At 71.7% G+C, this 57,671-nt stretch carries 42 protein-coding genes (2 of these 42 only partly in view); 14 read left to right on the top strand and 28 right to left on the bottom strand.

Features of this window, described 5'->3' with window-relative positions; all coding sequences use genetic code 11:
- From GVV04_RS24485 to GVV04_RS24435, 11 genes are all read right to left on the bottom strand, one after another.
- Window positions 1-157, bottom strand: partial view of a helix-turn-helix transcriptional regulator gene (locus tag GVV04_RS24485; RefSeq protein ID WP_328822550.1) — the beginning only. It extends 2,555 nt beyond the left edge of the window; 157 of the gene's 2,712 nt are visible here — the first part of the coding sequence; its start codon is at window positions 155-157; its stop codon lies off the left edge, out of view.
- Window positions 158-265: 108 nt separating this feature from the next.
- Entirely contained in the window at window positions 266-877 is a 612-nt protein-coding gene (locus tag GVV04_RS24480) for a TetR/AcrR family transcriptional regulator (RefSeq protein WP_161690862.1), read from the bottom strand.
- A 137-nt stretch (window positions 878-1,014) separates the two neighbouring features.
- On the bottom strand, window positions 1,015-2,298 hold the full coding sequence (locus GVV04_RS24475) for an ABC transporter substrate-binding protein (protein ID WP_161690860.1): 1,284 nt from the start codon (window positions 2,296-2,298) through the stop codon (window positions 1,015-1,017).
- Window positions 2,299-2,391: 93 nt separating this feature from the next.
- A complete protein-coding gene (locus GVV04_RS24470; protein ID WP_161690858.1) occupies window positions 2,392-3,504 on the bottom strand; it encodes a branched-chain amino acid ABC transporter permease in 1,113 nt (370 codons plus the stop codon).
- Window positions 3,501-4,379, bottom strand: coding sequence for a branched-chain amino acid ABC transporter permease (locus tag GVV04_RS24465; protein WP_161690856.1), 879 nt, complete (start codon window positions 4,377-4,379; stop codon window positions 3,501-3,503). Before GVV04_RS24465 ends, GVV04_RS24470 begins: the two co-directional genes overlap by 4 nt.
- A gap of 26 nt (window positions 4,380-4,405) precedes the next feature.
- The gene (locus GVV04_RS24460) at window positions 4,406-5,128 is read right to left on the bottom strand and encodes an ABC transporter ATP-binding protein (RefSeq protein WP_161690854.1); all 723 of its coding nucleotides are present in this window, start codon (window positions 5,126-5,128) and stop codon (window positions 4,406-4,408) included.
- Window positions 5,125-5,910, bottom strand: a complete 786-nt coding sequence (locus GVV04_RS24455; RefSeq protein WP_161690852.1) for an ABC transporter ATP-binding protein — start codon at window positions 5,908-5,910, stop codon at window positions 5,125-5,127. Before GVV04_RS24455 ends, GVV04_RS24460 begins: the two co-directional genes overlap by 4 nt.
- Window positions 5,911-6,093: 183 nt before the next feature.
- Window positions 6,094-7,209, bottom strand: coding sequence for an acyl-CoA dehydrogenase family protein (locus GVV04_RS24450; RefSeq protein ID WP_161690850.1), 1,116 nt, complete (start codon window positions 7,207-7,209; stop codon window positions 6,094-6,096).
- A complete protein-coding gene (locus GVV04_RS24445) occupies window positions 7,206-8,363 on the bottom strand; it encodes an acyl-CoA dehydrogenase family protein (protein WP_328822548.1) in 1,158 nt (385 codons plus the stop codon). The genes GVV04_RS24450 and GVV04_RS24445 overlap by 4 nt, the downstream gene beginning before the upstream one ends.
- Before the next feature lie 135 nt (window positions 8,364-8,498).
- Complete coding sequence (locus tag GVV04_RS24440; protein ID WP_328822547.1) at window positions 8,499-9,395, bottom strand: alpha/beta hydrolase family protein; 897 nt, start codon at window positions 9,393-9,395, stop codon at window positions 8,499-8,501.
- A 132-nt stretch (window positions 9,396-9,527) separates the two neighbouring features.
- On the bottom strand, window positions 9,528-10,580 hold the full coding sequence (locus GVV04_RS24435) for a S1 family peptidase (protein ID WP_161690846.1): 1,053 nt from the start codon (window positions 10,578-10,580) through the stop codon (window positions 9,528-9,530).
- Between the two features lie 586 nt (window positions 10,581-11,166).
- On the opposite strand from GVV04_RS24435, the gene GVV04_RS24430 reads away from it, so the two are divergent.
- The 4 genes from GVV04_RS24430 to prfH all read left to right on the top strand — a co-directional run bounded on the left by GVV04_RS24430 (window position 11,167) and on the right by prfH (window position 15,401).
- Window positions 11,167-11,346 carry a hypothetical protein gene (locus GVV04_RS24430; protein WP_161690845.1) on the top strand — a complete coding sequence of 60 codons (180 nt, stop codon included), beginning with the start codon at window positions 11,167-11,169 and terminating at the stop codon, window positions 11,344-11,346.
- A gap of 321 nt (window positions 11,347-11,667) precedes the next feature.
- Window positions 11,668-13,371: a tetratricopeptide repeat protein gene (locus GVV04_RS34520; protein WP_161690843.1), complete on the top strand. Its 1,704-nt coding sequence runs from the start codon at window positions 11,668-11,670 to the stop codon at window positions 13,369-13,371.
- A gap of 219 nt (window positions 13,372-13,590) precedes the next feature.
- On the top strand, window positions 13,591-14,790 hold the full coding sequence (locus tag GVV04_RS24420; RefSeq protein ID WP_407938832.1) for an RNA ligase RtcB family protein: 1,200 nt from the start codon (window positions 13,591-13,593) through the stop codon (window positions 14,788-14,790).
- The gene (gene prfH / locus GVV04_RS24415) at window positions 14,787-15,401 is read left to right on the top strand and encodes a peptide chain release factor H (RefSeq protein ID WP_161690841.1); all 615 of its coding nucleotides are present in this window, start codon (window positions 14,787-14,789) and stop codon (window positions 15,399-15,401) included. Before GVV04_RS24420 ends, prfH begins: the two co-directional genes overlap by 4 nt.
- A gap of 134 nt (window positions 15,402-15,535) precedes the next feature.
- On the opposite strand, the gene GVV04_RS24410 is transcribed toward prfH, so the two are convergent.
- On the bottom strand, window positions 15,536-16,393 hold the full coding sequence (locus GVV04_RS24410; protein WP_201754080.1) for an NAD(P)H-binding protein: 858 nt from the start codon (window positions 16,391-16,393) through the stop codon (window positions 15,536-15,538).
- A 39-nt stretch (window positions 16,394-16,432) separates the two neighbouring features.
- On the opposite strand from GVV04_RS24410, the gene GVV04_RS24405 reads away from it, so the two are divergent.
- Window positions 16,433-16,846: a winged helix-turn-helix transcriptional regulator gene (locus GVV04_RS24405; protein ID WP_161690839.1), complete on the top strand. Its 414-nt coding sequence runs from the start codon at window positions 16,433-16,435 to the stop codon at window positions 16,844-16,846.
- Between the two features lie 79 nt (window positions 16,847-16,925).
- On the opposite strand, the gene GVV04_RS24400 is transcribed toward GVV04_RS24405, so the two are convergent.
- On the bottom strand, window positions 16,926-17,825 hold the full coding sequence (locus GVV04_RS24400; protein ID WP_161690837.1) for a hypothetical protein: 900 nt from the start codon (window positions 17,823-17,825) through the stop codon (window positions 16,926-16,928).
- Window positions 17,826-18,040: 215 nt separating this feature from the next.
- On the opposite strand from GVV04_RS24400, the gene GVV04_RS24395 reads away from it, so the two are divergent.
- The 4 genes from GVV04_RS24395 to GVV04_RS24380 all read left to right on the top strand — a co-directional run bounded on the left by GVV04_RS24395 (window position 18,041) and on the right by GVV04_RS24380 (window position 21,676).
- Window positions 18,041-18,988, top strand: coding sequence for an ABC transporter ATP-binding protein (locus GVV04_RS24395; RefSeq protein ID WP_161690835.1), 948 nt, complete (start codon window positions 18,041-18,043; stop codon window positions 18,986-18,988).
- Window positions 18,985-19,761, top strand: coding sequence for an ABC transporter permease (locus GVV04_RS24390; protein ID WP_161690833.1), 777 nt, complete (start codon window positions 18,985-18,987; stop codon window positions 19,759-19,761). Before GVV04_RS24395 ends, GVV04_RS24390 begins: the two co-directional genes overlap by 4 nt.
- Window positions 19,758-20,588 carry an ABC transporter permease gene (locus GVV04_RS24385; RefSeq protein ID WP_161690831.1) on the top strand — a complete coding sequence of 277 codons (831 nt, stop codon included), beginning with the start codon at window positions 19,758-19,760 and terminating at the stop codon, window positions 20,586-20,588. Before GVV04_RS24390 ends, GVV04_RS24385 begins: the two co-directional genes overlap by 4 nt.
- 86 nt (window positions 20,589-20,674) lie before the next feature.
- The gene (locus GVV04_RS24380; RefSeq protein WP_161690829.1) at window positions 20,675-21,676 is read left to right on the top strand and encodes a methyltransferase; all 1,002 of its coding nucleotides are present in this window, start codon (window positions 20,675-20,677) and stop codon (window positions 21,674-21,676) included.
- Window positions 21,677-21,696: 20 nt separating this feature from the next.
- Here the strand turns inward: GVV04_RS24380 and GVV04_RS24375 are convergent, their stop codons facing one another.
- From GVV04_RS24375 to GVV04_RS24350, 6 genes are all read right to left on the bottom strand, one after another.
- Window positions 21,697-22,746, bottom strand: coding sequence for an aminotransferase class I/II-fold pyridoxal phosphate-dependent enzyme (locus GVV04_RS24375; RefSeq protein ID WP_161690827.1), 1,050 nt, complete (start codon window positions 22,744-22,746; stop codon window positions 21,697-21,699).
- A gap of 77 nt (window positions 22,747-22,823) precedes the next feature.
- A complete protein-coding gene (locus GVV04_RS24370) occupies window positions 22,824-24,308 on the bottom strand; it encodes a condensation domain-containing protein (protein ID WP_161690825.1) in 1,485 nt (494 codons plus the stop codon).
- Between the two features lie 4 nt (window positions 24,309-24,312).
- Window positions 24,313-25,086, bottom strand: a complete 774-nt coding sequence (locus tag GVV04_RS24365; protein ID WP_161690824.1) for an SAM-dependent chlorinase/fluorinase — start codon at window positions 25,084-25,086, stop codon at window positions 24,313-24,315.
- A gap of 90 nt (window positions 25,087-25,176) precedes the next feature.
- Complete coding sequence (locus GVV04_RS24360; RefSeq protein ID WP_161690821.1) at window positions 25,177-26,349, bottom strand: hypothetical protein; 1,173 nt, start codon at window positions 26,347-26,349, stop codon at window positions 25,177-25,179.
- On the bottom strand, window positions 26,346-28,115 hold the full coding sequence (locus tag GVV04_RS24355; RefSeq protein WP_161690820.1) for a PEP/pyruvate-binding domain-containing protein: 1,770 nt from the start codon (window positions 28,113-28,115) through the stop codon (window positions 26,346-26,348). Before GVV04_RS24355 ends, GVV04_RS24360 begins: the two co-directional genes overlap by 4 nt.
- A 298-nt stretch (window positions 28,116-28,413) precedes the next feature.
- Complete coding sequence (locus tag GVV04_RS24350) at window positions 28,414-29,376, bottom strand: tryptophan--tRNA ligase (RefSeq protein ID WP_161690818.1); 963 nt, start codon at window positions 29,374-29,376, stop codon at window positions 28,414-28,416.
- 240 nt (window positions 29,377-29,616) lie between these two features.
- Between GVV04_RS24350 and trpS the strand changes: the two genes are divergently transcribed.
- The 3 genes from trpS to GVV04_RS24335 all read left to right on the top strand — a co-directional run bounded on the left by trpS (window position 29,617) and on the right by GVV04_RS24335 (window position 32,861).
- Window positions 29,617-30,702: a tryptophan--tRNA ligase gene (trpS, locus tag GVV04_RS24345; RefSeq protein WP_161690816.1), complete on the top strand. Its 1,086-nt coding sequence runs from the start codon at window positions 29,617-29,619 to the stop codon at window positions 30,700-30,702.
- Between the two features lie 836 nt (window positions 30,703-31,538).
- A complete protein-coding gene (locus GVV04_RS24340) occupies window positions 31,539-32,612 on the top strand; it encodes a GNAT family N-acetyltransferase (protein ID WP_161690814.1) in 1,074 nt (357 codons plus the stop codon).
- A gap of 9 nt (window positions 32,613-32,621) precedes the next feature.
- Entirely contained in the window at window positions 32,622-32,861 is a 240-nt protein-coding gene (locus GVV04_RS24335) for a phosphopantetheine-binding protein (protein WP_161690812.1), read from the top strand.
- Window positions 32,862-32,864: 3 nt separating this feature from the next.
- Here the strand turns inward: GVV04_RS24335 and GVV04_RS24330 are convergent, their stop codons facing one another.
- From GVV04_RS24330 to GVV04_RS24315, 4 genes are all read right to left on the bottom strand, one after another.
- Entirely contained in the window at window positions 32,865-37,682 is a 4,818-nt protein-coding gene (locus tag GVV04_RS24330) for a non-ribosomal peptide synthetase (RefSeq protein ID WP_161690810.1), read from the bottom strand.
- A complete protein-coding gene (locus tag GVV04_RS34515; protein WP_161690808.1) occupies window positions 37,669-38,628 on the bottom strand; it encodes a quinone oxidoreductase family protein in 960 nt (319 codons plus the stop codon). The genes GVV04_RS24330 and GVV04_RS34515 overlap by 14 nt, the downstream gene beginning before the upstream one ends.
- Before the next feature lie 181 nt (window positions 38,629-38,809).
- On the bottom strand, window positions 38,810-40,993 hold the full coding sequence (locus GVV04_RS24320) for a lantibiotic dehydratase (RefSeq protein WP_161690806.1): 2,184 nt from the start codon (window positions 40,991-40,993) through the stop codon (window positions 38,810-38,812).
- Window positions 40,980-46,460 carry a type I polyketide synthase gene (locus GVV04_RS24315; protein ID WP_235966841.1) on the bottom strand — a complete coding sequence of 1,827 codons (5,481 nt, stop codon included), beginning with the start codon at window positions 46,458-46,460 and terminating at the stop codon, window positions 40,980-40,982. The genes GVV04_RS24320 and GVV04_RS24315 overlap by 14 nt, the downstream gene beginning before the upstream one ends.
- 46 nt (window positions 46,461-46,506) lie before the next feature.
- On the opposite strand from GVV04_RS24315, the gene GVV04_RS24310 reads away from it, so the two are divergent.
- Window positions 46,507-47,547 carry a thioesterase domain-containing protein gene (locus tag GVV04_RS24310; RefSeq protein ID WP_161690803.1) on the top strand — a complete coding sequence of 347 codons (1,041 nt, stop codon included), beginning with the start codon at window positions 46,507-46,509 and terminating at the stop codon, window positions 47,545-47,547.
- On the opposite strand, the gene GVV04_RS24305 is transcribed toward GVV04_RS24310, so the two are convergent.
- From GVV04_RS24305 to GVV04_RS24295, 3 genes are all read right to left on the bottom strand, one after another.
- Window positions 47,504-48,562 carry an LLM class flavin-dependent oxidoreductase gene (locus tag GVV04_RS24305; protein WP_161691061.1) on the bottom strand — a complete coding sequence of 353 codons (1,059 nt, stop codon included), beginning with the start codon at window positions 48,560-48,562 and terminating at the stop codon, window positions 47,504-47,506. The genes GVV04_RS24310 and GVV04_RS24305 overlap by 44 nt on opposite strands.
- Before the next feature lie 2 nt (window positions 48,563-48,564).
- Window positions 48,565-51,681 carry a non-ribosomal peptide synthetase gene (locus GVV04_RS24300; protein WP_161690801.1) on the bottom strand — a complete coding sequence of 1,039 codons (3,117 nt, stop codon included), beginning with the start codon at window positions 51,679-51,681 and terminating at the stop codon, window positions 48,565-48,567.
- A gap of 525 nt (window positions 51,682-52,206) precedes the next feature.
- Entirely contained in the window at window positions 52,207-52,626 is a 420-nt protein-coding gene (locus GVV04_RS24295) for a VOC family protein (RefSeq protein WP_161690799.1), read from the bottom strand.
- Between the two features lie 323 nt (window positions 52,627-52,949).
- Here GVV04_RS24295 and GVV04_RS24290 point away from each other — a divergent pair, with 323 nt between their 5' ends.
- On the top strand, window positions 52,950-56,093 hold the full coding sequence (locus GVV04_RS24290) for a GH92 family glycosyl hydrolase (RefSeq protein WP_161690797.1): 3,144 nt from the start codon (window positions 52,950-52,952) through the stop codon (window positions 56,091-56,093).
- Window positions 56,094-56,154: 61 nt separating this feature from the next.
- Here the strand turns inward: GVV04_RS24290 and GVV04_RS24285 are convergent, their stop codons facing one another.
- Together GVV04_RS24285 and GVV04_RS24280 are read right to left on the bottom strand one after the other, a co-directional pair.
- Window positions 56,155-56,811, bottom strand: coding sequence for a response regulator (locus tag GVV04_RS24285; RefSeq protein ID WP_161690795.1), 657 nt, complete (start codon window positions 56,809-56,811; stop codon window positions 56,155-56,157).
- Window positions 56,808-57,671: the 3' portion of a sensor histidine kinase gene (locus tag GVV04_RS24280; protein ID WP_161690793.1), read on the bottom strand. Its footprint extends 507 nt past the window's final position; the window shows 864 of its 1,371 coding nt (coding positions 508-1,371); the start codon falls outside the window, past its right edge — the gene reads right to left on this strand; its stop codon occupies window positions 56,808-56,810. The genes GVV04_RS24285 and GVV04_RS24280 overlap by 4 nt, the downstream gene beginning before the upstream one ends.

Below are 57,671 nucleotides of genomic sequence, written 5' to 3'. Positions count from 1 at the left end.
GGACGGTGAAGCCCTGCGTGTGTCGGTGCGCGTAGTCCACCAGGGCGGTCCGGCCCGAGCCCGGCTCGCCCTGCAACAGCAACGCTCCCCCGCCGCCCGAGGCTCCGTCGAGCAGGTTCCGGATCGCCTGGCACTCGCCATCGCGTCCCCGCAGCACGGTTATTTGCACTGTCGATGCAGTAACCATGCAGCCAGTGTCACCTATTGGTAACCCTATGGAAAGAGGGCCGGTGACCCGCGTCGACCTCCTCGCCGGGGCGCGGCGTCAGGTCGCCGCCGGGTCGGCCAGCAGGGCGGCCACCATGCGGGTCATCACCGCCCGGGCCTGGTCCACGCCCAGCCCGAGACCGTCGCGCAGCATCGACCAGGTCGGCCACATGCTCGCGGCCACCAGGGCGTCGACCAGCTGCTTGCGGCCCGACCCGACCTGTGCCAGCTCCCCGGCGAACAACTGCTCGACCTCGTCGCGGACCCGGGCGATGTGCTTGAGACGGTTGCGGTGCAACTGCTCGGAGACCGGCTCGCGCATCTGCGCGGCCCGGGCGGACGGCGCGATGAGCTGGAGGAGCCGGGCCCGCTGCCGGCAGAACGCGTCGACCCGCTTGGCCAGCGGCAGAGCGGGCGAGATCGGCCGGTAGGCGGCGTCCTGCTGCCTCAGCAACTCCTCGCCGCTCGCCTCGAACAGGGTCTCCATGTCCTTGAAGTTGGTCCAGAGGGTGCGCAGGGAGATACCGGCCCGCTCGGCGATGCGCTCGCCGGTCGGCCGAAGGTCACCCTCGGAGATGAGCGCGAGGTGCGCCTCGACGATCGCCGCCCGGGTCCGTTCGGCCCGGGCGGTCCGTCCGTCGACCCGGCCCGGCGCCTCGGCACTGCCCATCGGCGCCGCTCCCTCCACCTCGTCACGCCGCCCGTGACGCCACCGGCGCCGAGTCTAGACGCGCGCCGGTCAGCCGGGCTGCGGCTGGCGCCGGCGCAGCTCCCGGCGGACCAGCCACGCTGAGGGGAGTCGGCCGGTCAGGAGACCGTCGGCACCCCGTTGGCCGGGGGCGTCGCCGGCGTCACGGCGTACTCCTTCACCGGCCCGTCGCCCTCGTCGGTCTCGTACGCCGGGCCGAAGTAGCTCTGCTTCCCCCCGCTCACCTGGCTCAGCCGCGCCCCGCCGTAGCCGGAGTGGTCGGTGGCGGAGAAGCGCAGCGGGGCCAGCCCGGGCCCCTGGAAGCCGCCCTTCGCGACGGCGGCAAGCAACGACTCACGGGTGAGGTCCTTGCCGGCGGCGAGGAGCGCCTGGACGAAGAGGTACCCGACCGCCATGCCGTAGACGCTGTTGCCGTCGAACGGCGCGTCGGCGTTGTGCGCCTTGTTCACCCTGGTGAAGAGCTGGATCCACGGGTTCTCGGCGTCGTCCTGCATCGGCAGGTAGTTGGCGCCGACCATGCCCTCCAGCAGCGGGGCGCCGGCGCCGAGCTGCTTGGCCAGGGTCGGGTGGTCGGCGCCGACGTTGGAGACCAGCCACTGCGGCCGGAAGCTCAGCCGCGCGGCGGTGCCGACGGACAGCGCGGTGAAGCCGGGCACGGTGGCGAGGATGACGACCTGGCAGCCGGCCGCCTTGAACGCGCCGATCTGGGGCGCCACGTTGGGGTTGCTCGTGACGTAGGTCTGCTTGGCGACCACGGCACCGGCGCCGAGGACCTTCTCCACGCCGGCCAGGCTGTCCCGGCCGAAGTCGTCGTCCTGGCCGAGGAAGCAGACCTTTCGCCCGGGCAGGCTGGTCTTCACATGGTTGGCCAGGATCTTGCCCTCCACCGTGTAGTCGGTGTTGAAGCCGAACGTGCCCGGGTACTTGTCGGGCTGGTCCCAGCTGCGGCTGCCGGAGGCGACGAAGAGGTCGGGCACCCGGTTGCTCTTGAGGAAGTCGAGCACGCCGCTGTGGGTGGGCGTACCCAGGCCGTTGACGACGGCGAAGACCTTGTCCTGGAGGACCAGCTGGCGCACCACCTGTTGGGTGTTCGCCGGGTTGTACCCGTCGTCCATGACCTTGTAGGTGATCCTCCGGCCGTGCACCCCGCCGTTGGCGTTGACGTAGTCGAAGTACGCCTTCGTGGCGGGCGCGATCTTGGAGTAGCCGGCCGAGGCCGGCCCGGTGAGCGGCATGTGGGTGCCGACGACGATCTCGGTGTCCGTGACGCCGGGAACCTGGCGGCCCCCGGAATCGGACTCCTCGCCGGTGCAGCCGACGGCGGTGACGAGCAGGGTGATGGAGGTGGCGATCGCGAGAGCGTGGCGTGCGACGCGTGGCATGTGGGACACCGACCTTCCTCGGTCCGGTTACTGGTGGTGGGGTGGTCCGGCGGCCGGTGAGGTCCGGCCGCCGGGTGGGACGGGAAGAGCAGCTCAGGTGCGCCGGGGCCGCCACCGGGCGAGCAGGGCGCGGCCGAGGCGCGACAGCAGACCCTGCACCCCACCGGGCGCGGCGATCATGACGACGACCAACGTGATCCCGAAGATCGCCAGCGGCAGGTTCCCCTCCAGCCGTTGCGCCACCGCCGGCGGGAGGGTGACCAGGTCGCTCACGGTGTGCGTCAGGTCGGGCAGGACGACCAGCAGGACGGCCCCCCACACCGCCCCGGCGAGGCGGCCGAGACCGCCGATGACGACGGCCATCAGCAGGAAGAGCGACAGCGTCAGGGAGAACGCCCCGGGCGACACGCTCTGCGCGAGCACCCCGAGCAGGGCGCCGCCGAGTCCGGCGCCCGCCGCGCTGACCACGAAGGCGAGCACCTGGGTGCGGGCGACGTGGATGCCGGCGAGGCGCGCGGCGACCTCGTCGTCGCGGACCGCCCGGAACGTCCGGCCGAAGCGGCTGCGGACGAGGTTGCCCAGCAGCAGCAGGACGAGCAGGGTGGCCGCCCCGGCGACCCAGAGCTGCCACCTCTCGTAGGGGAAGTAGGGGCCGAGCGCCGCCGGTGGTGGCTCGACGGGAACGGGCAGCCCCTGCTCGCCCTTGAACACGCCGTCGAAGGTGACGGTCAGCGCCGGCACGACGACGGCGACGGCCAGGGTGACGCCGGCGAGGTACGGCCCCCGCAGCCGGGCCGCGGCCACGCCGATGACGGCACCGACGGCGACGGTGGTCAGCAGGGCCGCGCCCAGCGAGATCGGCAGCACCCACTGCCCGGTGACGCCCCGGTCGGCGAACGCGTTCTGGCTCAGGGCGACGGTGTAGGCGCCGACGGCCATCAGCGCGCCGTGCCCCAGCGAGAGCTGGCCGTTCAGTCCGGTGAGGACGGTCAGCCCCGCGGTCGCGCAGAGATAGGCCGCCACGGTGGCGAGCTGGAAGTTGCGGAACGGCTCCAGGCCGTAGCTGACGGCCACCAGCAGTAGCGCGGCGACGGCGACGACGGCGAGGTGGCGCAGCAGGGTCGAGCCACGGGGCCCCCCGGCCGGGCGTACGCCGGCGGTGGGTCTCCGGCTCGCCGGTGGGGCCGCCGCCCGGGTGGCGCTCACACCTGCCTCGCGGCGACCGGGGCGAACAGACCGGCGGGGCGGACCAGCAGCACCGCCAGCAGCAGGGCGAGCACCGCGAGGGGGGTGAGGTCGCTGCCGACGTAGCCGCTGACGTAGGAGAGCAGGAGACCGACCAGGAGGCCACCGACGACGGCCCCGGGTGGGCTGTCCAACCCGCCGACGACGGCCGCGGTGAACGCCGAGACGAAGACCAGGTCCATCGCGTGCGGGTGCAGGCCGAGCTCGGTGGGGACGACCAGCATGGCGGCCAGGGCGCCGACGCCGGAGGCCAGCGCCCAGCCGAGGGTGAGCATGCCGCCGACGTTGACCCCGAGCAGCCGGGAGACCTCGGGGGCGAATGCCGCGGCGCGCATCCGCAGGCCGACCGCGGTACGGGTGAAGATCCAGGCGAGGCCGACGACCACCACCGCGATCGTGGCGAAGACGAACAGGTCGAACGGCGAGAGGACGGCGACTCCGCCCACGCTCAGGGCGGTCCGGCGAAACGGGGTCTCGGCGGGGCGGTACTCGTTGCCGTAGACCATGCCGAGGACGGCCTGGATCAGCAGGACCAGCCCGAGCGCGACGATCACCGGGTTGAGCGGGGACCGGTGGTCGACGAGGCGCATCACGGCCACGTCGACAAGCGCGCCGAGGAGCAGCCCGGCGACGACCGCGGCCAGGAAGCCGAGCCAGTAGGAGCCGGTCGCCGAGGTCACGCTGTGGGCCACGTAGGCGGCGGCGACGGCCATCGCTCCCTGGGCGAAGTTCACGATCCGGGCGGCCCGCCAGATCAGCACCAGGGCCAGGGCGGACGCGGCGTAGACCGAGCCCCTCGACAGACCGTCGAGGGTGAGGAAGACGAAGCGGTCCAACAGTCCTCCCTCCGAGGGACGGGTGGTCAGAATCCGAGGTACGCGTGGCGCAGGTCGTCGTCGTCGCGCAGCCGGGCGGCCGGGGCGGCGGCGACGACCCGGCCGAGGGCCATCACCACGCCCTGGTCGGCGACGGAGAGCGCGCTGCGCACGTTCTGCTCGACGAGCAGCACGGTCAGGCCGGTGCTGTCGCGCAGCCGCCGCAGCAGGGCCATGATCTGGGCGACCACCAGTGGTGCCAGGCCGAGCGACGGTTCGTCGAGCAGCAGCAGGCGGGGCCGGCCGACCAGGGCCCGGCCGAGGGCGAGCATCTGCCGTTCGCCGCCGGAGAGCTGGTGCCCGAGGTGTCGTCGCCGCCGGGCCAGCGGCTCGAAGAGCTGGTAGACCTCGTCGAGGGCGCGTGCCGCGTCGGCGCGGTCGCGTCGCCACAGCCCGCCGAGCCGCAGGTTCTCGTCCACGGTGAGCTCGCCGACCACGCCACGCCCTTCCGGCACGTGGGCCAGGCCCCGCCGGACGAGTTGCTCCACCGGCACGCCGCGCAGGTCCTCGCCGTCGAGGACGATCCGGCCGGCGGCGGGGCGCAGCATGCCGGAGAGGGTGCGCAGCAGGGTGGTCTTGCCGGCCCCGTTGGCGCCGACGACCGCCACGATGGCGCCGGGCGGGACGGAGAGGTCGATGGCGTGCAGCACCGGCGCCGCGCCGTAGCCCGCGACCAGCCCGTGGACGGCGAGCAGGGCGTCGGCGCTCACTGCGCCGCCTCGCCGGCGGCGACGCCGAGGTAGGCGTCGGTGACCGCCGGGGCGGCGCGGATCTCGTCGGGGGTGCCGGCGGCGATGACCCGGCCGAAGTCGAGCACCACGATCTCGTCGCAGACCGACATCACCAGGTCCATGTGGTGCTCGACCAGCAGCACGGCGCAGGGGTCGGTGTCGCGGCGGGGCAGGTCGCGGATCAGGGTCGCCAGCTCGGCGATGTCGTCGGCGCCGAGGCCGCCGGCGGGTTCGTCGAGCAGGAGCAGCCGGGGGCGGGCGGCGAGCGCGCGGGCCAGGGCGACCCGCTGGCGTACGGCGAAGGGCAGGGTTCCCGGCAGAGCGCCGGCGTGCCCGGCGATGCCGAGGCCGTCGAGGGTGTCGAGGGCGTGTCGGCGCAGCCGGCGCTCGTCGCGGTCGCTGCGGGGCAGGCCGAGCAGGGCCGGGAGGAAGCCGGCCCGGGCGGTGTGCGAGGCGCCGGTCATCACGTTCTCCAGCACGGTGAGCCCGGCGAACAGGCCGGTTCCCTGCAGGGTCCGGGCGATGCCCAGGCGGGCGAGCTGGTGCGGTCGCGGCCGCAGCGCCCGGTCGTCGAGGGTCAACGACCCCGACTGGGGCGTGACGAAGCCACAGATGACGTTGAACAGAGTGGTCTTGCCGGCCCCGTTCGGGCCGATCACGCCCACCACCCGGCCGGCCGGCGCCCGCAGCGACACGTCGTCGAGAGCGGTGAGGCCCCCGAAGCTCACCCCGACGTGGTGCAGTGCGAGCCCCTGCTCCATCACGCACCCCCAAACCTGCGAAGGTTATTTACACTGGCAGTGTACATTTCTGAGCAGTATCGTCAATATCTTCGATGCCTGGCCATCCACGATCAGCGGGAACATCCGCCGAGCGGGTCGGAGGCCGAGTGGTTTCCACACCCACCGGGCACGCGGGGACACGACCTCTTCCCGGCATCCCGCTCAGCTCCCCACCCCCGGGACCCGGGCCGGCGCGGGCAGGTCGGCCAGTCGCGCCAGAGCCGCCCGGTGCCGGTCGGCGGCGCCGAAGGCGATCGTGCCGGCCTTGGCCCGCTTGAGATACAGGTGCGCGGGGTGCTCCCAGGTGAAGCCGAGGCCGCCGTGCAGCTGCACGCAGGTCTCCGCGGCGGACACCGCGACCGCCGCGCAGTGTGCCTGGGCGAGCGCCGCCGCCAGCGCCGTGTCCGGGTCGCCGGCGGCGAGGCAGTCGGCGGCGTAGCGGGCGACCGCCCGGGCCTGGGAGAGCTCCACCCAGACGTCGGCGAGCCGGTGCTTGAGCGCCTGGAACGAGCCGATCGGCCGCCCGAACTGGTGCCGGTTCCGGACGTGCCCGACCGTCGTGTCCAGACACCACTGGGCGACGCCGACCTGCTCGGAGGCGAGCAGTGCCGCTCCTGCGGTGAGCGCCTCGCCCACCGCTCTGGAGGCCGCCGCGCCGGCGGCGATCCGCCTGGCGGGGGCACCGGAGAACACGATGTCGCACAGGGGCCGGGTGGGGTCGAGCGAGACCACCGGTGTCATCCGCACGCCCGGACCCCGCGCGTCGACGGCATGGAGCCCGTCGCCGGCCGGGACCAGCAGCAGGTCGGCGGGGAGGGCGTCGGCGACGCCGGTCACGGTGCCGGCCAGCGCCGGACCGGGGGCGACCTCCACGGCGTACGGGCGCGCGTCGGGCGCGGTGGCGAAGGGGACCGCCAGTGCCGCGGTGTGCCGGCCGGTGGCGAGTTGCCCGAGCAGATCGACCTCGCCGCAGGCCAGCAGCGCCCGGGTGGCCACCACGGCGCTGCCCAGGAACGGCACCGGCGCGACCGCCCGGCCCAGCTCCTCCAGCACCACCGCCACCTCACGGAAGCCGGCCCCGGCGCCGCCGTGCTCCTCGGGCACCGGCAGGCCGGCGACGCCGAGCTGACCGGTCAGCCGCGCCCAGAGCACCGGGTCGTACGGTTCGTCGCCGTCGAGCCGGGCCAGGGTCCGCCGCCACGGGGCGTGCGTGGCCAGCAGTGCCCGCAGGCTGTCCCGCAACGCCTCCTCGTCGGCGCCGTAGAGCAGGTTGGTCATCGGTCCGCCCGGGGCTCGGCGGGCAGCCCGAGCACCCGCTCGGCGATGATGTTGCGCATGATCTCCGAGGTCCCACCCTCGATCGAGTTCCCGCGGGCGCGCAGGTAGCGGTAGGTGGCCGTGCGACCGAGCAGGTCCGGCTCCTGCGGGCGGCGCATCGTCCAGTCGTCGTGGCGCAGGCCCTCCCCGCCGAGCAGTTCCAGCTCCAGTGCGCTGATCTGCTGGGCCAGGTCGGCGAAGGAGAGCTTGACCGCGGACCCCTCCGGGCCCGGTTCGCCGGCGGCGAGCTGCTGGCGCAGGCGCAGGGCGGTCAACCGGGCGGCCTCGGCCCGCACCCACAACCGCAGGACCTCCTCGTGCAGGCCGGCGGTGCGCAGTTCGGGGCGCGCGCGCCAGGTGCGGGTGAGCAGACCGATCATTCCGCCCTCACGGGGCAGCGGGCGGCCACCGATGGCGACCCGCTCGTTCATCAGGGTGGTCCGGGCGACCCGCCAGCCGTCGCCCGCGGCACCCAGGCGGAGGGCGTCCGGCAGCCGGACGCCGTCGAGGAACACCTCGTTGAACTCCGCCTCGCCGGTGAGCTGACGCAGCGGTCGCACCTGCACGCCGGGGGCGGTCATGTCGCAGACGAAGTAGGTGATCCCCCGGTGTTTCGGGGCGTCGGGGTCGGTCCGGGCCAGCAGGAGCGCCCAGCGCGCCCGGTGGGCCATCGACGTCCACACCTTCTGGCCGTCGACCACCCAGTCGTCGCCGTCGCGCACGGCGCGGGTGCTCAGGCCGGCGAGGTCGGAGCCGGCGTCCGGCTCGCTGAACAGCTGGCACCAGATCTCCTCGCCGGTCCACAGCGGTCGCAGCCAACGCCTGCGCTGCGCCTCGGTGCCGTGCCGCAGCAGGGTCGGCGCGGCCATGCCGAGCCCGATGCTGTTGCGGCGGGGCCGGTTGTCCGGTGCCCCGGCCCGGGCGAGGGCCTCTTCGACCACCGACTGCAGGCGCTCCGGGGCACCCAGCCCGCCGAGCCCGACCGGGTAGTGGACCCAGGCCAGCCCGGCGTCGAACCGGGCGCGGAGGAAGCCGGTACGCCCGCCTGCGGGGTCGTGCCGCCCCAGCAGCTCGGTGACCAGGCCCCGCAGCCGGTCGGCGGTGTCGTCCGACACGTGCGACCTCCCCGGAATGTATTTGCACTGTCGATGCAATATAGACCGCCGTCGGGCGGGACGGAAGCCCGGCGGCGCACCGGTCGAGCGGGCTCGATGCGGGGCGGCGGCTCGCGGCCGCCGCCCCGATCGCGCTCAGGAGCTGGGGCAGGTGCTGCGGTACTCCTCGATCTCGAAGCCGCTGGGGCCCGGGCAGAGGAACTGCTCGTAGCGGGTGTCGTCGTCGACGAACCGCTTCAACCAGGCCACCGCCTGCTTCGCCGTGGGCGTGTTGACCGTCTGCGGGAAGAAGTGGCTCGCCCCGTTGAGCTCCAGGTACGCCTTCTCCGACGACGCCGGGATGCTGCTGTAGAACGGCTCGGAGTGCGACAGGACCGGGGCCACGGTGTCGGACTCACCACCGACGATCAGCGTCGGCACCCGCACGCTCGACCAGCTCTTGGTGAGGTTCCACGGCGCGAGCGGCACGGCGGCCTGCAGCGAGGGCCGCGCGGCGGCGGCCTCCAGGCTCCCCCCGCCGCCCATCGAGTGCCCCGCCACGGCGAGCCGGGTGGCGTCGATCCGGCCACGCACGGAGCTGCGCTGGACCAGGTAGTCCAGCGCGGCCAGCAACTGGCGGCCCCGGCTGTCCGGCTGGTCGAAGACGGTGTTGGTCTCGATGCCGATGACCACGAAACCGTGCGAGGCGATCCGCGGCCCGAGCCAGCTCAGGCTGGACCATCTGGCCGTGTATCCGGGCGAGATGGCGACGGCGCCGAAGGTGCCCTCGCTGGTGCTGGTCGGGTAGTAGATGACCCCGCCGCCGAATCCGGTGACGCTCAGCGACGAGACGTCCTGCGAGGCGGTGGCGAAGGGGCCGCGGCTGGCCTCCAGGATGGCGCTGGTCGGGGCCGGGCCGCGCTCGTAGGGGTTGGCCGCGGCCTGCGCGGCGGACGAGGCCGTCGCGACGCCCGTGGACGCCAGGACGGCGGCCAGGGCCAGTCGGGCCAGGACACGGACGGCGGGACGGGGGCGGGTGGTGGGTGATCGCACGTCGGGCACTCCCTGCCGGTCGGGGCAATATCGACGTAAATCAGTATTCGGGGTGCCCGGCCGGTCCCGCATCGGCGAAATCACCAGTGCGGGCCGCCCGTGTCGCGGCGGCCCACACCGGTGACGCGTCGATCAGATGATCTCCACCCCGTAGGCGCTCAGCGCCTCGGTTACCGGCTGGAAGTAGGTCGTCCCGCCGGAGGTGCAGTCGCCGCTGCCGCCCGAGGTCAGGCCCACCGCGGCGCTGCCACTGAATAGCGAGCCGCCGCTGTCGCCCGGCTCGGCGCAGACCGTGGTGCGGATCAGTCCGGTGACCGTGCCCTCGGCGTAGTTCACCGTCGCGCCGACCGCCTCGACGGTGCCGCCGTGCAGACCGGTGGTGCTGCCGGAGCGCTGCACCGACTGCCCGGCGAAGGCCTCGGCCACGCCGGTGATGTCCCGCGTGGTGCCGTCGTAGAGGTCGACGCTGCCGTCGGCGGCGGCCGGGTTGCCGTGCTGGACGATGCCGTAGTCGTCGCCGGGGAAGCTGCCGGTGCCGCCGGAGCCGAGCGGGCTGCTCTGTGCGGAGTCGGCGTACCAGTTGGCGGCGATGGCGGTGCAGTGCCCTGCGGTGAGGAAGTAGTAACTGTCGCCGCTGCGCACGTTGAAGCCGAGCGAGCAGCGTCCGCCGCCCTCGGCCCAGATGGCCTCGCCGCCGGCGGCCCGGGTGCTGAGCTTCCCGGCCTCCCGCTCGATCCGGACGGTCCCGCCGAGCCGGCCGGCAACGGTCTCGACGCGCTGGAGCTTCGCGCCGGTCACGGTGCTGTCGACGGAGACGACGACCTGGTTGGTCGCCGGGTCGGTCCACCACGCCGTGCCGGGGATCCGGGCGGAGCCGTCGAGGGTGGCGGTGGCGCGGGCCAGTTCGTCCGCGCCACGGGTGACGAGCTTCGGGGTGGCGCCGGCCGCGCGGACCTTTCGGGCGGCGGCGTCGTCGGTCACGGTGACGACCATGGCGCCGTCGGCCTGGGCGTACGCCCCGCCGGAGCGCTCGCCGAGTGCGGCGGCGAGCGCGGTGGCCTGGTCGGGGGAGGCGTTCTTCGCGGGTGCGGCCTGAGCGGGAACGCTGGTCAGCGCTCCGACGACCAGGGCGCCGGCCACCGAGAGAGCGGTGACGTGGCGCAGCGGGGACCCGGAGAGTCGCATGTGGATACCTCCATGGAGCTGAGCACGGGCCGCCCTTTCGGGCGACCCCGGGCAACCGATCGGACGGTGAGGCTCATCCGATCGGAGGCGTCGAAGTATTCATAGATTTAACATTGATTGCAAGAGTCATGGTTGGCCGGACTCGACCGCTTCTCACCCCTTGGGTCCCGACAGCCCGACGAGTGGCAAGTCAGACGATTAGCGGCTATTGGGCGAGTCTCCGCAGGTCAGCGAGCAAGGTCGGTGGCCCCGTCGGGCCGGCCCGCACACCCGTCCGACCGGATGGCGGGACAGGAGCGATTCGGTGGGAATCGGCACCGGTGGGAGTTGCTCGGGCACCCCCGGCGGGTCGGGCCGCCCGCCGGGGGTGCCCGGTCGGCGAGGTCGTTCGGGGCGCCGGCGGGGCCACGTCCGGGGCCGTCACGAACCAGGCGGACCCGGCGCGGCCCGCCGCCACCGAGCCGCCGGGGCCGAACCATGTCCCGCGAGAGTCGCCGATCGCGCCTGTGGGCGAGCACGGCGTCGTAGCGTTGTCAGTGGGCACCCTCCGTCACGGGGCCGGAGACTGAGCAGCGGGAGGCGACTGATGACCGAACCGGAGGAAGAGCAGGAGAAGACCCCCAAGACCGACCGTGTCCTCTTCTCCCCCGACGGCGACCCGCACCACACCCTCGCGGAGGCGGGGCAGCCGGACGAGCACCTGGCCGTGCGCTACCAGCACGACGGTGAGAGCGAGACGGTGGGCGACGACGAACAGCGGCCCTGACCGCGCCGGCCGGTCGGCGCGGATCGTCGTCAGCGGCTGCCCACCGCGCTCCACCCCACCCCACCTCACCTGGTGGAGCCCCGGACGGGCCGCATCAGAATGATCGCGAGCGGTCTTCATATTCCCCTTGATCGGGTTTACGCTCTGCCTCAGTCCTGAAGCGAGTCATAGTGGAGGTTCCCGTGAAGAAGATGACCGTCCGCCGCACGAGCGCGCTGCGCCTGGTGTCCGGTGCCCGTCGGCTCTGGATCGAGTGGTGCTGGTAGTTCCCGGCACGGCGGGCGCCCTCGGGCGCCCGCCACTTCGGCGACGGGCCCGGCCGTGACCGGCGAGCCGGGCGGCTACGACTGCCACCGCGCCTACGGGCCGTACGCCGGGGTCGCGGACTTCCTCGCCCGGATCGCCGCCGACCGGCCCCGCCTGGCGTCCCGCCACGAGGTCGAGCTGTACGCCATCGCGCCCCGGCTCGACCGGACGGCACGACCGGCAGCCGAAGAGGAGCCGATCCGGTTTCATCCCGCCCGGCGCACCGCCTGCCTGGCCTACGGGGCGACCGAGTTCGTGGTGGCCTGGGCGGGCAAGCTCCGGCGCCCGGTCACGGTCCGGTTCGACCACGTCGCCAGCGCCGACGAGACCACCCGCGAGCTGCTGGACGCCCTGGCCCACCGGCTCGGGCCGTCCCCGGTACGCCTGGCCCTGCGCGACGGCGGCGACCGCGAGCCGGCCCCGGCCGACCCGACGCCGGAGGCGACCCGCACGGCCCTCGGTGACGGCCTGGCCCGCGGTTTCTACCACCATGCGGCCCGAGTGGCGCGGCGCGGGCGCGCCACGGTGACCCCGGACGGCGACCTGCCGCACTGGTGGGCGTTCACCACCGGCCTGGCCACCGCCCTGGCGGCGCTCGGCGAGGCCACCGAGGCGCTCGACCTCTACCGGGAGGCGCAGGCCGCCACCGACGATCCGAAGATCACCATGTCGGCCGCGTACGCCACCGCCATGCTGTACGCCCGGCACCTGCCGGCGGCCGACCAGGACCCGGCGCAGGCCCGACTGTGGCTGGAGCGGGCGGTCCACCTCGCCGCCGGCCTGGACGACCCTCGGCAGCGGATGCTGTCCACCGTCTTCTACGAGCAGGGCCTGGCGCTGCTGGACAGCAGGGCGGGCGAGCCCGCCCGCGCGTTGCGGCTGATCGACGACGGGTTGGCCCGGCTGGCGGCGGTGCTCGGCCCCGGCGAACGCCCGCAGGACCTGGCCCGGCTGCGCCACAACCGGGCGCAGGTGCACCTGGCCCTCGGCGATCCGGCGCAGGCCCTGGCCGATCTCGACACCGTGATCGCCCACGACCCCGGCAACTGCGAGTACTACGTGGACCGGGCCGCCCTGCACCGGGCGGCGGGGCGGGACTCGGCCGCGATCCGGGACTACGACACCGCGATCCGGCTGGGACCGCACCTGCCCGAGGCGTACTACAACCGGGCCGTGCTCCAGCAGGAGCGGGGCCGCCCCGAGCGGGCGCGTGCGGACCTGGACCGGGTGCTCGCCATCGACCCCGGGCACCTCGACGCCCGGATCGCCCTGGTCAACCTGCACGTGGAAGGCGGCGCGCTCGACGCGGCCGAGGCAGGCGCGCGAGCCGGCCTGGCGCTGGTCCCGCAGGAGCCGGCGCTGCTGTGCACCCTCGGGCTGATCCGTTCGGAGCGCGGCGGCCTCGCCGAGGCCGACGAGCTGCTCACCCGGGCCCTGGCGGGAGATCCGAAGCTGGTCGAGGCGTGGACGAACCGTGCCGCCGTCCGGTTCGAGCGCGGCGACGTGGCCGCCGCCGTGGCCGACCTGGACCGGGCCGTGGCGCTGTCGGCGGCGCCGGTGCCCCGCTACAACCGGGGTACGGCGCTGATGCGGCTGCAACGGTGGGACGAGGCCGTCCAGGACTTCACCCACGCGCTCGCCCAGCCCGGCCTGGACCGGGCGCTACGGCGCGACCTGCGCGCGGAACTCGACCGCTGCCATCGCGCGATGGCCGGCTGACCGCGAGCGGGGCGGGCTGACGGTCCCGGCTGCGGCACCACGGGCGCAACCACCCGGGCGGGGCACCGGACGAAAAGCGCTTGCTGCGCGCCGTGGGCTCCGGGAGGGTGTGTCCATGACGTTCTGACGGACCGCACCCAGCTGCTCCACGGCCGCACGGCGCTGACCCGCGCCGTCGTGCCGTCCGTCCACGTCCCGCTTTCAGCGAAGTGAGCATCCTTGTCTCAGCCACCCTTCCGGCAGGGGTCCCTGCCCCGGTCCGCCCCGGCCCCGGGCTCGGCCACCGTCACCGTGTTCGCCTCCCCCACGAGCTGGATCGAGTCCGACGCCCTCACGCAGTGCCACCAGGTGGCCGCCCTCGACGGCATGATCCACGTCGCCGCCATGCCGGACCTGCACCCCGGCAAGGGCGCCCCCATCGGCGCCGCCATGGCGTCCACCGTGTTGTACCCGTTCCTGGTGGGCTCCGACATCGGTTGCGGCATCGCCGTGTTCCCACTCAAGCTCAGGCGTGTCGTGCCCGAACGACTCGCCGCCCGGTTTCCCGACCTCGACCGCGCGTTGGACCCCGAGCGTGATGCCGACGACCCGGCCTGGGCCGTCGTGACGGGCGACATTCCCGCCGGTCACGTCGAGGGCCTCGGGACGGTCGGTCGGGGTAACCACTTCGTCGAGCTGGCCCGGATCGACACCGTCCTCGAACCGGACCACGCGAACCGGCTCGGGCTCGCCGCCGGTGACCTCGTGCTCATCGTCCACAGTGGTTCCCGGGGGCTGGGCGAGCGGATCCTGCGTTCGCACACCGAGGCCCACGGCGCGGGTCCCGCCCCGGATCCCGACGCCTACCTGAGGATGCATGACGACGCCGTACGCTGGGGCTCGCTCAACCGGCGGCTCATGGCCGCCCGGGTCGCCCACGCCCTGGGAGCCGAGCCCACCGAGCCGATCGTCGACGAGTGCCACAACCTGGTCGAGGTCCGCGACGGTGTCTACCTGCACCGCAAGGGGGCGGCGCCGGGTGACGGCCGCGACGTGCTCGTCGCCGGCACGCGGGGCACCCGTTCCTACCTGGTGGCCGCCCACGCCGGACCGGACGCCAACCACTCCGTGGCGCACGGCGCGGGCCGCAAGATGTCGCGCGCCGACGCCCTGCGCCGGGGTCGGGCCAAGCACACCGTCGAGGAGCTGCGCCGCACGCCGGTGGGGTCGCTGGTGGTGTGCGGCGACCGCCAGCTGCTCTTCGAGGAGGCCCCGACCGCCTACAAGCGCATCGAGCAGGTGATCGCCGACCTCGTCGACCACGACCTGGCCACCCCCGTGGCCGCCACGGTTCCCCTGGTCACCTACAAGACGCCCGACCGCGGGTCCACTCCCCCACGGGACCGCCGGGAGCACCGCCGCGGGCGAGGCCAGCCGTGAGCATCCACCTGCTCATGTCGGCCGGGCGTGGCCCGCGCGAGTGCGCCTGGGCGCTGGCCCGGCTGCTGCGCCGACTGGAGGCCGACGGCACCCGGCAGAACCTGGCGATCCATCGGGTCGAGACCGTTCCCGGTGACCGGCCCGGCACCTACCGATCGGTCCTGGTCCGGATCACCGGGGCCGCCGCCGAGGCGTTCGCCGAGGCGTGGACCGGAACGCTGTGCTGGCAGGCGCCCAGCCCCTACCGGGCCGACGCCGGCCGGAAGAACTGGTACGTCATCGCCCGTCCGTGCCAGGTCGACACCCCCCACACGACGTTCGCGGAGACGGATGTCGAGTTCGTCGCCTGCCGCACCGGCGGCCCCGGCGGTCAACACCGGAACAAGGCCAGCACGGCGGTACGGGCGACCCACCGCCCCTCGGGGATCGTCGTCGTGGTCGACACGGAGCGGCAGCTCAGCCTCAACCGGCGCATCGCCGTGCGGCTGCTGCGACAGCGCATCGAGCGGGGCGACGAGACGGCGGAACGCGCCGTCACCACCGCCCGCTGGCGCATCCACGACGAGCTCGTACGCGGCGACCCCACCCGCGTCGAACGTCCGGAGACGTAGGGACCGCAGCTGGTCCCGCCGATCGTCGACGCCACCCGCCGACAAGCGCCCGACGCCTGCCGCACCGGGTGCCCGTCGCCGACCGCGTGGGGCGGCGGATGAGCAGGTCCGGCGCGGACTGGTTGCGGTGAGGGCTATGCGACGGCTGCTGCGAGCGCGGAGTAGGGGGCGCGGCCCAGCAGCTGACGCAGATCACCGCCGGTGCGGGACATGAACCCGGCCGCGATGGCGGAGTAGGTGCCCACCAGCATCGGCACCTGGAACGGCTCGGCGCCGGAAGCGGCAATGTGTGCGCGGGCCTGGGCGAGGGTCTCCGGCTCATAGACGACGTGTGGGCCGTGCGTCCGGGCCAGATCGGCACCGCCGATGGCCTGCTCGCCGACGAGTTCATAGCTGCGCCCCGCATGAGCGGGTGCCTCCACCGTCACACGTACTGCGGCATCGGCCAGATCCGCCCGGGTAACGGCGGCCAGTTGGCCCTCACCGAGGGGGGCAGTGATCCGTCCGTCGGCCGACGGTGCCGCGAGGCCACCCAGCAACTCCGCGTACAGGCCATTGCGCAGGATCGTCCAGTCCATGGTGCTGTCCTGGAGCCGACGCTCGGTCCAACGGTGCGCCAGTGCGTAGGGAAGGTGATCGCCGTCGGCGGTCAGGCTCGTATAGACGACATGCCCCACGCCGGCCCTCTCTGCGGCGTCGATGGCGGCACCGTGCCGGGCTATGACGGTGTCATCCTCGCCGTAGCCCGCAGAGATCATCAGCAGCACATCCACGGCCTCGAAGCCACCGACGAGGGTGCCGGGCTCGTCGAAGTCGATGCGGCGGACCGGCAGCGGGGTCTCGAGCCGCTGAGGTTCACGCGTTCCAAGGACGGTGTCGTCGCGGTCGGCCAGCCGCTCGGCGATCAGCGTGCCCAGGGCGCCGGTGGCACCAGTAACCAGGATCATCAGGGTCTTCCGTTCCGGTAGGTTCTCTTCCGTAACCGGGATCATCCTGCGGTTTCGCGCCGGGGAGCGTAAGGAGGCACTTCCATGTCAGTGGGGCACACCGGGGTAACCGCCGAACCCGTCGTCAGCTGCGGCGACGAGCACGAGGACTGCGGTATCCGCGAGGTACTCGACCGGATCGGCGACAAATGGTCGGTCCTGGTCATCGTCGAACTGGCCCAGGGCATCCGCCGTTTCCGACAGCTACAGCGCGCCATCCCTGGTATCTCCCAGCGGATGCTGACGCTCACCGTGCGCCGGTTGGAACGCGATGGCCTGGTCACCCGGACCGTGCACCCTACGGTGCCCCCGCAGGTCGAGTACGAGCTCACGACGATGGGCCACAGCCTCACCCATCTGGTCAAAGCCCTCACGGACTGGTCGGCGGAACACCGCGACGCCATCGCGCAAGCACGCCAAGAATGGGATGCCGAACATCCCGACTCCGGAATCCGGTGAACAAGCAGGTTCCAGCGGGGTGGTTGTCGATGGCCTGGACCCGCGCCCCCGGCGTCGCCGTTTGGGCGGGGGTGATCCGTCACGCGTCGCGGACGGCAGACTCCATGTTCGTCGCCGCTACGGCGGCCGACAGGCGGTCGGACCCGGTCGCGTCGCGGCTGCGGCCGGCCAACAGCCGCGTCACCAGGTCGGCCGCCTCCTGGCTGCGGAGCAGCTCGACCCGGGGCGTGTCGAGCTGCCGCGCGTCGACGTGTTCCAGCTGCCGCGCGTCGGCGTGCTCCAGCAGCTCGGACGGCACCGGCTCCTGCGATCGCAGCACGAGCGCCGGTGCGTGGCCCGACGACAGCGGCGCGGCCGCCGCGATCGCCAGGTACCGGAGGTACCCCGTCAGCCGGCTGATCAGCTGTTCGGCGAACTCCACGTCGATGCCGAGTTCCTCGCAGCCGCGCGGCGCGAGGTCGGCGTAGGACCCGCTGAGCCACCGGGCCAGCTCCCCGGCGCCGGTGGCGGCCTCGGCCTCGGCCCGGGCGCGCTCAGTGGCCTGGTCGACGACCGCCTCACCGAGACCCGGAGCCAGCTGCGTCACGGCTTTCGCGTACTCCTGCCAGAGCGACTGCGGCACCACCGGCAGCGGGTCGAAGAGGACCACCGCGGGCGGGATCGGGCCGGCGATCCGATCGGCGAACGCGACGGAGAGCCGGCATCCGGCGCAGTACCCGAGCACGGCCACCACCTCCGGTCCGAACAGGTCTGCCGTCGAGAGCCATTCCTGAAGCCGGGCCGTCGGGTCGACCGTGCCGTCGGCGTCGTCGGTCCAGGTGGTGCGGCGCGTCGCCTGGACGGTGTAACGGTCAGGAAGCAGCGGGACCAGATCGCTGAACCCGGCGGCCTCGCGGCCGGCGTCGGCACTGAAGTCGACCACGAGCACGATCTCGCTGCCGGTACCGACCCTGAGCGTATGCCACATTGGATTGTTCACGCGTTCCGCCCTCCCGCCCCGTCAGCAGCGGTTTCAGTATCGCAAAAATTGCGCTGAGTAACTCCCGATGCGGAAGCCGGGACGACAGTATCAGCGACTTCCCAACCCCCGCGCCGCCGTCTATATTGGCCATGCCAACCGGGCCGACTGTCAGGACGGCGGGGTGCCCACGTGGCGAGCGTCGGGCAGACCACTATCGCGACAAGGGAATCTGAATGCCAGCGGTTGTAGAAATCCGCGAGTTGGTCCGCACGTACCGAACACGGCGCAAGGCCGAAGAGACCGTCGCGCTCGGTGGCGTCACGCTGACCGTCGATGACAGCGAAGTACTCGGCCTGCTGGGGCCGAACGGAGCAGGCAAGACCACGCTTGTCAAGATCCTCTCCACCGTCCTCCTGCCTACCTCCGGTACCGCGAGGGTGCTCGGGAAAGACCTGGTCAGCGCCCCGCAGACGGTCCGGGAGAACGTCGGCGTCGTATTCGGTGGCGAGCGGGGCCTGTATCCCCGGATCAGCGCGCGACAGAATCTCGCCTTCTGGGCCGCGCTTTACCGGCTGGACCGCCGCACCGCCCAGAACCGCTGCTCCGAACTGCTTGAGCGGATGGGGCTCGCCGACCGGGCGGATGAACCCGTGGAGACATTCTCCCGGGGAATGAAACAGCGACTGCACCTTGCGCGTGGGCTGATACACGGCCCCCGAATTCTGTTCCTCGACGAACCGACAACCGGTATGGATCCGGTCGCCGCCCGTGATTTCCGCGCACTCGTGCGGGAACTGCGGCAGGAAGGGCGTACCGTTTTCCTCACCACGCATGACATGGCCGAGGCCGAGGCCCTCTGTGACCGGGTCACCCTCATCGACCACGGCCGGCTCGTGCTCGACGAACCGACCAGGCACATCGGCCGGTACCTGGACGCCCGCGAGTGCGTCGACTTCACCTGCGACGACCCGGCGGTGCTGGCCCAGGTGCCGGAGCTGGCGTTCGTGGAGAGCGTCGAACCACGGGACGGCGGCCACCGGGCGCTGCTGAGGGAACCCGCGGACGTGGCACGGCTGCTGGTGTGGCTGATCGAGCGGGGTGTGCTGTCGGCGCGCCGGAGCGAGCCCACGCTCGAGGACGTGTACCTGCGACTGATCGGCACGAGAGCGATGTCGGTGTGAACGCGCTACGCGTCATCGCCGCAGCCTTCCGGTTGCAGCTCGCCATCACCCGACGCAGCCCGGGCCACCTGATGATCCTGCTGACCTCGCCGCTGTTCAGCGTCATCTTCCTGTCGCTCGTCGTGAGCGGCCAGCGGTCGGGGACGCTGGTGAACGGCGTACTCGCGCCGGGCCTGATCGGGCTCTGGCTGATGTCGCTGGACCTGGCCGCCTCGATCATCGAGGAGGAACGGTGGGCCGGGCGGATGGAGCTTCTGGTCGCCTCGCTGACCCCGGTGAGTCTCGTGGTGTTCGGGCGGATCGGAGTCGTCATCCTGGCCGGCGCGCTGACCTTCTTCGAATCGTGGTTGGTGGCGGTCGTCGGATTCGGAGCCGACGTACCACTCGAACGACCTGGCGTGTTCGTCGTGGCCATCCTGGCCACCTGCTTCGCGATGGCCGGCACCGCCACCCTGCTCGCCGCCGTGTTCATCAAGTCGCGGGCGCTGCACGTGTTCCAGAACGCGCTCACCTACCCGTTCTACATTCTCGGCGGGGTCCTGGTGCCGGTCGCGCTCCTGCCGGGCTGGCTTGAACCGCTCAGCCGGGTCATCTTCCTGTCGTGGAGCGCCGACCTGCTGCGCGGCTCGATGAGCGGGAACCTGCCGGACGCGTGGCCGGCCTGGATCGCCATGACCATCGGTCTCGGCGCGGCGGCACTGGTCGCCGGGTTCCTGCTGATCAACCGGATCATCGATCAGAGCCGCGAGACCGCACACGTGGGACACTCATGAACAGCCCTTCTTCTCTCGGAACCTCTTCGCCGGGCACCGGCTGGCTGCGCCTCGGGCACCAGTCGCTGCTGTTCTCGATCGCGGAGATGCGGACGGTGCACACCTGGCGCACCTGGCTGTTCGGCTGGGTGGCGCGGCTGCTGACGCAGGTGACGTTCTTCGCGTTGATCGGGAAGTTCGTCGCCAACGACGCCACCATGCAGTTCGTGCTGGTGGGCAACATCGTCGCGCTGTCGTGCCTGGAGTCGATGATCGTCGTGCTGACAATGGCCGGTGAGCGCCGGCTGGGCACCCTGCCGCTGCTCGCGATAGCCCCGACCAGCCACGTGCCCGTGTACCTCGGGCGCGGCCTGCACTGGCTCGCCAGCGGCATCGCCAGCTCTGTCATCGGCTGGCTCGTCCTGCCGCCGCTGCTGGGCGTGCCGCTGCCATGGCCGGAGGCGTTGCCCGCGGTGGCGATGATCCTCCTCGTCGCGGTCAGCTGCTACTGCTACGGCTGCTTCCTGGCCGGTCTCGCCGTGCGTTACCGCAGCCTGCAGGTGATCGTGCTGAACCTCGGCTACCTGCCCATCATGGCGTTCTGCGGCGTGAACGTGCCGATCTCCTTCTGGCCCGCCTGGCTGCAACCGGTCCTCCACCTGTTCCCGTTGACCAACGGCCTGCAGGCCATCCGTGCCGTTCTCGCCGGCGGCACCTGGTCCGAGGTGTGGCCGAAGCTCGCGCTGGAGGCGCTCGTCGGCATCGGCTGGTTCGCCCTGGCCACCGTCTCGATCAACCGGGTGGTCACCAAGGGTCGCGCAGACGGCAGCCTGGAGTTCGGAAGCTGAGAGGCGCCATTTCTACCCGGACGACGAGATCGGCAGGTTCGCTGCCGGTTGGGTCGACGGCAGGGACTAGGGAGAGTGCTCCGAAAATGAACCAGCCCATCAGCGACGCCCGTCAGTTGGCCGACACGATGCGGGCGTTCTCAGTCAGCCGTCTGCTCACGACCGCGGTGACCAGCGGGGTCGTCAACGCCGTCGCCGAGGCGGAGCCGGCAACCGGCGCGGACCTCGCCACGAACCTCAAGCTGGCCGCGCCCCACCTGGACCGGTTGGTGTCCGCGCTCGTCGCCGTCGGCGTTCTCGAACGGCACAAGGGCGGCGCAGTGAGCCTGACCCCGGTGGGCAGGCTCCTCGCGGACGGCGAGGGAGGCTCGCTGGCCCCGATGGCGCGGATGCTGCACGAGGAGGGCTGGTCGGCGTGGGCCGACTTCCCCCGGTGGCTGGAGCGGTCCGAATCCGGCGATGACGTGTTCGACGCCTTCGACGCGGAACCGGAGACGTACGAGGTCTTCGAGCGGCAGATGCGCACCGGCACGGCCCGCCACGCGGCGGGTGTGGCGGCGGCGGCGGGACTCACCGGCGACGAGTCCCTCCTCGACGTGGGAGGAGGATCGGGAGGGATGGCGCGCGCGTTCCTCGCCGCGTACGACGGCGTACACGTCACAGTCGGGGACCGTCCCTATGCGCGCGCCGGCGCTCTGGCGTACCTCAGCGATGTCGCTCGCGACCGGTGGCGCTTCGTCGACCTCGACTTCTTCGAGGCGGTTCCCCCCGGACACGACGTCTATCTGCTGTCGCGGATCCTGCACGACTGGAATGACGACAAGGCCCGCCGGATCGTGCGGGCCTGCGCGGACGCCATGTCGGACGCGGGCCGCCTGCTGATCTTCGAGCGCTCGGTGGCCGGCGCCATGACGGCCTCGTTGGCGATGGCCGACCTGAACACCGGCCTCATGTGCGGTGGCCGCGAGCGGGGCCTGGCCGAGTTCTCCGACCTGCTCGCCGCCGAGGGGTTACGGGTGACCCGCACCGTCCCCGTCTCCGGCGACCACTGGCTCATCGAGGCACGCGTCGACACGGCCGGGCGGTAGGCGCGGTAAGCGGTGGGGCGTCATGACGCCGAAGGGGCACCCAGGCGCTCCACCGCCGCCCGCAGCAGGGTCGGGTCGGTGGCGTAGTTCCAGCGGACGAAGCCGTCGTAGCCGGAGCCGAACTCCGTACCCCCGACGACGTCGACGCCGCGCTCGGCGAACCACCTGCCAGCGGGCCCCGACGGGTCCAGGCCACGACAGTCGATCCAGGCCAGGAAGCCGGCCGTGGGCCGCATGACCGTCAGGCCGGGTACCGTCGCCAGCTCGGCCAGCAGCGTCGCCCGCAGCCGGCGCAACTCCGCGACGAGCTGGTCGAGCCAGGCGGCCTCCGCCGTGTACAGATGCACCATCATCGCGTCGGTGACGAGGGAGCCGGGGTGCACTCCCCAGGTGTTGAGCTGTCCGCGTACGGCCCGGGTGACGGCCTCGTCGCCGCCGATGACGAATGACGACGGCACCCCGGAGACGTTGAAGGTCTTGCCGGGGCTGGAGACGATCACGACCTCGGCCCCGGACCGGACGGAGATGGCCGGCGTGTGCGTGCGGTCCGCGTCCAGTACGAGATCGCTGTGGACCTCGTCGCTGACGACGGCGACGCCGTGGCCGGCGCACAGTCGTAGCAGCTCGTCGAGCTCCACGGCGTCCCACACCCGGCCCAGGGGGTTCTGCGGGCTGCACAGCAGGATGGCCCGGGGCCGGTGCCTGCGCAGCACCGCGTCGAGCGCGGCGAGGTCCCGGCGGTAGGTGCCGTCGACGAGCGACAGCGGCGCGGGCACGCAGGAGGCGCCGACGGCTGCGGCGGCGTTGCGGAATCCGCCGTACACCGGGGGCTCGACGACGACCGTCCGCCCGCCGCAGCCCAGTGCGGCCAGCACCGCCCGAAGCGTCACCTTCGGCGGCAGGGCGGCGGTGAGCACGTGGTTCGGTGCGACGGTCACCCGGTGACGGTCGGCGTACCAGGCGGTGACGGCCTCCAACACCGCCGGATCCTGGTACGTGTACCCCCAGGTGGACTGCGCCAACGCCCGGGACAGCGCCGGCCCGAGCCCCGGCGGGCTGCTGATGTCCATGTCGGCGATGGTGAACGGGAGATTCCGCGGTTCGCTCAGGAGATCCCACTTCACCGAGCGGGTCCCCCGACGGTCGTTCATCTGCCTTCCGGGGACAGGACCAACCGCCGCGCCAGCGACCGCACCAGCTCGTCGAGGTCGGCGTCACTGATCGTGTCCGCGCGCCCGACCGCCTCCAACCGGAGCTCGCGCTCTCCGAACCGCAGCCACACGCTGACGTCGAACAGCGCCTCCTGCGGCAGGGCCACCCTCGGCCGCAGCGGCACCTGGCCCAGCCGAAGCTGCGGTTCGCTCTCGGCGGCGAGGTACAACACCCGGGGCGGCTTCTCGGCCCCGAGTGCCCGTCCGATCTCGTTCAGCCGCAGCCCGGTGTGGGCGCGTCCGTCGGTGACCGCCTGCTTGACGATCTGGTCGTTGACGGCGACCGGCCCCGCCGGGTCGATCTCGACCCGGACCGGGACCACCGTCGACAGATTTCCGACCACGTCGGCGAAGGCGTCGATCGGGCGGCCCGCCACCGGCGTCAGCGCGAAGACAGGACCCGGTCCCAGCGCCTCCTGGAGGTGGTACGCCGCTGCCCGGACCAACAGCATGGGGGCGGTCAGCTTGGTGTCGGCGATCTCCCGCTCGAGCGCCTCCCGCAGGTCCGTGACGTCGAGGGAGGCCCGCACCGCGGCCGTCCGCCGCGACTGCGGCTGACCGCGCCGGACCGGTTGGTCGGGCACCGACCCCAGGTACCGCCGCCAGAAGGTGACGAGCTCCTCCTTCGCCGCCGGGGTGTCCCAGTGCGTGCGGCGCCAGGCGAGGTAGTCGGCGTACTGCCACGGCGACGTGCCCGTCAGCGCGTCGCCGTCGCGGTAGAGCTGCTCGAGCTCCTGCAGGATGACGAGCATGGAGACGCCGTCGACGGCGAGATGGTCCGCGTCGACGAACAACACGTCCCCGTCCGGGGCGCGGACAACACCCCACCGCAGCATGGGTCCCCGTCGCAGGTCGAAGGGCCTGGCCGCGTGCGCCCTCAGCCAGCCGCCGAGCCCCTCGGGGGTCAGGCCCGACGGCTGCGCCGTCAGGCTGCCCGACACCGTCTCCGCGCCGTGCACGACCACCTCGCCGGTCTCGTAACGCAGCACCGTGCGCAGGATGTCGTGCCGTGCCACGATCTCGGTGAACGCACGGGTGAGCCGATCGAGGTCCAGGCTCTCACCGACCGCGTGGAACGCGACCTGGACCGCGGGACGCCCGCCGGTGTCGGGCTTCTCAAGCAGCCGAAGGTGCCGGTCCGACGCCGCTCCCGGGCCTCCCGGCGCCGGCCTCGGCAGCCGCCGCAGAGGGCCCTCGCTGTCGGCGGCCAGGCTGGCCACCTGGGACAGGAACTCGTCCCGGCGAGGGCGGTCGAGCACCTGGTCGATCGTGACCAGCAGCCCCAGTTCCCGGCGTATCCGGGTCGCCAGCAGCGCGGCGGTCAGCGACGGGGACCCGGCCTCGAAGAGGTCGTCGTACGGGCCGACGACCTCCCCCCACAGGACACCGACCCGTTCGACGAGGTCGACCGAGGCACGCACCGACCTACTCCCCCTCGGCCGCGGGGCTGTCGAGAGCCTCGATGGTGAGGACCGTGCCGGGCGGGGCGTCGGCCGCGCTCACGCCCCGACCACGCACCTCGCCCAGCTCCCACAGGTCGAGCGAGCTACCGGGGTAGATGATCCACTCGCCGTCCTCACGTTCCATCATCCGCCGCCAGAGCACGGCCTCGACGCTGTGTCCGGGCCAGCTCACCCGGTAGCGGCGCCCCTTGTTGTTGATGTCGCCCTCCGGCCAGGGGAACTTGAGGTTGCCGAAGTTGTCGACGTGGACGACGAGCTTGCTCGTCCGCTCGGCGCGACGCAGGCGCTCCAGCGGGAACGGGTTCCCGAGGTCGGCGAGAGCCGCGCCGGCGGCCAGCTTCCCCACGGCCGGGGCGTGGACGTACTTCCCACCGAACGGAACGAAGCCCGGGTCGTGCAGCTCGTACAGCTCCTCGCAGCCGAACTCGTCCACCAGCCAGCCGGCGACACCGGTGTTCGTCCCCTCGAAGAGGATGTCCTTGTGCTTGGTGCGGCCGACGATCCGCTCGGTCCGGAGCTTCAGCGGGTTGACGACGAAGCTGATGATCGTCTCTGGCGGGTAGGCCTCGGCCATCATGCGAACCGCGAACGCGGCGTTGATCACGGACATCGGGTGGGTGAAGACGGTCGGTTCGATCGCCAGCGGCGCCCCGTCCGCCGCCGCCCACATCGCGCCCCGCATTTCCGCGAAGGCGAGATCGTTGCAGTCGGTCACAAGCACAATGGGTCTGGTCATCGTTCTACTTCCGAAGCTGAGAGGTTGTTGACAGGTGATCGCGTAACGGTGGTCGTGGTGCGGTGCGTCAGCCGGCCACGGAGGGCCGGCTCACCGCGGCCTTCCCCGGCCCTCCGCCGCGAACATGTCGGCCAGCAGCAGGCCCGCGTCGACGCTGTCGGCGCCGACGTCGGCCCAGCGGCGACCGGGAGTGGACCGCAGGAACACGCCCAGCTTCTCCCACCGCTTGTCGGCCTGCTCCCGCACGACCTGCCCCAGAGGCTGGTGGCCGGCAGTCGACAGCAGCGTCGTGAGCCGGCTGATCCACTCCGTGACGAATGGTCCGAGTGAGCCGGTCGTGATCCTGGCGTCGGGGTGGGCGGAGAGTTTCTCCCGTAGCTGCTCGACCGCGCCCGCGCCGTCGGTCGACGGTCCGATGGCTGCCGCCTGCATCGCCGCCAGCAGGTCCCGCTCGTCGCCGGGGGACAGCAGGATGTCGGCCACCGCGCCGGCGACCTCCTCCTTGGTGATGGCGCCCATCATGGCGGGGTGGGTCATCAGCAGGATCTCCTGCAACGAATAGACCTTGCCCTCGCCCGCCGCGACGAGGCCGTCCGTGCTGGCGCCCTCGAAACCCACCGCGGCGGCCGGCACCACCAGGTGGACCCGTCCCGGATACGAGCGGGCCATGGCCCACAGGCCGTGGTGCTCCACCCCGGATATCTGCAGCTTCCGCCACAGCGCCGTCGACATCACGGATTCGTTCTCGTCGCCGTGGGTGAAGGGGAGTTCGAGGCCGAGCCCGCCGAGCCCGGTGGTCGAGACGCGGACGTACCGGAGCCCGGGATCTTCGCGAAGCAGCCGGTTCAGCGTGGTGAGCCGGCCACACAGCCCGTTCAGCACGGTCTCGATGCTGGAACTCTGATGCTGGCCACCGAGTTGGGTCGCGACATTCGTGGCGTCGACGATGTCGTCGGCCGCCGTGGCGGCGATGACGGCGGAGAGCAGGCCGCCCGGCGCGTCGGCGACGATCGGCGCTCTCCCGCCGTCCAGGAAGGTCAGGTCCGGACCGGACAACATGTCCCCGTACCCGATCACCGCCCTGCCCGACCCGGTCTCGTTACGTACCCAGTCGACCTCGGCCAGCCGGGTCGCGGAGTCCCGGGTGCGGGTGACCATGACGATCTGGGACCACGCCCTGCCGAGCAGCTCCCGGCTGACCGCTCCGCCGATCTGTCCCGCGCCGATCACCAGGGCCCGGCGGGACGTGGCGGCCCGACTCACCACGGGCCTTCGTCCACTCGTACTTCGCCGGCCGCCACCGCGGCCCGATCCGGGAACAGGCAGTCGTCGAGCGACAGGCCCAGCTCAGCGAAGATCTGCACACCGTCGGCCACGCGGAATCGCCCGTCAAGTTGGTGGCCGAGCTCCTTGATGGCCGTCTCGACCATCGCCTCGTCGGGGCCGTCGATGCCGACGTAGCAGCGCCGCGACGTGGGCCAGCGCATGAACGAGAAGGTGCATCCCGCGAAGTGGTGAACTTCCAGGGCCCGTTCCTGACCGGTCATTTCCGTGAGGCCCACCCGGCCGAGGTGTTCCCTGGCCGCCGCCAGGGTCTCGACGCGGACGTGCACCTCGTAGTCGTGCCGGAAATTGCCAACCGGCTTCAGCGCCCGCTTGTACTGCACCCGCACGGTGTCGCCGGTGACCTGAGCCCGGACGCTGTAGGAGCAGTACTCCCGGGGAAGGTAGTCAAAGGGAATGATGTTCTGGACGCCTTTGAACGCCGGTGTTCCGATACTGCGCAACCGGGCGAGGATGGCGTTGACGGAATCCTCGTCGAAGAGAACCGTCTCGACCTTCTCGTCGATGCCGTAACCCGGCCGCCGCGCAGATCGCGCCGCCTCGAAGATCAGTTGCTTGGCTTTTGTCGGGGGAACGTCGGCGAGTCGGCACAGGGCTCCCGAGACCGCATCCACCACGACAACGTCGCCATCGACCACGGCCGTGTCGACTATTCGCAACGTCGGTCGACCGATCTCCCGCACCACCGTGGCGAGATGACTGAGCACCCCGCCGGAGGTGAGCAGCACTCCCGCGCCGGACCAGACCGCGTCGACAATTCCGTCGACCGACTGGTCCTCGACCAGCACCACGCTCTCGTGAAATGAGCCCTCGCCAGGGTAGCGGCGCACCGGCCCCACCGCGATTCCGCGCGAGACAGCCACAGCCGGGAAGGGCTTCTCCGTGACCGGGTCGGGCAGGTCGAAGGCGTACGGTTCGGTGAGCGCCTTCAGGGTGATGTCACGCGACTGGAATATGTAGAGCTGTCCGTCGGAAATTCCCCACTCGATGTCCTGAGGCGCACCAAAGGCCTCCTCCAGCCGAAGCCCGACCGACCGCAACTGCTCCAGGCCGGGGTCGTGGCTCTCCTCGTCGCGGTGAAACTGCACCCGGAGCGGGTCTCCGCTACCGGCCACCACCGGCGTTCCCAGGCCGGGAACGGACTCGGCGATCATGACCTCCGTGGCCGCCACCGGGTCGCGGGTGAACAGGACGCCGGCGCGGTCCGGCCACACCATCGCCTGGATGATGACGGCCATCTGTTCCAGACTGGCGTCCACGCCATGGAGGTCCTGGTACCTGCGGGCGTTGCGGGAGTTCAGCGAGGCGTAGCAGTCGGCTACGGCCGCCACCACCTCCTGGGCACTCGTGCGATTGAGGAACGATTCGTATTGGCCTGCACAACTGGCAAAAGCGTTGTCCTCGGACAGCGCTGAGCTACGGACCACGACGGGAGAGCCCCGAAAAACGGTGTCATACACTTCCGTCACCGCATCGATGAGTTCCGGCGGAAGATCCGGCTTTCCAGCCAGGTCCCGCGAGTCACCCAGCTTGTTGTGGGCCAGCACCCGGCGGTAAGACTCGAACGGCAGAATCCACGATGGCGGCACGCACTGTCCGGCTTGGGCAATCAGTCGCAACCGGTCCGCCTTCCGCCCGCATTCTGCGGGCGCTTCGGCAATCGGCACAAGCCATGCGTCAGACATTCGTCGCCTTCCGTTGACGCTAGTCGAATTCCGGCTAAGTCGATTCGCGGGTTCGACGATGCTACCAACGTGGTGGCGGCCTGCCTAGTTGCGGCGATCTTGGTTTATTCGTTCGTGATCACCCGCGCCGCGAAAGTCGCACGTACCGTCACCTCGCACATCCGGACCGGCAACAGGCAGCGGCCATGACTACTCATTGTGCGCACACTGGTCGCTGCGAGTCCCCGATGATTGCGAACCCCAAAACCACGCCGATATGACAAACTGTTTCGATCAGCTCACCGAACGCAAAGGCGAGTTATCTGACGCCGAAGTGCAGTGCTTCGCGAACCTGCTCGACGGTGGCTCCGGTGAGGGCCTCGGCGCGCTGCGCGCCGGCGCGCAGCACATCACGCAGGTGGTCCGGCTCCCACGCGGTGCGGCGGTCCCGGATCGGCTCGAGGAACGCCTCGAAGGCCCGCGCCACCAGGTCGCGAGCGGCGTTCCACGACAGGGTGCCCGACTCGAGTCCGACCCGAACCTCCGCCGCCGACTCCGGCGAGCCGATCACGTCGAGCAGGGCCGGCGCGAGCAGCTGACCGTCCGTTGTCCGGTAGGCCATCGCCTCCACCGCCTTGGCCACCTCCTCAGGGGTGGCCGAGAGCTCGATGGCGTTACCGAGGCTCTTGCTCATCTTGTTGGCGCCGTCGAGACCGATGAGATCCCTGGTCTCGCGGAACACCGCGGTCGGCGCGGGCAGGCGCAGTCCGAACTCCTGCTCCAGCTCCGCGACGACCTCCCGCGCGATCGTCACGTGATCGACGTTCTGGTCGCCCACGGCCACATCGGTCGCGCCGAGCCCGATCACGTCCGCCGCCTCAAGCACCGGGTAGCCGAGCAGGCCGAGCGACGCGTCCTCAATGGCGCGACCGCCGAGCATGGCCTTGAAGCTGATCTGGCCCCGCAGCGCCCGCACCCGGACCAGGCTCTGGATGATGGCGTACAGGCGGGCCTGGCTGGGGACGTCGGACTGGACGTAGAAAGTGCACCGTCCAGGGTCGAGGCCCACCGACACGCAGTCCGCGATCAGGTTGAGGATCCGCTCCTGGATGACGGCGGTCGAGGACCGGGTCGCGTTCGTGGTGAACATGTGCAGGTCCGCGACGACGAAGAACAGTTCGGCCTTCTCGTCGTTGGCTTGGCTCACCAGCGAGTCCAGCATGCCGAAGTAGTGCCCGACGTGAAGTGATCCGGTCGGGCGTGCGCCCGCAAGAAACCGCATCTGTGCTCCCTTTCCCTGCGCGCGAGTCGCTTGATGCGCGCAGGCCACTGCACTTGCGCGACCGGAGGCGTCACGGCGAGGTGTTCATGACGTTGGGTGACGAGGCGGGAACAGATTCCCGACGCTGCCTGCCGCCCTGCTGGGCGAGCCTGCCGGGTGCCAAGCCCGCGAATGGCAGGCACACCCTACCTGACCACCCTCCCGTCGACCACACCTCCTCGACACGATTACACTTGTCCGATGACTGAGGCCCCAAATGCCCCGCTCGCTGCGGCGATAGCCCGTAACCCCGCCTTGGTGCGGGAGATTTCGGAGCATCCCGAGCGGTTCCGGATGCTGACGGGGGAGCGCCCCACCGGCCGGCTGCACGTCGGCCATTACTTCGGCACTCTGCAGAACCGGCTCCGCCTGCAGGACCTCGGCGTTGAGCTGTTCGTCCTGCTCGCCGACTACCAGGTCTTCACTGACCGTGACATCAGCGCCGAGATCGGCCAGAACGTTCTCGAATGCATGGCCGACTATCTCGCCATCGGGCTCGATCCCGAGCGATGCACGATCTTCGCACACAGTTACGTGCCTGAGCTGAACCAGTTGATGCTGCCGTTCCTGAGCCTGGTTTCGGTCAGTGAGTTGCAGCGGAATCCGACGGTCAAGGAAGAGATTCGGTCCTCCAACCGGCCGCAGGTGAATGGCTTGATGTTCACCTATCCGGTTCACCAGGCCGCAGACATTCTGTTCTGCAAGGGCAACCTGGTGCCCGGCGGGAAGGACCAGTTGCCGCACGTGGAGGTGACCCGGGACATCGCCCGGCGGTTCAACGAGCGGTTCGGTGCCGGTGAGGCCTACTTCCCGGAGCCTGAGATCCTGCTCAGCAACGCCCCGCTGCTGTTGGGGGTCGATGGCAAGAAGATGGGCAAGAGCCTCAACAACTCCATCAACATCGGCGCCACGGCCGAGCAGACCGCCAAATTGATCAAGGGCGCGAAGACCGACTCGATCAGGGAGGTCACCTACGATCCGGATCAGCGGCCGGAGGTCTCCAACCTGGTGCTGCTGGGCTCCCTGGCGGCGGGCCAGAGTCCCGAGGAGTTCGCGGCCGCCTGTGCCGACGGTGGCGGTGCCGGGCTGAAGAAGGCCGTGACGGAGGCGGTGAACGAGTTCTTCCGCCCGATCCGCGAGCGCCGCGGCGCGCTGCTGACTGATCCCGGTCACCTGATGTCCGTCCTCAAGACGGGGAACGAACACGCTTCCGGGATCGCGCGGCAGACCCTCACCGACGTTCGCCGGCTCATGGGCACCGACTACTACCCGCTCGGGAACGCCTGACGCCGGTGCGGGGCCGCCGTGCTCCGCGCCGCGCCTGTTCCGCGTGTTGGACCAGGGGAACGACTTCGCGTACCTCGGCGCTTTGGCCTGCGCCGGTGTCGGCGAAGTGGTGGTCAATGTATGGGGCTCGGTGGCCGCCCCAAGCCGCCCCGCACACCGGGCAGTCGGGCGGCAGCCTGACGACTGCCCCCGGCCGGGGACCTGACCTTCGGCCCCTGTGGAGCTGCCCCGTCCACGCTCCCACTCCACCGACCGCACAAACGGGGCAGCTCCACAGGGGCCGAAGGAGGGCAGGCCGACCCGGCGAAGGCCGACCCGGCAGGGGCCGACCCGGCGAAGGCCGACCCGGCAGGGGCACCGATGGTGTCGGCAGCGCGCGCATCCCCCTGGGGCCTGCCAAGCCCGACTTTCACGACTTCGCCGGGCCCCTGGGGCGCCATGGCGACGCATTCGGCGGCTCCACTGTTGATCGACGCCGACCTCGGCGCATTCGAGGAATCACTGCGCGTCCCCTGACGTTCCGACGTCCATTCCTCAGCGGATGTGGAACGTTACCGCACCGCTCTCACCCAGGCCGTCGCCATGCTTCAGGGTGCCGAAAGCGTAAGGCCGGTGGCCGCGCCCATCAGTTCCTGATGCGTTCCGAGGCGGGCCGGTTGACTTTTTCTCGAGGCCCTTCCCGCGCCCTCGCTTTCGTCTTCGAGGCCGCCCGCTCCCCCGCCGCCGCTAACCGAACGCACCGGTCCAGTCACCCAGGAAACAGGCGTCGGGAATGCGGACCCGAATGTGGGTGACATCATTGACAGTGCCGAGGGCAGACCTTAACATTCCCCACAATGTCGCAGCTTGATGATAGCCACGTAACAGTCAGCACGGATTTGTTTACGGTTCTGCGTGACGTGGGGCCGGCGTTGGTGGGTCAAATCGACCAGCTCGAAATGATGCGGGTGGACAGAGCCATCGCGGATACCGGCCGCGTCGCGAGATATGTCGTCGTCGGAGCCGGGAAGCCGGGCCCGCAGGGCCTCCTTCCGGTTTATCCGGTCGGGCAGCCGTACGCCGTGGCGCCTCATCCTCGGCTGGTGCTCGAAGGGTCGGAGGCGACCCGGGGTTGGCGCACGGGCTGCTACCTCGGCTCCCTCGGCCGGGCACCGGCGATCGCTGCGGTGAGCCCCGCCGCCGAGTCGGGCCCCGTGCGGGCCGCCCTGCTCGAAGCCGGCTGGAAGCTGGTGAAGGAACAGTCCGAGCGGCTGGATTTCGCGTGCTTTCCGCTGTTGGACGACGAGCTGCTGGCGGCGGTGCTGCCGCTGGTCGCGGCGGACGACCCGGTGCTGGTGGAGAGCAACGAGGCGTTCGTCCCGGTGGCCTTCGACTCCTTCGCCGGATACCTGGCGGCGCAGTCGTCGAGTCGGCGGGAGATGATCCGCAAGGAGCAGCGGCGGTTCCGGGCGGCAGGACTACGGGTCGTCGAGGTCGACCTGTCGGCATGGCACGGGCGCCTGGCGCCGCTGCTGCGGAATGTGGAACTGAAGTACGGGGTGGCCGGCACCGTCGAGGACTACGAGAACTACCTGGCCAGCATCGCGCGGACGCTGGGCGATCAGGCGACCTGCCTGGCGGTGTTCGGCGACGACGATCCGGATCTCAGCGACCCGGTCGCGTTCACGATCGTCTGGCGGCAGGACGAGATGTGGCGGGTGCGGTGCTGGGGCTGTGACTACGAGCGGACCGCGGGCACGTACTCGTACTTCAATCTGGTCGTCTACGAACCGCTGCGGCTCGCGATCGAGGCAGGGGCGCAACGGCTGATACTCGGTCGCGGAAGCCTCGAGGCGAAACTCGCACGAGGTGCCGAACTGCTGCGGCTGACCAGCGTCGCCGTTCCATTCGGCACCATGAACACAAGATAGAGGGAACCCATGTCTGACGATGTCACTACACAACTGGTTACCATCTGGCGGGCGGCGCTGAAGAACGACGCGCTCGGCGCGGAGAGCGATTTCGTGGAGTTCGGTGGCACGTCACTGACGGCGGTGCGTATCCGGGCCCTCATCCGGACGGATCTGGCGAAGGACGTCGACCTGCTCGACATCCTCGACTTCCCCACTCCGGCGACGCTGGCCCCCGCCGTCGCGGCGGCACCCGGCTGGAGCGAGTAGCAGTCAGGCGGCCAGCGCCGCCGCCAGGCCCGCGATCGTCGGATAGCGGAACAGGTCCAGCAGCGCCACCTCCCGCGACAGCCGACGGGACAGCTCCGTCTGCACCTTCAGCAGGTCGGCCGACGTGCCGCCGCAGTCGAAGAAGTTGACCTCCGGCCCCGCCGGCCGCGTGCCCAGCACCGTGCTCCAGACCTGCGTGATCGTGGCCACCAGCGCGGCGGCCCCCTTGACGGGAGGGGCCGGCGCGCCGGTGGCGGTCTTCGCGATGTCCGCGAGCCGGGCCAGGTCCGGCTTGCCGTTCGGGGTCAACGGGAAGCCCGGCATGACCATCACCCGGGTGGGCACCATGGTCGCCGGCAACCGTTCCGCGAAGTGCCGGAGCACGGCGTCGCCGGCCAGCTCCCCCGGGTCGCCTTCCACGAAGGCGACGACCTCGGTCGACGACGACCGGACGGCCGTCATGACCACGCAGTCACGTACCAGGGGGTGTTCCCGGGCGACGAGTTCCAGCTCCGCCGGCTCCACCCGGAGACCGTTGACGGTGATCTGCCGATCCGCCCGCCCGCTGATCACGACGGTGCCGTCCGGCCGGGTGTGCCCCACGTCGCCGGTGCGGTACTCGCGCACACCGTCGCTGAACTGGAACTGTCGCGCCGTCCGAGCGGGGTCGCCCAGGTAGCCCAGGGCGAGGTACGGGCTGCGTACGACGATCTCGCCCGCGCCGTTCACCGGTGCGGGCGCACCGGTGGGCGTGACCACCGACACCTGCGCGGTCGGTCCACCGGAACCGATGCCCGCGCCGGTGCCCAGGTCGGCCACGCTCACCACCTGTGGCGTCTCGGTGGTGCCGTAGTACGACATCAGCCGCGCCTGCGGGAACAGGACCCGGGCATCGGCGGTTCCCACACGCGTCATCGCGGCGCCGCCGAACCCCACCAGCCGCACCGACGGCAGCGTGATTCCCTCGACGACCGCCGCGGCACTCAACAGCCGTCCCAGCGCGGGTGTCAGGTGCAGGACCGTCGGCTCGATCCCGGCGAGCCACCGCACCATCGCGAGCTGTGACTCCGACGCCGCCCGGGGAGGCACGAGGAGCCGCGCGCCGATGGACAGCGGCGTGAGCACGTCGCGGAGGAGCGGATCGTGCCCGACCCCGGACAACAGGACGAACCGGTCCTGCGCGGTGAGGCCGAAGTGCGGCACGTACCACTCCAGGAATGCCCGCAGCGGTTCCTCACCGGCGGCGATGGCCGTGGGCGCACCGGTGGTGCCGGACGTGAAGGCGACGTACGCGGTGCCGTCGGCGACGGCGGCACCCGCATCCCGGTCGCCGCCGCCGAGCTGCCCGACCAGTTCCGGGTACTGCCCGTCGGTGGCGTCCCACCAGTGGCCGAGCCGCGCCTGCGCGATCATCCGGCGCAACCGGGCCAGCGGCTGCGCCGCGTCAAACAACACGAACGGTACGCCGGCCGTGAGCGCCGCCAGCACGCCGACCGGCAGCGCGGGGGTGCGCCCCGCCACGATGCCGACCGGGCCCTTTCCGCGCCAGCCGGCGGCGAGGTCCGTGACCGCCGCGTCCAGTTCCGCGTACGAGTACGCGTCGCCGATCGCGGGGGCCGCGCCGTGCCGCGCCACGGCCTGCCGGAACCGGTCCACGATGGTCGGGCCCGGCGCGACGATCTGTCGTGGCGCCCGGCCGGGGTCGTGCACCCCGAAGTCGAGGTCGCAGATCGGGCCGTCCGGCGCGGTGGCGGCCAGTGGCAGCAGCGTGCGCAGGTGCTCGGCCATCGCCCGCGCGTGGCCGGCCTCGAAGAGCTCCGCGTCGTAGACAACCTCGACGTTCAGGCCGGCGCCGTCCTCGACGAAGTACCAGGACAGGTCGAACAGCGCCCCGGCCAGCGGAGCCGGCAGCGGCTCGACCACACAGCCGGGCAGCCGCAGCGGCGCCGGCGGGTAGGAGAGCATGTTGCACCACATCTGGAACAGCGGGTTCGCGCCCGGCGTGCGGGGTGCGTTCACCTCGCGTACCAGCACGTCGAACGGGACGTGCGGGTGCGCCAACGCCGCCATGAGCCGCTCGTGCGTGGCGGTGGTCAGCTCCGCGACCGTCGCGTCGTCGGCCACCTCGCAGCGCAGCGCCAGCGAGTTGTTGAAGAAGCCGACCGCGTCCTCGGCCCGCAGGTCGTCACGCCCGGCCACCGGCATACCCAGCAGGAACTCGTCGCGACCGCTGTACCGGGCGACGATCACCTGGACGCAGGTGACGAGCACGGCGAACACCGTGGTACGCAGCGCCCGGGCCAGTTCCCGGACGGCGTCCATGGTCGACGCCGGCACCGGCACGGTGACCCGGCCGCCGCGGAACCGTGGCCGGGACGGCCGCACCCGCTGCACCGGCAGCCGCAGCGGCGCCGGAATGGCGGCCAGTTCCCGCCGCCAGAAGTCCAGCTCAGCGGCGACTGTCTCCTGGTGCCCGGGGGCCTGCTGCTCGGCCGCCAGGTCGATGAACTGCGCCGGCAACGGCTCCCACGCCGGCGGCCGACCGGCCCGTACGGCCTCGTACGCCAGCCCGAGATCGCGCTGGATCACGTTGAACGACCAGCCGTCGGTGACGATGTGGTGCGCCAGCAGCAACAACGCGTGCTGGTCGGTTCCCATCCGGAACAGCACCGCCCGGAACAGCCGACCCCCGGCCAGGTCGAAGTCCGCCGCCGCCACCTCGGCCGCGCAGTGCTTCGCCAGCTCCTCCTCCGACACCGTCACCACCGGCAGGTCGATCGGCTCGTGGTCGACGACGCGCTGGACGTCCCGGTCGCCGACCGTCGTGATGATCGTGCGCAGCGCCGAATGCCGTTCCACCAGCAGGTTCAGCGCCGTCGAGAGGGCGGCGACGTCGAGGTCACCGGTCAGGCGGTGCAGCACCGCCAGGGTGTACGCCTGACAGTTCGGGTACAGCCGGTGCAGCAGCAACAACGCCTGTTGCGCCGACGAGAGCGGCCCGATCCGCCGGCTCGGCCGCGCGGCGCTTGGTGCCGGGGCGGCGGCCGCCTGGGCGTCGACGGCCGCGGCGACGGCGGATACGGTGCGGTGCCGGTAGACGTCGGCCACGGTCAGGGTGACCCCGAAGTCGCGCCGGATCCGCCCGCCCAGCCGCACGGCGGCGAGCGAGTGCCCGCCCAGGGCGGTGAAGTCGGCGGCCACGTCGATCGCCTCGATGCCGAGCACCTCCGCCCAGAGGCGTGCCAGCACCGCCTCGGTCGGCGTCCGGGGCGCGTTGTCGCCGGTCGACGCGATCGGTGGGCGACGCCGGGCGAGGGCTGCCCGGTCGAGCTTCTCGTTGGCAGTCAGGGGGAACTCGGCGACGAATACCACCCAGTTCGGCACCATGTAGTCCGGCAGCAGCTCACGCGCGTACGCGAGAAGGGACTCCGCGGTGCCCGCGCCGGTGACGTAGGCGCAGAGTGTCTCGGCGGCCGAGTCCGGCTGCACGACGACGGCGCCCGTCACGCCGGGGTGACGTTCGAGCACCGCCTCCACCTCGGCCGGCTCGACGCGGAATCCGCGCAGTTTGATCTGCCGGTCGGCGCGTCCGCAGTAGACGAGGTTGCCGTCGGGGCGCCGTCTCACCAGGTCACCCGTGCGGTACAGGCGTGCGGAACCGGCGGGGCTGAAGGGGTCGGGGACGAAGCGTTCCCGGGTGAGTTCCGGCCGCCGGTGGTAGCCGAGCGCCACCTGGACGCCGCCGACCCACAGCTCGCCGACCTGTCCGGCGGCGACCGGGTGGCCGTCCGGGTCGAGGACGTGCGTGGTGACGCCGCGTACCGCCGTGCCGATCGGGGCCCGGCCGTCGGCCGGCTCGGGATCGTCGCCGGTGATGTCGTACGCGGTGGCGATGACGTGGGCCTCGGTCGGCCCGTACGAGTTGATGATCCTCAGCCCGGGGACGGCGGCGGCGATCCCGTGCAGGAGCCGCTCCGGGATCGGTTCCACGCCGACCATCAACCGCCGCAGCGTGAGCGCCCCCGGGTGCGCGTCCACCCACGTGCCCAGCGACGACAGGACGGCCGGTGGCAGGTAGGCGGTCGCCACCGCGTGCCGGGCCAGCAGCGCGAACATCGCCGCCGGCTCCAGCCGCACGTCGTCGGGCACGACCAGCAGGGTGCCGCCGGCGAGCAGCACCGAGAGGATCTCGTACACCGACGCGTCGAAGCCGACCGACGCCCACATCGTTCCGACCGCGCCCGGCGCGAGCGGCTGCCGCGCCGCGAAGTCGGTCAGCAGGTTGATGATCCCCCGGTGGTGGCAGAGCACCCCCTTGGGCGTGCCGGTGGAACCGGAGGTGTAGATGAGGTATGCGGGATCCTCGCCGTGCGCCGTCGGCTGGGCCACCGGCGCGTCGGCCGGCACCGTCGCCCAGTCCAGGTCGATGACCGGCGTCGTCGTCCCCGCGAGGGGAGACGCCGGTGCCCGCAGGACGGCGGCCGGCGCGGCCTCGCCGAGCACGGCGGCGACCCGGCCCGGCGGCGTGTCCGGGTCGATCGGCAGGAACACCGCGTCGGCGGCGAGCGCGGCGAGCAGACCGAGAAGGTACTCGGTCGACCGGCCGGCGCAGACCGCGACGACGTCGCCGGGCCCGACACCGGCGGCGCGCAGCCGCCCCGCCAGCCACGACGCTCCGGCGAGCAGCCGCGCGTAGCTGATCGACTGGTCGCCGGAGCGGATCGCGGCCAGCTCGGGGTCGCGCCGCCCTGCCGCGCTGATCAGCGGGAACAGTCCCTCGTCAGCCGGTGACGTGAACGGCTCCCCGTCAGCCGGCGACATCGAGGATGAGCTTCCCTGTGGTCTCCCGGTTGGCCAGCGCCGTCAGCGCCCTGCCCGCCTCGGCCAGCGGATACACGTGCTCGGTGACCGGGGTCAGGGCACCCCTGCTGATCATCGCGAACAGGCCGGTCATCGTCTCCGCCGTGATCCGCGGATACCGGGTGACCAGGTCGTTCGCCCAGAAACCGACGACGCTGCGGGAACCCTGCATCAGCGACTCGGAGCGGATCGGCGTGCTGCCCCGGCCCGACGCCGCGCCGTAGGTGACCAGCCGGCCGAGCCGCCCCAGCGACGCGAGCGCGGTGTCGAGGGCGGCGCCGCCCGACATCTCCAGGTACAGGTCGACCGGCTTGCCGTCGTTCGCGGCGGCCAGTTCGTCGGCGAGGTCCTCGGAGGTCGGGTCGAGCGCGACATCGGCGCCGAGCCGGACCGCGAGGTCACGCTTGGTCCCGGTGGAGGCGAGCGCGATCACCCGCTTGGCGCCCCACGCCCGGGCGAGCTGCACCGCCAGCGATCCGACGCCGCCGGCTGCGGCGGTGACCACCACGGTGTCCTGCCGGGTCATCCGGCCGGCGGTACGCAGGATGTGCCACGCCGCGAAACCCTGGTTCGCCACGGCGAGCGCCTGCAGGTCGGTGATGGCGTCGGGCACCGCGACCAACGTCGCGGCGGGGGCGGCCACCCACTCCGCCCACGCCCCACCGGTACGGGGCAACGCGACGACCCGCCGCCCGTCGGGGTCGGTGCCGACCGCCTCGATGCCCGGGATGTACGGCAACGAGGGCCGGTAGCTGTAGGAGCCTTCGACGACGTGCTTGTCGGCGAAGTTGACGCCGGCCTTGTCCACCCGGACGAGGACCTCGTTCTCACCCGGTACCGGTTCGGCGAAGTCGGTCGCCGAAAGCGACTCCGCGGGGCCGAACCGCTCCACCACGACGGCTTTCACACTGCCTCCCACCGAAACACCAGCACCACCGCACCCTGCGGCCGATGATCTGACCCAACAGCGTCGCCGCCACCGACCGCTCGGTGTCGACGACGAAGAACCATTCCCCGGTCACGGCATGGTGCCGCGCGGTCGGGCGGGCCACGACGGGCGGCCGGCGGCGTCGGCGCCAGGTCCACGCTCATCGGCCGTACCGATCCACGCAGACGAACCTGAACTCCCCGGTGTACCGCTGGCCGTGGGCGTCCCTGAGCCACAGCTGTTCCGGCCCTGGCAGCATCTCGCTGAACCGGAGCTGGGCGTTGCCCCGCCGTCGCAGTCGGTGGCTGAGCACCGCCAGTGACATCGGGTTCGACAGGTCGACATGGAACGGCTTGCGTTCTCCGGCGATGGTGGCGAAGACGTGCCGGGGCAGGCCGAGCTCGTCGCGCAGACGACCGGCCGCGGCATGCAACACCTGAGCCGTGCCGTCCAGGCGCCCCGGCGGGACCGTCCACGACTCCCGCGCCACGACCAGGTTGTCGACCGTCACCCGGGGCTGGTGGGGGCGGGTCGGCAACATCCCGAACCGCTGCGCCGCCGCGTGGGACAGGAAGTCGCCCAGCACCTGGACCGCCGGCGCCTCGAAGTCGCCCCGCGCGTCGGTCACCACGAGTCCCGCGTCGCCGCGCCGCAGCCGCAGCCGGGAGGCGGGCAGCAGCCTGTCCGCCGGCCCGTACGGCGCCTCCGCGGTGAGTCCGAGGTAGCGGTACCGCGCCGACAGGTACGTGTCCGGCGGCACCGTGCGGGAGTTGAGCACGCCCGAGCCGAGCTGGTAGAGCGGCATGACCCGGTCGTCGCCCATCGCCTCGTCGATCAGCGCGTGCAGCGCCGGGCGATCCGGATGGAACTCGTACGCCGACAGCACGTCCATGGTCTGCATCGCCGGATGCACCTCGCCCAGCACCGTCAACGCCCCGCCGGCGCGTACCTGCTCCAGGTCCGTGGCCGCGAACATCAGGTCGGGGCTGTGCCAGCGGGCCTGCGCCCACAGCGGCGGGCCCGCCGGGAACGACGCCTCGACCCCGGCCCGCAGGCCCTCGCTGGTCAGCTGCACCGCCCTGGCGTCGGGATCGGGCACCAGCAGGCTCTCCCAGCGGTGCCGCAGCTCCGCGGCGGCCGCCTCCGCGGGCGGCGACGACTCGCCGTACGTGGCCGACCTGCCGACCATGTCCATGACGGTCAGCAGCGGCACCCCGGCCACCGGGTCCACCTGCGGCGAGAGCCACGCCTCGTACTCGGCCGCGGTGCGGCGGCAGTACCACGCGGCCCCGGCGAGCACGAGATCCAGGGCCGGTCCGACATCGGCGAGCAGCCGCGTGCTCAGCGAGACGTCGAGGTCGCCGAGGCAGTCCTGGAACAGCACGGTGCGCCCGGCATAGAAGTCGCCGGCCCGGTGGTACGCGTTGCCGCTGGTCAGCTCGACGAACCGGGTGTCGAGGTCGGTCAGTGCGGTGTCGAGCGCTGGCGGGTCCTCGCGTACCGCCGCCACCCGGTCCCGCGCCTCGACGACGCGGTCGAGGTCGGTCAGCGCCGCCGTGCGTCGGGCCGGGTCGGTGACCCGCAGCAACTGGCCCCGCAGCGCGCGCTCCGGTTTCACGCTTCGGAGCACCGCGAAACCGCTGGTCAACAGCCGCATCGTCCGCAGTCGGGCGATCTCGGCGAGCACCGTGTCGCGGTCGGTGTCGGCGATCTCCGCCACGATGTCGTCGACGGTGCGGCGGCCGTCGCACAGTGCCAGCACCCGGCCGCGCAGCGCCGACAGCCGCAGTTCGGTGCCGTCGGCGAGCATCAGCGTCTCGCCCTCCAGGTGGGTCACCGGAGCCCGTCGCGGTACGGTCCAGCGGCTCAGGTCGTGCCGTTCGTGCAGGGCGTCGGCGATGGCGCGGATCGCCCACGACTCGAAGAACGTGCCCCGTTGCCGTGGTGGCCGGCCCGCTTCGCTGACGTCGGTGGGCCCGTCGGTCCACGCCCCCCAGACGACCGGTCCGAAGAAGCCGATCATGTCGTTCTTGGCGCAGTACCGGGAGGCGTAGGCCCACAACGCCCGGTCCCGTTTGCGTTGTTCGCTCGGCTTTCCCGCCCTCTCGCGGCCACGGTACCGGCGGCGGTAGATCGCGGGATTCTGCCACAGCAGCGCCTCCCGCAGCCGTGGCTGCTCGTCGGCGGCAGCCAGCGCCTGCCGCGCCGCCTTCTCGTCGACGTCGAAGTCGCCGGTCGCCTCGATCTCCAGCCAGTCGAACGGCATTCCGGCGGTACGGGCCACGAGGGTCGGCCACACCCGCCACCGTTGTCCGTGGCCGAACTCGTACTCAGCCGATGGCATTGGCGGTCCGGTCGGAATCCAGCAGGCCCGCCAGTTTGCGGATGGTCGGGTACTCGAACATGTCCGCGGCGGACAGCTCCACCGTCAGCCGTTCCCGGATCCGCGACGCCAGCTGCACCACCGTCAGCGACGAGCCGCCGAGCAGGAAGAAGTCGTCGTCGATGCCGACCTTGGTCAGCCCGAGCGACTCACACCACAGCCGCGCCAGCTCCCGCTGCACCGGTGTCTGCGGCGCCACGAACGTCGTGCCGATCGTGCGCACCGGCTCGGTGACCGTCTCCGCCGCCTCGACCGCCTGCTGGTTGAAGGTCCGGGCGATCGCCAACCGCTCCGGCAGCGATCCGATCGACGTGATGACCTGCGGCCCCGGTCGCAGCCGCATGATCCGCCGGAACAGTTCGCCGCCCTCGGCGTTGGTCAGCATCCCGGTGCCGCGAACGGTCGGACCGCCCCCCGGCCCCTCGGCCGTGACCGTCGCCGCCTCGTCCACGCTGCGCAGCGAGTATCCCTTGACGGTCACGCAGACCGTGCCGTCGGCGTCGACGACGACCTCGTCGATCTCCATGAACTCCGGTCGCGTCGGGTCGCTGTGATAGGTCTGCACCACCCAGCATCGTTCCGGAATACGGCGGTGCACCTCCACCGACCGGTACAGGAACGGCAGGTAGCGGCGACCCTCGACGCCGGACAACCCGTAGACCGCCCGGTCCAGCAACGCCGGATGCAGCGCGTACCGGTCCGCGTCGTCGCGCCCCGCCGCCGGCAGCTCCAGCTCGACCAGGCCCCGGTTGTCCTTCGCCCAGTACCGGCTGACCGCCTGGAAGCGCGGCCCGAACGCGACGAGCCCCGAGTACGGCTGGGTCGCGTCCGCCTCGACCAGTTCCTCCCGGAACTCCGCGATGTCGACGCGCTCGGCGGTGCAGGCCGGTACGGCACGGACCTTGCCGCGACAGTGCACCGTGGCCGGCTGGCCCGCGAGGGAAAAGCTGATGGCGAACTCGAAGCCGCCCGCGTGCGCCGGCGACAGCGTGATCGTTCCGGTCGCCGCCGCCGTGACCCGCACCGGGTCGATGAAGACGACGTCCTCGATCCGTACCGGCACCTCACCCCACACGTGCCGGGCAGCCGCGTGGACCATTTCCAGCAGGCTCGTGCCGGGCAGCACACCGACGCCGCCGATCCGGTGATCGGTCAACACCCAGTGGCTGTCCACGTCCAGGTCGACCTCGAAGGTCCAGCCGTCCCCGTCGGGCGACGCGCGGTGCACCAGCGGGTGGTCGAGCGCCGTCACCGCCGAGCCGCCCCGCAGCCGTCGCAGGGTGCGGAAGCCCTCCCCGGCGCGGTCGGTCGACACCATGCCGACCTCCTGCCAGCCCCACCAGTTGATCGCCACCACGTACGGCGAGCCGTCCGCGTGCGACGTGGCGTAGGCGTCGAGAAACGTGTTCGCCGCCGCATAGTCGCTGTGCCCGTAGTCGGCCGAGACGGCGACGATCGACGAGAAGAGCGCAATGAAGTCCAGCTCGGGCAGCCGGCCGGCGCGCACGAGCGCGTCGAGCACGAGCGTGCCACGCACCTTCGGCGCCAGCACCCGATCGGCCGTCTCCGCGTCGTGCAGCGCCAGCAGTTGTCCCCCGGCGATACCGGCAGCGTGGATGATCCCGGTGATCGGGCCCAGCTCGGCCTGGCTCCGTTGCACCACCGACGCCATCGCGTCGGCGTCGGTCACGTCGGCGCGCAGCACCAGCACCCGGGCACCGCTCGCCTCGATCCGCCTGACCGCCGCGATCTGGTCCCGCATTCCGTGCGGCGTACCCGGGTCGTCCCAGCGCTCCCGGTCCGGTAGTCCACCCCGGCTGACCAGCACGAAATCGGTCGATTGCCGCTCCGCCAGGTCCTGCGCGATCGCCAGGCCGAGGCCGCCGAGCCCACCGGTGACGAGCAGGACGCCGCTGCCGTCACCCGGCCGCGGCACGCTCACCGGTTCGTTCGGGATCGACGCGTGGTGGTGCACCCAGCGACGATGCCCCCGCAGCGCCACCAGTTCCGCGTCGCCGCCGGCACCGATCTCACCGACCACGGTCACCGCGACCGCCGCAGCGGTCAGCGCCGCGTCGACCTGCCGCACCCGTACCGTGCTCAGTTCGCGCGGCAGGGTCCGCAGCGGACCGGCGACGGTGGCGCCCTCGGGCCGCGCCGGCTCGCCGTTGACCGACCACACCCGGTCGGTGACCGCCACCAGTTCCACCTCGGCCCGGAAGGTCCGCAGCATCGCCTTGGCCAGCGCCGCCATCCGGTGGTAGCCCCGCATCGCGACCAGTTCCGGATCGGCGGCCGGGCCGCCGTCGAACACCGCGTAGACGATGCGGTCCGGCAGCAGACCCGCCTGGTACACCGCCTCCACCAGCAGTTCCACGTCGTGGCTGTCGTCCGGGTCGAACTCGTAGCCGTCCGGTGCCGACACGAACCCCGGGCCGGCGTACGCGGGCAGCACGAACACGTCCCGCCGCCGGGCCTCCGCGATGATCTCCGCGCCCACCGGGTCGTCGCCCGCGAGGACCAGCCACGTCTCGCCGAGCAGGCTCCCGCCCCGGCGCGGCACCGGCTGCGACCGCCACGCCGGCAGGTACAACGGTGTGAGCAACGGGTCGTCGGGCACCTCGACGTCGTCGTCGAACACCCCCGGACGCACCGGATCCGGGTCCACCCAGCAGCGGCGCCGCTCGTAGGGGTACCCGGGCAGGCTCACCCGCCGCCCGCTGTCGGTCCGGATCGCCGAGAAGTCCAGGTCGACGCCGGACACCCACAGCCGGCCCACCGTCGCCGCCAGCACCGTCACGTCGGTGGCGGTGGTGTCGTTCGGCAGCGCCATCGTGGTCAGCGCGCTCGCCGACCGGCCCTGGCTGGCGGCGTACTGGCGGGCGAAGACGCACATCGACTGCCCCGGCCCGACCTGGACGTGCACCGCGTCGTCGAGGTCGTCGAGCCGCGCCAGGCAGTCCTCCAGCCGCACTTCCTGTCGTACGTGGGTCGCCCAGTACGCGGCGCTCGTCGCCTGCTCGTCGGTGATCCAGTCGCCCGTGACGTTCGACAGGTACCGCAGCCGCGGCGCCTGCCGGGGGAAGCTGTCCACCAGCGCCGCCAGGTCGTCGCAGATCGGTGCCATCATCCGCGAGTGGAACGCGTGCGACGTGCGCAGCAGGGAGCCGGACAGCCCGATGTCGGCCAACTCCTGCGCGAACAGCTCGACCGCGGCCAGCTCACCGGACACGACGCACGACGACGGCGAGTTGCTGGCGGCGATGTCCAGCTCGCTCGGCAGCATCGCCCGGACCGCTTCCGCGCCCAGCGACAACGACAACATGCCGCCCGGCGGCAGCGCCTGCATCAGCTGGCCCCGCCGCGCGACCAGCCGCAACGCGTCCGGCAGCGCGAACACGCCGGCGACCGTCGCCGCCACGATCTCCCCGATGCTGTGGCCCAGCAGCGCCACCGGTTCGATGCCGAACGAGCGCAGGAGCTGCGCCATGGCCCATTCCACGGTGAACAACGCGGGCTGGGTCACGGCGGTCTCGTTGAGCTTCGCCGCAGCCTGCTCGTCGGTGACCTCGGCGTTCAGCAGCTCCCGCAGATCGAACCCGAGCAGCGGCGTGAGCTGGTCGGCGCAGGTGTCGACGGCGTCCCGGTAGACCGGCCAGGTCCGGTACAGCTCGCGCCCGGAGCCCGGGAACTGCGCGCCCTGGCCGGGGAACAGGAACGTCACCAGCGGCGACCCCGAGACCCCTGCGATCGTGCGTACCGTCGGCTCGCCGCCCAGCTCAGCGGTCGCCGCCTGCGGGTCGCCGGCCACCACCAGCCGGCGGTGCGCGAACCCGGCCCGCCCTTCCTGCAACGTGAACGCCACGTCGGCCGGGTCGTGCCCGGCGTCGCCGAGGTGCTCGGCCAACGCCGCGCAGCTGGCCCCGAGGGCGTCGGCGGAACGGGCCGACACCGGCCACAGGTGAGGTGTCCCCGCCGCCCGAGCCGGTGGCTCCGGCGGCGCCGGCGGCTGCTCGACGATGACGTGGGCGTTGGTGCCGCCGATGCCGAACGAACTCACTGCGGCGATCCGCGGCGCGTCCTGGTCGCGCCACTCGGGGTTGGACCAGTGCTGGACCTCCGTGGCCAGCCGGAACGGGGAGTTCGCGAGGTCCAGCGCCGGGTTCGGCTCGGCGCAGTTGATGGTCGGCGTGATGACACCGTGGCGGACCGCGAGGATCGCCTTGAGCAGGCCGACCGTGCCGGCCGCCGGGCCGAGGTGCCCGAGGTTGCCCTTCGCCGAGCCGAGCCAGCAGTACTGGCGACGTTCGGTGCGCTCCCGGTATGCGGCGCTCAGCGCCGCCACCTCGATCGGGTCACCGACGACCGTGCCGGTGCCGTGCGCCTCGACCATCCCGATCGCCTCGGGATGCACCCGAGCGTCGTCCAACGCCGCCCGGACCAGTTCCAGCTGGCCGTCCACACCGGGCGCGGTGAACCCGGCCCGCCGGTTGCCGTCGTTGTTGACCGCGGAGCCCTTGATCACCGCGTACACCTGGTCGCCGGCCGCCGTTGCCGCAGCCAGCGGCTTGAGCACCACCAGCGCGCCGCCGTCGGCGAAGATCGTGCCGGTGGCATCGGCGGCGAACGGGCGGACGTGCCCGTCGCGCGACAGGATCCCACCCTCCAGGTACGGGTAGCCGCCGCCCAACGGCAGGTCGACCTGCACGCCGCCGGCGATCGCGACATCGCACTCGCCGCGACGCAGCGCCTGCATCGCCTGGTGCACCGCGACCAGGGACGTCGAGCACGCGGTGTAGACGGACACGCTCGGCCCCATGAACCCGAGGCGGTACGACACCAGCGGGGCGATGTAGTCCGGGTTGTTGCCGGTGCTCATGCTGGTCAGGCCGGCGGCGCGGCTGACGGCGCGGTTGCGTTCGAGGTAGTCGATCCGGTACCGGTTCGTGGTCGCGCCCCCGAAGACGCCCACCCGCTGCCCGATCCCGCGCGGGTCGTAGCCGGCGTCGGTGAGCGCGGTGTAGGAAAGCTCAAGGAACAGCCGGAACTGCGGATCGCAAAGCTCGGCCTCACGTTGCGTGAATCCGAAGAACTCAGGATCGAACAGGTCGAGATCGGCGGCGGTACTCGTCACCGGCTGGAAGCCCGGTGCGTCTGCCGCTTCGGACGGCAGTTGCCGCGCGCGCGCCACCTCGGGGTCGAGCCGCTCGACAGACTCCACGCCGGCTTGGAGGTTGCGCCAAAACTCACGGACATTGCGTGCGCCCGGTAACCGTGCCGCCACTCCGACAATAGCAATGGCGTTGTCGGATGCGCCGTGAGTGTCTGTCACCAACACTCCCTTACAATACTTTTGGGCCAACCAGCCTCCGGGACGATAGCCGCGTGTCCAGGGCGTGTCAACGGCCACTGCGCCACGACTCCCCATCGGTTCCCAGCTACACTGACGCGTGCCACAAGACTCCCTGAGCCGCTTGAGTAGCGAATTTGCCGATTACGCGACAGTCGGCAGCCAAATGGTCGTCGCCGAGGCGATGGGATTGTTACAGCTGCCGCCGATACATGTCACTCTCGGTGAGTTAGGCATCATCGACGCGGAATGGGAACGCATCGGCCGCGACCTGTTCGAGATTTTTCACCTCCGCCTCGATCAGGCGGCACTCAGCGTGTTTACCCCGGCACAGCTCGGTCAGTTCATCGCCGACCAGCCGATCAACCGACCCGGCCCGCAATTGCGCCTCCCGGGGGGAAGCGGTACCGCGACGTGGCTGGTGCACGGTGCCGACGGCGAGGTGAACTGGTTCCTCAAACACCTCGACGGGATCGGGTTGCCGACCCCCCTGATCGGTCTGCGCGCCCCCGGGTGGTACGACGAGCCCACGCCCGCGTCGATCGAGGAGCTCGCCGCCCGGTACAGCGCCCAGCTCCGCGCCGCCCAGCCGGCGGGTCCCTACCGGCTCGCCGGATACTGCGCCGGCGCCGTCGTCGCCGTCGCGATGGCGAACCTGCTGGAAGGCCAGGGTGAGACGGTCGAGCGGATGTTCTTCATCGACCCGGACCTGCGGCACCTCGCCGCGTCGAGACGCGATGCCGTCATGTTCCGGCTGCACCAGCTCAAGCGCCGTCCCGAACCGGCCGCCCGCCTGCTGCGCAAACCCGCGGCCGACACGCCGCTCGCCCAGGTGCTGGAACGCATGGACGATCCCCGCCCCCACCAGGACCCGATGGAGCGCGTCCTCTACCGCGGGCTCGGAGTCGTCGCCGACCTGATCGGCCTCACCGGTGGCAGCACGCTCGCCCCGGTCGCCACCACGGCGACCGCCTGGTTCACCGACTCCTACCTGACCTCGATCGCCGAGAGCAAGGACAAGGTCATGGCACACCTCGCCACCATGTTCGACGGCGGCGTCGACATCCGGTACAGCTCCTCACACACGGAGATATTCGCGACCGCCGAATTCCGTGACTGGCTCATCCAGTACGCCGCAGCGGAAAACCACAACGCCGCCAGATAGCCGCCATCTCCCGCAGACCGGCGATTCGCTCGCCCATCGTGGCGCCGCGTGGCGCGACCGACAGCGTGCCGAGACCGGCTGCGGCATACGCCCGAACCCTGGCCTCGATCCGCTCGGCGGGGCCAATTAGGCACGTGCGGTCGAGGAATTCGAACGGTACCGCCGCGAGGGCGTCCGGATCGCCTTCCTGGAACAGTTTCCGCACCCTGTGCGCCGCGTCTCCGTAACCGAGCCTCTCGGCCTGTTCGACGTAGAAGTTGCGGGCGTTTCCACCCACGCCCAGGAATTGGGCGGCATACGGCCTCACCCTGTTCGCGCACGCCTCCAGGTCATCACCGACGGCCATTGGCAACGTGGCGACCAGATCGAATTCGGACCTGTCGCCCGACGCCCGCTCCCGGCCCGTCGCGATATGCGCCAGCGTCTCCGCGACGCCCTCCGGCGGCAGGAAGAGCGACAGCGATCCGTCGGCGATCTCCCCGGCCAGTTCCAGATTCTTCGGCCCCAACGCCGCCAGGTAGATCGGCAGGTCACTTCGCAGGGGGCGCATCGTCAACCGTTGCGGCTCGCCCGGCGCCCCGGGCAGCGGCAACGTCGTGTGCCGCCCGGCGAACCGGACCGGCCTGCGGGTCAGCGCCGCGCGAACCACGGCCACGTACTCCCGGGTGCGGGTCAACGGCTGTCCGAAGGGCACCCCGTACCAGCCCTCGGACACCACCGGGCCGGAGATCCCCAACCCCAGTCGGAACCGGCCGCCGCTGGCCAGGTCGAGCGTCGCCGCGGTCATCGCCGTCATCGTCGGCGCCCGCGCCGGAATCTGCATGACCGCGGCACCCAGGTCGATCCGCTCGGTCTGCGGGGCCAGCCAGCCCAGCAGCGTCGGCACGTCGCTGCTGTACGCCTCGGCGATCCACAGCGCGTCGTACCCCAACTGGTCCGCCGCCTGCGCCAACGCCAACAGATCGTCGAGACTGGTCCGGTCGTGCAACATACCGAGACTGAGTCCGAGCCTCATCGTCATGCCCCATCCGATTGCTGGTTCAGCACGAACCCGGCCAGCGCCTGCGGTGTCGGCGCCGAGAAGACCGCCGCCAACGGCACATTCACCCCGGTCGACCTGGTGACCTGTTGCGCCAGTTTCGCGGCGAGCAGCGAATGACCGCCGCTGCGGAAGAAATTCGACTGCTCGTGCAGCTGCGGTGCCCTGAGAATGCTCCGCCACAACGCCACGAACTCACCGACCAGGCCGTCGACCACCGGAGCGCCCTCAGCCGAATTGGTCCTCCGGGCCGCTGCCCGCTGTTCGGCCATCGCGGTCAGCGTCGGATAGTCCACCTTGTCGTTGCCGGTCGTCGGCATCGCTTCCAGCACCGCCACATCGGTGGGGACCGCGTACGACGCGAGCTGGTCCTTCGCGAAACGCCACACGTCGTCGGCGATGTCCGCGTCGGCACCGCGCACGAAGGCCACCAGGGCGCCGTCGGCGCTCGGATCGCCGGCCAGCACCACCGCGGCGGCGCTCACCCGCGGATGCTGCTCCAGCACCGCCTCCACCTCGCCGAGCTCGATCCGGTGGCCCCGCAGCTTGACCTGGCGGTCGGTGCGGCCGCGCAGTTCGAGCGTGCCGTCGTGACGCCAGCGGCCCACATCACCGGTACGGTAGAAACGGCCCGCACCACCGAGCTCACCGAACCGCTGCGCCGTCAACTCGGGGCGACGCAGGTAGCCGATGGCGACGCCGTCGCCGCCGATGCACACCTCGCCCGGCATACCGGGCGGCTGCGGTCGGCCATCCCCGTCGGCGACGATCACGGTGGTGTTCGCGATCGGCCGCCCCACCGTCACGCCCCCGTCGACGTCGGTGACCAGTGTGCTGGTGGACCAGATCGTCGTCTCGGTCGGCCCGTACACGTTCCACAGCGTGCAGCCGGTCGCGAGCAGCGCCCGCGCCAGATGCGCCGGCAGCGGCTCACCGCCGCAGAGCACCCGCCGACCCCGCAGCCGGCCCTTCGCGTCCTGGACGACCAGCCGCCACGTCGTCGGCGTCGCCTGCAACACCGACACGTCGTAGCGCTGCACCAGGTCGAGCAGGACCGCGCCGTCGCTGCGGGCGGCGTCGTCGGCGACGACCACCCGCGCGCCGGCGACCAGCGGCAGGAACACCTCGAGGGCGGAGATGTCGAACGCGTAGGTCGTCAGCCACAGCAGGGCGTCCTGGCTGGTCACGCCGATGTCGGCGATGAAGTGCCGCACCACGTTCGCCAGGTTGGCGTGGCTGATCACGACGCCCTTCGGCAACCCGGTCGAGCCGGAGGTGTAGATGACGTACGCCGGATCGGTCGGTCCCGGCGCCCGCCCGCCGCGCTCGTCCACATCGGCCGGTGCCGGCGCCGGCCCGGCGCGCTCGTCCGGATCAGCCGTGCCGAGCTCGATCACCCGGCAGCCGGCGGGAACCACGCCCGCCGGCGGCTCCCGGTCCGCCAGCAGCACGTCGACCTCGGCATCCGTGAGCTCGTACGCGAGTCGCGCGGCCGGCTGGTCCGGATCGAGCGGCAGGTACGCCGCCCCCGCCTGCCAGATGCCCAACGCGGCCACCGCGCACGCGAAGCCCCGTTCGGCGTAGAGGCCGACGATCGTGCCCCGGCCCACCCCGGCCCGCGCCAGCAGCGCGGCGACACCCGCCGTCCGCACCGCCACGTCGCGGTACGTCCACGTCACGCCGTCGCGATCGATCATCGCCACCGATTCCGGCTGGGCCGCCGCCCGCGCGGCGATTTCCTCCGCCACCGTCCTCGGCGGGTCGTCAACCGTCGTCGCGTTGGCGTCGTCGACCACCGTCGCGTTGGCGTCGTCGACCACCGCCCGATCCGCGGCGCTCCAGACGTCGAGCCCACCGATCGGCCGGTCGACCTGGGCCGGCAGGCGTTCCAACACGGCCTCGTACCGCGCCAGCAGCGCGGCGATGTCGTCCGCGTCGTGGACGTCCGAACCGTAGACCGCCTTCAGCGTGACGCCGTCACCCTCGCGCATCACCACCAGTTCGAGGTCGACCCTGCTGTGGTCGCTGTCGATCTCCCACATCTCCGCCGCCAGCTCGTCCCGGCCGCCGGTTATCGGCTCCGGGGGCGGCCGGTGGTTGAACATGTGACGGAACGGCGGCACCCACCACGCGGCGTCGTTGCGCGTGTGCGACGTCTCCAGTGCCTCGTAGGAGACATCGGCGTGGTCCATCGCGGTGACGAACAACCGGCGGACCTCCCGCACCAACTCATGGAACGTGCGTTCCGGTGCCACCGCCAGCCGCAGCGGCAGCGTGTTCATGTGGTAGCCGACGGCCCGACGGGCCGCGCCGTCCCGCAGATCGACCGGGACCCCCACGACCACGTCCCGGCCCGCGCCATGCCGCATCAGGAGCACGTAGTACAGCGTCAACAACACGATGTTGTCGGTCGCGCGGCACGCCCGCCGCAGGTCTCGCATACCGTCGATCGCCGCCGTGGAGAGTCGCCGGGTGACGGCGCCACCGGCGAACGTCGGCGTCGCCGGGTCCGGCCGGCCGAAATCCAGCGCCGCCGGGACGCCCGGCAGGTCCGCAAGGTGCCGCTGCCAGAAGGCGAGCGCCGCCGCCGTCGGCTCGGCGGGCTCCGGGGCCGGTCCGGGCCCGGCGAGCGCCGCCGGCGGCCGGCCGTCGGCGAGCATCGCCGGATACAGCGCCGCGAACTCCTCGATCAGCACCGCGCCCGACACCGCGTCAACCGCGAGATGGTGCAGGCACAGGCAGAGGTGGTGCCGGTCCGGGCTTCGCACCAGGACCGCGCGGACCGGGATGTCGCCGGCGAGGTCGAACGGCCGCCCCAGGACGGTCCGGCACACCTGGCCGGCGTCGTCGGCCACCGCCTCCGCCACCTCGAGCGGCACCGTGACGGACTCCGCCACCACCCGCGCCGGCAGCCCGTCCACCTCGACGAACCGGGTCCGCAGCGCCCGATGCCGCCGCGCCAACTGATCCAACGTGGCCTGTACCGCTGCGGTGTCCAGCCGTTGCGTCGTCACCAGCGCCAGCGGCACGTTGTTCACGCCGGTCTCCGGCAGCAACCGCTCCAGCGTCCACAGCGCGTTTTCCTTCGCGGACAACACGGTTCACCTCACCCGATCGGCGTCGAGGACGTCATGGCGGTCGTCTGATGCGGTCCGCCGAGCGCGAGCGGAACGGCTGACGCAGCGCCCGATCCGCCTCTGCCGGTGACAGTCAGTGACTCGACCGTCCGGATCGGAGATCGTCCCGAGACGCACTCGCACACCGTCAGAGGCCGCCGCCCGGACCATGTGGAGCAATGCGGCTTCCGGCACATGAACCCCCTGAGGCGCGACTCTGGGCCGCCCGCGACGAATGATCCTCGACAGGCTAGCGGCGCACGTCACATGGCATCAAGCGTGGGCACACGCGGATGCGGCCCCCCTTCACCGCGCCGCTCCGCCGGCCCTCGAACCGCGGCCTGGGCCGCCGAGGCGGCGGCGCTGTCGAATGGCTGGCGGAACCGACGCAGACTCGGGCAACACGGAGCCCTGCGGGCCAATAAGGTCACTCAGCGTCAGACGACCCACACTTCGCCGTCAGGCCGAACGCAACCGACCATCGCGCGACGAGGCCGCCGCCGCTCAGCGATCCGGGGCGTCCTCCGCGAGGTACATCTCGAGCTGGATGTTGTCCGGGTCCCGGAACGCGATCAGCGTGAAGCCCATCGGTGGCGTAACCGTGATCCCGGAGTGCGCGACGCCGGCTTCGGTCAGCCGGGAGGCCCATGCCTCCAGCTCGGCCCGCGTCCGCACCGCGAACGCCAGGTGGTCGAGCCCCGTCCGACGTTCACTGAATTCCGCGCCGGCATCCGCGTGCTTGTGCGTCGTCAACCCGATGACGACACCGCTCGGGTGGCGCATCAGCTGCCGGTCGAAGCTGTCGGTGTCCCACCGAAACAGCGGCGAGAAGTCCAGGGTGGCGCTGTACCAACGAACCGAGGCGTCGAGGTCGCGCACGTTCAGTGCGATGTGGTGGATCCCTGAGAACCCTGCTACCGCCACGTCTCACGCCTTTCGTAACCCTTGGCTCCCGCAGAACAGTAAGCGGATGATACGGACGCGGGAGAGCGCTCCGGCGGGCCGGGTCGGACGCGGGAGCCCCGTCCTGAGCCGGACACGTGGCTGGTGGCCGCCGTGCGGCGCAGGCCTGTCGGCGTGACCTCGCAGGGCCCGGCGGGGCCTGCGCGCCGGTCCCGCGGGTCCGACTCGACGACCGCGGGCCCGTTGACACCGGGGAGTTCAGGGCTTAGAACAATTCATTGATAGTTGTAAATAGTAAGGTGTCACCGGAAGGCGCCACCCCACGCCCGAGGAGGACCCGGAGCATGCACCGACCAGGCCCGTCCCGTCTGCTCGGCCTGCTGGCCGCCGCCATCACCGCCGCGTCCGTGCTCGTAGCCGTCGTCCCGCCCGCCGAGGCCGCGGCGGCCGACCTCACGCAGTACGTCAATCCGTTCATCGGCACCGACGACAGCAACGCCCCCAACCCGGTGGGCGGCGGCGCCGGTGGCAGTACGATCCCCGGCCCGGTCCAGCCCTTCGGCATGGTGCAGCTCAGCCCTGACACACCGACGGCCTCGCCCTCCGGCTACCGCCACAGCGACACCGAGATCGAGGAGTTCAGCCTCACCCACTTCAACGGCGCGGGCTGCTCCAACAACGAGGACCTCGGCATCCTGCCGATCACCGGGGCCCTCGGGTCCTCGCCCGGGACGTCCTGGACGTCCTACCGGGCCACCCAGGACAAGAGCCAGGAGCAGGCCAGCCCCGGCTTCTACCAGGCGGTGCTCAGCAACTACGGCAACACGAGGGTGGAGGCCACGGCGACCACGCGCACGGCCGCCCTCCGCCTGACGTACCCGTCCACCACCACGGCCAGAGTGTTGGTCAACACCAGTCGCAGCGCCACCGGCAACCGGAACGGTTCGATCACCATCAGTGGATCCTCCGTGACGGGCAGCGTCACCGGCGGCGGCTTCTGTGGCACCGCGAAGACCTACCAGATCTTCTACCGGATGGAGTTCGACCGCGCCCCGACCGGGGTCGGCACCTGGTTGGGCGCAACGGTGAACGCCGGCTCGGCCAGCGCCAGCGGCACGAACTCCGGCGGCTACCTGACCTTCGACACGTCCAGCAACCCCGTCGTGCAGGTCAGGGTGGGCATATCGTTCGTCAGCCAGGCCGGCGCCCAGGCCAATCTCGCCGGCGAACAACCCGGCTTCGGCTTCGACGCGACGCGCGCCCAGGCCGCCGCCCAGTGGAACGCCATGCTCAACCGGGTGCAGGTCACCGGCGGCTCCGGCGCCGACCTGCAGAAGTTCTACACCGCGCTGTACCGCGTCTTCATCAACCCCAACGTGTCCAACGACGTCAACGGGCAGTACCGCGGATTCGACAACGTCATCCGCACCGCCGGCCACCCCGTCTACCAGAACTACTCCGGCTGGGACATCTACCGTTCCTGGGGGGCGCTGATCGCGTTCCTCGCACCCGACGAGGCGGCCGACATCGCCAAGTCCATGGTGCTCGACGGGCAGCAGGGCGGCCTGCTGCCCAAGTGGTCGCACAACACCAGCGAGGCGTTCGTCATGACCGGGGACCCCGGCCCGATCGTCGTGGGCAGCCTCTACCAGTTCGGCGTCCGCGACTTCGACACCGCCGCCGCGCTGGCGCTGATGAAGAAGAGCTCCGCCGGCGGCACGACCCAGGGCAGCCCGGTCCGGGGGCGGCAGAGCGGTTACGTGCAGCGCCAGTACATCGACGGCGACCCCTCCGACTCGTTGGAGTACTCGGCGAGCGACTTCGCGGTCGCCCAGTTCGCCCGGGCCCTGGGCGACACGGCCACGTACGACACCCACATGGCGCGCGCCCAGTGGTGGCGCAACGTGTTCAACACCGAGTCGGGGTACGTCCACCCGCGCAACGCCGACGGCACCTGGCCGTGGCCGCTCGACCCGGCCAGCCAGTCGAACTACGTCGAGGGCAACGCGTCGCAGTACACCTGGATGATCCCCTACAACCTCGGCGGCATGATCGACCTGATGGGTGACCGGCAGACCGCGATCCAGCGGCTCGACCACCACTTCACCCAGACCAACGGCGGCCAGTCGCAGCCGTACTTCTACATCGGCAACGAGCCGGAGCACGGCGTGCCGTGGGCCTACCACTTCGCCGCCGCGCCGGCCGGCACCAGCACCGCGGTCCGGCGGATCATGAACGAGTCGTTCACCACCGGCGCCGGCGGGCTGCCCGGCAACGACGACCTCGGCGCGACCTCGGCCTGGTACGTCTGGTCCGCGCTCGGCATGTACCCGCCCACGCCCGGCGCGGACACCCTGGCCCTGCACGGGCCGATCTTCCCGTCGATCCTGGTCGACCGTCCGACCGGTGACCTCCAGATCAACGCCGCCAACGCCGGGCAGGGCAACCAGTACGTGCAGAGCCTGTCCCGGAACGGCTCGGCGACGCAGCGCACCTGGCTGCGGTACGGCGACCTCGCCGGTGGGGCGACGCTGTCGTACGCGATGGGAGCCGCACCCTCGTCGTGGGGCACCAGTCCCGTCGACGCGCCGCCGTCGTTCACCGACGGGTCCGCCCCACCGGCCGCCGCCCCCGAGTTGGGACCCAACCTGGCCGCCGGGAAGCCAGCCACCGGGTCGGCCGGGTGCAACTCCACCGAGGGCCCCGACAAAGCCGTCGACAGCCGGCTCGGCGGTGCCAGCAAGTGGTGCTCGCTCGCCGCCGGCACCAAGTTCCTCCAGGTCGACCTGGGATCGAGCCAGACGGTCCGCTCGTTCGTGGTCAAGCACGCCGGACTCGGCGGCGAGACCACCGGCTGGAACACCGGCGACTTCACGATCCAGACCAGCACCGACGGCAGCGCCTGGACGACGCGCGTCTCGGTGGCCGGCAACCGGTCGAGCCGGACCTACCACCCGATCCTCGCGGCACCCGCCCGTTTCGTCCGGCTGAACGTCACCACGCCCACCAACAACGGCAACAACGCGGCGCGCATCGACGAGTTCGAGGTGTACGGCACGAACAACCAGACCAATCTCGCACTGAACCGGCCGGCCACCGCGGACTCCCAGTGCGCCGCGAGCGAGGGGGCCGAGAAGGCCGTCAACGGCAGCACCTCGGGCGGCGGCTCCGACAAGTGGTGCGCCAACGGCGGCACCAGATCCCTGCGCGTCGACCTGGGCGCGAACCGCCGGGTCGGGTCGATCGACATCCACCACGCCGGGGCCGGCGGCGAGAACCGTGCGTGGAACACCAGGGACTTCGACCTGCAACTGTCCGCCGACGGCGCGACCTGGACGACGGTGGCGCAGGTCAGGGGCAACACGGCCGACATCACCAGCCACCAGGTCTCGACGGACGGCCGGTATGTGCGCCTGAACGTTCTCACCGCCACCCAGACCACCGACACCGCCGCCCGACTGTACGAGGTCGAGGTCTACGGAACCTGACGCCCCCGTGGCTGGCCGCGCCGTGCGGCCAGCCACGGTCGGCTGTTGGCGCGGATCTCGGTCAGCGCGGGACCAGACCGTTCTGGTACGCCCAGACCACCGTCTGCAACCGGTCGCGTACGCCGATCTTGGCCATGGCCCGCCCGAGATGGGACTTGACCGTGCTGGTCTCGATGAACAGCTCACCGGCGATCTCGACGTTCGACAGGCCCTGGGCGAGCAGCCCCACGATCTCCCTCTCCCGCGCGGTGAGCTGGTGTGCCGCCGCCGCGTCGGACGAGGGCGCCGGCCTGCGCCGCGCGAACTCCGAGATCACCCGATGGGTGACGGCCTGGTCGACGAGCCCGTATCCGTTGGCGAGGCGGCGGACCGCGTCGATGAGGTCGTCGGGCTCGCAGTCCTTGAGGATGAATCCGCTCGCCCCGGACTCGAGCGCGCCGAAGACGTACTCGTCGAGGTCGAAGGTCGTCACCACGAGCACGGCCGGCGGCGCCCCGGCGGCGTCGGCGACGATCTGGCGGGTCGCGGCGATCCCGTCGCCGCCGGGCATCCGGACGTCCATGCAGATGACGTCCGGGTGCAGCCGGCGGGCCAGCTCGACGGCCGAGGATCCGCTGGACGCCTCCGCCACGACCTCGATGTCCCCCGCCTGCTCCAGGATGACGCGGAAACCGGCCCGCACGACCGCCTGGTCGTCGACGAGCATCACCGTGATCATGCCGGGTCCTCTCCCTTCGTGGCCGTCGCCGCCGAACCGGCGGGCGCGTCGTCGCGTCCCGTCGGCACCGTCACTGTGACAGACCACCCGCCGGTCGGCGTCGGGCCGGCGGCGAACCGCGCACCGATCAGCTGTGCGCGCTCCCGCATGCCGACCAGGCCGACTCCGCCGCTGGTCCGCGCCGCGGGTTCGGGCGCGCGCGTGGCGGGTTCGTTCGACACCCCGAGCGCGACCTCGCGCGGCAGGAAGCGCAGCTCCACGCGCACCGGGGCTCCGGGGGCGTGCTGGCGGGCGTTGGACAGGCACTCCTGCACCATCCGGTACAGCGCGACGTCGGCGATCGGGGACACCTCGCGCGGCGGTCCCTCCCCGACGAACTCGACGGAGGTGCCGAGGTCGCGTGCGGTGCGCACGAGGTCGTCGAGGCTGACCAGTCCCGGCACCGGGGCGTTGTTGTCCTCGTCGTGCCCGGCGGCGTCTCCGCCGTCCCTGTCGACCGACCGCCCCCGGAGCACACCGACGACGAGTCTCAGGTTGTCGAGGGTCTCCTTGCCCTGCCCGCGGATCCACGCGACGCCGGCCTTCGCCGCCGCGGGATCGCGGTCGATCAGCCGCTCGACCGCCGCCGCCTGCACCACCATGCCGGACAGGTGGTGGGCGGCGACGTCGTGCAGCTCCCGGGCCATCCGGGCGCGCTCCGCGCCGATCGCCGCCCGCACCTTCTCCCGGTGTGCCCGGATCGCGTCGTCTGCCCGCTCCCGCACCAGTTCCAGGTAACGCCGGTGGGTGGCGACGTAGCTGCCGACGAAGGTCGCCCCCAGGTAGGACAGGGCACCCGAGGCGAGATGGCCGAGCGCCGC

Source organism: Micromonospora rubida (assembly GCF_009908295.1).
GTDB lineage: Bacteria > Actinomycetota > Actinomycetes > Mycobacteriales > Micromonosporaceae > Micromonospora > Micromonospora rubida.
This window is presented reverse-complemented; position numbering and strand designations above follow the sequence as displayed.

Coding starts and splice junctions, on each gene's coding strand:
- trpS (WP_161690816.1), top strand. CDS start 29,617: ATGACTGAGGCCCCAAATGCCCCGCTCGCTGCGGCGATAGCCCGTAAC.
- GVV04_RS24375 (WP_161690827.1), bottom strand. CDS start 22,746: ATGGACATCAGCAGCCCGCCGGGGCTCGGGCCGGCGCTGTCCCGGGCG.
- GVV04_RS24405 (WP_161690839.1), top strand. CDS start 16,433: ATGTCAGTGGGGCACACCGGGGTAACCGCCGAACCCGTCGTCAGCTGC.
- GVV04_RS24410 (WP_201754080.1), bottom strand. CDS start 16,393: ATGATCCCGGTTACGGAAGAGAACCTACCGGAACGGAAGACCCTGATG.
- GVV04_RS24365 (WP_161690824.1), bottom strand. CDS start 25,086: ATGACCAGACCCATTGTGCTTGTGACCGACTGCAACGATCTCGCCTTC.
- GVV04_RS24305 (WP_161691061.1), bottom strand. CDS start 48,562: ATGAGGCTCGGACTCAGTCTCGGTATGTTGCACGACCGGACCAGTCTC.
- GVV04_RS24380 (WP_161690829.1), top strand. CDS start 20,675: ATGAACCAGCCCATCAGCGACGCCCGTCAGTTGGCCGACACGATGCGG.
- GVV04_RS24455 (WP_161690852.1), bottom strand. CDS start 5,910: ATGGAGCAGGGGCTCGCACTGCACCACGTCGGGGTGAGCTTCGGGGGC.
- GVV04_RS24430 (WP_161690845.1), top strand. CDS start 11,167: ATGACCGAACCGGAGGAAGAGCAGGAGAAGACCCCCAAGACCGACCGT.
- GVV04_RS24285 (WP_161690795.1), bottom strand. CDS start 56,811: ATGATCACGGTGATGCTCGTCGACGACCAGGCGGTCGTGCGGGCCGGT.
- GVV04_RS24330 (WP_161690810.1), bottom strand. CDS start 37,682: ATGTCGCCGGCTGACGGGGAGCCGTTCACGTCACCGGCTGACGAGGGA.
- GVV04_RS24335 (WP_161690812.1), top strand. CDS start 32,622: ATGTCTGACGATGTCACTACACAACTGGTTACCATCTGGCGGGCGGCG.
- GVV04_RS24385 (WP_161690831.1), top strand. CDS start 19,758: ATGAACAGCCCTTCTTCTCTCGGAACCTCTTCGCCGGGCACCGGCTGG.
- GVV04_RS24290 (WP_161690797.1), top strand. CDS start 52,950: ATGCACCGACCAGGCCCGTCCCGTCTGCTCGGCCTGCTGGCCGCCGCC.
- GVV04_RS24350 (WP_161690818.1), bottom strand. CDS start 29,376: ATGCGGTTTCTTGCGGGCGCACGCCCGACCGGATCACTTCACGTCGGG.
- GVV04_RS24355 (WP_161690820.1), bottom strand. CDS start 28,115: ATGTCTGACGCATGGCTTGTGCCGATTGCCGAAGCGCCCGCAGAATGC.
- GVV04_RS24475 (WP_161690860.1), bottom strand. CDS start 2,298: ATGCCACGCGTCGCACGCCACGCTCTCGCGATCGCCACCTCCATCACC.
- GVV04_RS24315 (WP_235966841.1), bottom strand. CDS start 46,460: ATGGGGAGTCGTGGCGCAGTGGCCGTTGACACGCCCTGGACACGCGGC.
- GVV04_RS24340 (WP_161690814.1), top strand. CDS start 31,539: ATGTCGCAGCTTGATGATAGCCACGTAACAGTCAGCACGGATTTGTTT.
- GVV04_RS24395 (WP_161690835.1), top strand. CDS start 18,041: ATGCCAGCGGTTGTAGAAATCCGCGAGTTGGTCCGCACGTACCGAACA.
- GVV04_RS24435 (WP_161690846.1), bottom strand. CDS start 10,580: ATGCGACTCTCCGGGTCCCCGCTGCGCCACGTCACCGCTCTCTCGGTG.
- GVV04_RS24320 (WP_161690806.1), bottom strand. CDS start 40,993: ATGCCATCGGCTGAGTACGAGTTCGGCCACGGACAACGGTGGCGGGTG.
- GVV04_RS24480 (WP_161690862.1), bottom strand. CDS start 877: ATGGGCAGTGCCGAGGCGCCGGGCCGGGTCGACGGACGGACCGCCCGG.
- GVV04_RS24450 (WP_161690850.1), bottom strand. CDS start 7,209: ATGACCAACCTGCTCTACGGCGCCGACGAGGAGGCGTTGCGGGACAGC.